44 protein-coding genes are annotated in these 55,864 nt (G+C 71.5%); 25 read left to right on the top strand and 19 right to left on the bottom strand.

Annotated elements, in window-relative coordinates:
- Positions 1-1,218, top strand: a 1,218-nt coding sequence (locus ABWV53_RS03725) for a D-amino acid dehydrogenase (protein WP_353363083.1), incomplete at its 5' end; no start/stop codon positions are given.
- Positions 1,219-1,313: 95 nt separating this feature from the next.
- Here ABWV53_RS03725 and ABWV53_RS03720 read toward each other — a convergent pair.
- Both ABWV53_RS03720 and ABWV53_RS03715 read right to left on the bottom strand, forming a co-directional pair.
- Complete coding sequence (locus tag ABWV53_RS03720; protein WP_353363081.1) at positions 1,314-2,630, bottom strand: FIST signal transduction protein; 1,317 nt, start codon at positions 2,628-2,630, stop codon at positions 1,314-1,316.
- Between the two features lie 38 nt (positions 2,631-2,668).
- The gene (locus tag ABWV53_RS03715; RefSeq protein WP_353363079.1) at positions 2,669-3,679 is read right to left on the bottom strand and encodes a PhaM family polyhydroxyalkanoate granule multifunctional regulatory protein; all 1,011 of its coding nucleotides are present in this window, start codon (positions 3,677-3,679) and stop codon (positions 2,669-2,671) included.
- A gap of 255 nt (positions 3,680-3,934) precedes the next feature.
- On the opposite strand from ABWV53_RS03715, the gene ABWV53_RS03710 reads away from it, so the two are divergent.
- Positions 3,935-4,492, top strand: coding sequence for an HU family DNA-binding protein (locus ABWV53_RS03710; protein WP_353363077.1), 558 nt, complete (start codon positions 3,935-3,937; stop codon positions 4,490-4,492).
- 106 nt (positions 4,493-4,598) lie between these two features.
- Here ABWV53_RS03710 and ABWV53_RS03705 read toward each other — a convergent pair whose 3' ends face one another.
- A complete protein-coding gene (locus tag ABWV53_RS03705; protein ID WP_353363075.1) occupies positions 4,599-5,363 on the bottom strand; it encodes a tyrosine-protein phosphatase in 765 nt (254 codons plus the stop codon).
- Positions 5,364-5,504: 141 nt separating this feature from the next.
- Between ABWV53_RS03705 and ABWV53_RS03700 the strand changes: the two genes are divergently transcribed.
- Positions 5,505-7,772 (top strand): hypothetical protein, encoded by a 2,268-nt coding sequence (locus ABWV53_RS03700; protein ID WP_353363073.1) that lies wholly within the window; start codon positions 5,505-5,507, stop codon positions 7,770-7,772.
- 69 nt (positions 7,773-7,841) lie between these two features.
- Here ABWV53_RS03700 and ABWV53_RS03695 read toward each other — a convergent pair whose 3' ends face one another.
- The 9 genes from ABWV53_RS03695 to ABWV53_RS03655 form a co-directional block, all read right to left on the bottom strand.
- On the bottom strand, positions 7,842-9,098 hold the full coding sequence (locus ABWV53_RS03695; RefSeq protein WP_353363071.1) for a DUF2254 domain-containing protein: 1,257 nt from the start codon (positions 9,096-9,098) through the stop codon (positions 7,842-7,844).
- A gap of 129 nt (positions 9,099-9,227) precedes the next feature.
- A complete protein-coding gene (locus ABWV53_RS03690; RefSeq protein WP_353363069.1) occupies positions 9,228-10,001 on the bottom strand; it encodes an SDR family oxidoreductase in 774 nt (257 codons plus the stop codon).
- A gap of 20 nt (positions 10,002-10,021) precedes the next feature.
- Positions 10,022-11,035: an ABC transporter substrate-binding protein gene (locus ABWV53_RS03685; RefSeq protein WP_353363067.1), complete on the bottom strand. Its 1,014-nt coding sequence runs from the start codon at positions 11,033-11,035 to the stop codon at positions 10,022-10,024.
- A 39-nt stretch (positions 11,036-11,074) separates the two neighbouring features.
- The gene (locus ABWV53_RS03680; protein ID WP_353363065.1) at positions 11,075-11,872 is read right to left on the bottom strand and encodes an ABC transporter permease; all 798 of its coding nucleotides are present in this window, start codon (positions 11,870-11,872) and stop codon (positions 11,075-11,077) included.
- A complete protein-coding gene (locus ABWV53_RS03675) occupies positions 11,869-12,726 on the bottom strand; it encodes an ABC transporter ATP-binding protein (protein WP_353363063.1) in 858 nt (285 codons plus the stop codon). The genes ABWV53_RS03680 and ABWV53_RS03675 overlap by 4 nt, the downstream gene beginning before the upstream one ends.
- On the bottom strand, positions 12,716-14,200 hold the full coding sequence (locus tag ABWV53_RS03670) for an acyl-CoA reductase (RefSeq protein WP_353363061.1): 1,485 nt from the start codon (positions 14,198-14,200) through the stop codon (positions 12,716-12,718). Before ABWV53_RS03670 ends, ABWV53_RS03675 begins: the two co-directional genes overlap by 11 nt.
- The gene (locus ABWV53_RS03665) at positions 14,197-15,288 is read right to left on the bottom strand and encodes a LuxE/PaaK family acyltransferase (RefSeq protein WP_353363059.1); all 1,092 of its coding nucleotides are present in this window, start codon (positions 15,286-15,288) and stop codon (positions 14,197-14,199) included. The genes ABWV53_RS03670 and ABWV53_RS03665 overlap by 4 nt, the downstream gene beginning before the upstream one ends.
- A 463-nt stretch (positions 15,289-15,751) precedes the next feature.
- Positions 15,752-16,729 (bottom strand): Bug family tripartite tricarboxylate transporter substrate binding protein, encoded by a 978-nt coding sequence (locus ABWV53_RS03660; protein WP_353363057.1) that lies wholly within the window; start codon positions 16,727-16,729, stop codon positions 15,752-15,754.
- A gap of 182 nt (positions 16,730-16,911) precedes the next feature.
- A complete protein-coding gene (locus ABWV53_RS03655) occupies positions 16,912-17,922 on the bottom strand; it encodes a fumarylacetoacetate hydrolase family protein (RefSeq protein WP_353363055.1) in 1,011 nt (336 codons plus the stop codon).
- Between the two features lie 106 nt (positions 17,923-18,028).
- Between ABWV53_RS03655 and ABWV53_RS03650 the strand changes: the two genes are divergently transcribed.
- From ABWV53_RS03650 to ABWV53_RS03640, 3 genes are all read left to right on the top strand, one after another.
- Entirely contained in the window at positions 18,029-18,814 is a 786-nt protein-coding gene (locus ABWV53_RS03650) for an IclR family transcriptional regulator (RefSeq protein ID WP_353363097.1), read from the top strand.
- Between the two features lie 25 nt (positions 18,815-18,839).
- A complete protein-coding gene (locus ABWV53_RS03645; protein ID WP_353363053.1) occupies positions 18,840-20,195 on the top strand; it encodes a DUF3108 domain-containing protein in 1,356 nt (451 codons plus the stop codon).
- A 246-nt stretch (positions 20,196-20,441) separates the two neighbouring features.
- Positions 20,442-20,741 carry a BTH_I0359 family protein gene (locus ABWV53_RS03640; RefSeq protein ID WP_353363051.1) on the top strand — a complete coding sequence of 100 codons (300 nt, stop codon included), beginning with the start codon at positions 20,442-20,444 and terminating at the stop codon, positions 20,739-20,741.
- 61 nt (positions 20,742-20,802) lie between these two features.
- Here the strand turns inward: ABWV53_RS03640 and ABWV53_RS03635 are convergent, their stop codons facing one another.
- The 3 genes from ABWV53_RS03635 to ABWV53_RS03625 form a co-directional block, all read right to left on the bottom strand.
- On the bottom strand, positions 20,803-21,195 hold the full coding sequence (locus tag ABWV53_RS03635) for a Fic family protein (RefSeq protein ID WP_353363049.1): 393 nt from the start codon (positions 21,193-21,195) through the stop codon (positions 20,803-20,805).
- Positions 21,192-21,851 (bottom strand): hemerythrin domain-containing protein, encoded by a 660-nt coding sequence (locus tag ABWV53_RS03630; protein ID WP_353363047.1) that lies wholly within the window; start codon positions 21,849-21,851, stop codon positions 21,192-21,194. Before ABWV53_RS03630 ends, ABWV53_RS03635 begins: the two co-directional genes overlap by 4 nt.
- An 85-nt stretch (positions 21,852-21,936) precedes the next feature.
- Entirely contained in the window at positions 21,937-25,572 is a 3,636-nt protein-coding gene (locus ABWV53_RS03625; RefSeq protein ID WP_353363045.1) for a ribonucleotide reductase barrel domain-containing protein, read from the bottom strand.
- A gap of 335 nt (positions 25,573-25,907) precedes the next feature.
- Here ABWV53_RS03625 and ABWV53_RS03620 point away from each other — a divergent pair, with 335 nt between their 5' ends.
- Positions 25,908-26,582, top strand: coding sequence for an NAD(P)H-dependent oxidoreductase (locus tag ABWV53_RS03620; protein ID WP_353363043.1), 675 nt, complete (start codon positions 25,908-25,910; stop codon positions 26,580-26,582).
- 133 nt (positions 26,583-26,715) lie between these two features.
- Here ABWV53_RS03620 and ABWV53_RS03615 read toward each other — a convergent pair whose 3' ends face one another.
- Positions 26,716-29,055, bottom strand: coding sequence for a putative bifunctional diguanylate cyclase/phosphodiesterase (locus ABWV53_RS03615; RefSeq protein ID WP_353363041.1), 2,340 nt, complete (start codon positions 29,053-29,055; stop codon positions 26,716-26,718).
- Between the two features lie 99 nt (positions 29,056-29,154).
- On the opposite strand from ABWV53_RS03615, the gene purU reads away from it, so the two are divergent.
- From purU to ABWV53_RS03565, 10 genes are all read left to right on the top strand, one after another.
- Entirely contained in the window at positions 29,155-30,003 is an 849-nt protein-coding gene (purU, locus tag ABWV53_RS03610; protein ID WP_353363039.1) for a formyltetrahydrofolate deformylase, read from the top strand.
- Between the two features lie 153 nt (positions 30,004-30,156).
- Positions 30,157-30,528: a hypothetical protein gene (locus ABWV53_RS03605; protein ID WP_353363037.1), complete on the top strand. Its 372-nt coding sequence runs from the start codon at positions 30,157-30,159 to the stop codon at positions 30,526-30,528.
- A gap of 100 nt (positions 30,529-30,628) precedes the next feature.
- Positions 30,629-31,978, top strand: a complete 1,350-nt coding sequence (locus ABWV53_RS03600; protein ID WP_353363035.1) for a TolC family protein — start codon at positions 30,629-30,631, stop codon at positions 31,976-31,978.
- Positions 31,979-32,027: 49 nt separating this feature from the next.
- Complete coding sequence (locus ABWV53_RS03595; RefSeq protein ID WP_353363033.1) at positions 32,028-32,582, top strand: hypothetical protein; 555 nt, start codon at positions 32,028-32,030, stop codon at positions 32,580-32,582.
- The gene (locus ABWV53_RS03590) at positions 32,579-33,751 is read left to right on the top strand and encodes an efflux RND transporter periplasmic adaptor subunit (protein WP_353363031.1); all 1,173 of its coding nucleotides are present in this window, start codon (positions 32,579-32,581) and stop codon (positions 33,749-33,751) included. Before ABWV53_RS03595 ends, ABWV53_RS03590 begins: the two co-directional genes overlap by 4 nt.
- 11 nt (positions 33,752-33,762) lie before the next feature.
- Entirely contained in the window at positions 33,763-36,882 is a 3,120-nt protein-coding gene (locus ABWV53_RS03585; RefSeq protein ID WP_353363029.1) for an efflux RND transporter permease subunit, read from the top strand.
- Between the two features lie 57 nt (positions 36,883-36,939).
- Positions 36,940-37,332 carry a hypothetical protein gene (locus ABWV53_RS03580; RefSeq protein ID WP_353363027.1) on the top strand — a complete coding sequence of 131 codons (393 nt, stop codon included), beginning with the start codon at positions 36,940-36,942 and terminating at the stop codon, positions 37,330-37,332.
- Between the two features lie 98 nt (positions 37,333-37,430).
- A complete protein-coding gene (locus ABWV53_RS03575; protein WP_353363025.1) occupies positions 37,431-38,330 on the top strand; it encodes a LysR substrate-binding domain-containing protein in 900 nt (299 codons plus the stop codon).
- 129 nt (positions 38,331-38,459) lie between these two features.
- Positions 38,460-40,454, top strand: coding sequence for a UvrD-helicase domain-containing protein (locus ABWV53_RS03570; RefSeq protein ID WP_353363023.1), 1,995 nt, complete (start codon positions 38,460-38,462; stop codon positions 40,452-40,454).
- A 191-nt stretch (positions 40,455-40,645) separates the two neighbouring features.
- Entirely contained in the window at positions 40,646-42,211 is a 1,566-nt protein-coding gene (locus ABWV53_RS03565; RefSeq protein WP_353363021.1) for an FAD-linked oxidase C-terminal domain-containing protein, read from the top strand.
- Between the two features lie 38 nt (positions 42,212-42,249).
- On the opposite strand, the gene ABWV53_RS03560 is transcribed toward ABWV53_RS03565, so the two are convergent.
- Together ABWV53_RS03560 and ABWV53_RS03555 are read right to left on the bottom strand one after the other, a co-directional pair.
- A complete protein-coding gene (locus ABWV53_RS03560; protein ID WP_353363018.1) occupies positions 42,250-43,569 on the bottom strand; it encodes a DUF445 domain-containing protein in 1,320 nt (439 codons plus the stop codon).
- A 61-nt stretch (positions 43,570-43,630) separates the two neighbouring features.
- Positions 43,631-44,764, bottom strand: coding sequence for an aminotransferase class V-fold PLP-dependent enzyme (locus ABWV53_RS03555; protein ID WP_353363016.1), 1,134 nt, complete (start codon positions 44,762-44,764; stop codon positions 43,631-43,633).
- 211 nt (positions 44,765-44,975) lie between these two features.
- Between ABWV53_RS03555 and ABWV53_RS03550 the strand changes: the two genes are divergently transcribed.
- From ABWV53_RS03550 to ltaE, 4 genes are all read left to right on the top strand, one after another.
- Positions 44,976-46,187 (top strand): efflux RND transporter periplasmic adaptor subunit, encoded by a 1,212-nt coding sequence (locus tag ABWV53_RS03550; protein WP_353363014.1) that lies wholly within the window; start codon positions 44,976-44,978, stop codon positions 46,185-46,187.
- A gap of 44 nt (positions 46,188-46,231) precedes the next feature.
- The gene (locus ABWV53_RS03545; protein WP_502903827.1) at positions 46,232-48,238 is read left to right on the top strand and encodes a MacB family efflux pump subunit; all 2,007 of its coding nucleotides are present in this window, start codon (positions 46,232-46,234) and stop codon (positions 48,236-48,238) included.
- A 55-nt stretch (positions 48,239-48,293) separates the two neighbouring features.
- Entirely contained in the window at positions 48,294-49,688 is a 1,395-nt protein-coding gene (locus ABWV53_RS03540) for an efflux transporter outer membrane subunit (protein ID WP_353363012.1), read from the top strand.
- Positions 49,689-49,821: 133 nt separating this feature from the next.
- Positions 49,822-50,886 (top strand): low-specificity L-threonine aldolase, encoded by a 1,065-nt coding sequence (gene ltaE / locus ABWV53_RS03535; protein WP_353363010.1) that lies wholly within the window; start codon positions 49,822-49,824, stop codon positions 50,884-50,886.
- A 143-nt stretch (positions 50,887-51,029) separates the two neighbouring features.
- Here the strand turns inward: ltaE and ABWV53_RS03530 are convergent, their stop codons facing one another.
- Positions 51,030-51,764, bottom strand: coding sequence for a YggS family pyridoxal phosphate-dependent enzyme (locus tag ABWV53_RS03530; protein ID WP_353363008.1), 735 nt, complete (start codon positions 51,762-51,764; stop codon positions 51,030-51,032).
- A gap of 71 nt (positions 51,765-51,835) precedes the next feature.
- Here ABWV53_RS03530 and ABWV53_RS03525 point away from each other — a divergent pair, with 71 nt between their 5' ends.
- From ABWV53_RS03525 to ABWV53_RS03510, 4 genes are all read left to right on the top strand, one after another.
- Complete coding sequence (locus tag ABWV53_RS03525) at positions 51,836-52,879, top strand: type IV pilus twitching motility protein PilT (protein WP_056670902.1); 1,044 nt, start codon at positions 51,836-51,838, stop codon at positions 52,877-52,879.
- A gap of 79 nt (positions 52,880-52,958) precedes the next feature.
- Positions 52,959-53,591 (top strand): cyclic nucleotide-binding domain-containing protein, encoded by a 633-nt coding sequence (locus tag ABWV53_RS03520; RefSeq protein ID WP_353363005.1) that lies wholly within the window; start codon positions 52,959-52,961, stop codon positions 53,589-53,591.
- Positions 53,592-53,643: 52 nt separating this feature from the next.
- Entirely contained in the window at positions 53,644-54,780 is a 1,137-nt protein-coding gene (locus ABWV53_RS03515) for a PilT/PilU family type 4a pilus ATPase (protein WP_353363003.1), read from the top strand.
- 137 nt (positions 54,781-54,917) lie between these two features.
- Complete coding sequence (locus ABWV53_RS03510) at positions 54,918-55,856, top strand: NAD(P)-dependent oxidoreductase (RefSeq protein WP_353363001.1); 939 nt, start codon at positions 54,918-54,920, stop codon at positions 55,854-55,856.
- Positions 55,857-55,864: the final 8 nt, after the last annotated feature.

The raw sequence follows: 55,864 nt of genomic DNA, 5'->3' as shown, positions 1-55,864 counted from the left end.
ATCGACCGCCAGGCCACGCCCGGCGCGGAAACCAGCTTCGCCAACGGCGGGCAGATCTCCGTCAGCCATGCCGAACCCTGGGCCAACCCCAGCGCGCCACTGAAGGTGCTGCAGTGGCTGGGCCGCGAAGACGCCCCGCTGCTCTTTCGCCTGCGCGCCGACATGCGCCAGTGGCTCTGGGGCCTGCAGTTCCTGCGCGAATGCACGCCGGCGCGCACGCGCCACAACATCGAGCAGATCGTCTCGCTGGGCACCTACAGCCGCGACACCCTGCAGCAGCTGCGCCGGGACACCGGCATCCAGTACGACCAGCGCACGCAGGGCATCCTGCACTTCTATACCAGCCAGAAGGAGTTCGACGGCGCGCTGGCCCCGGCCGAGCAGATGCGCGCCCTGGGCTGCGAACGCCGCGTGGTGAGCGCCGACGAAGCCGTGCGGCTGGAGCCCGCGCTGGCCCACATCCGCCCGCAGCTGGCCGGCGCCACCTACACCGCCGAGGACGAGTCGGGCGACGCCAACACCTTCACGCGCGAGCTGGCGCGGCTGGCGCAAGCGGCGGGCGTGCAGTTCCGCCTGGGCTGCCACATCACCGCGCTGCGCACAGCGGGCGGCGCCATCGACCACGTGGAGCTCACCAATGCCGAGGGCCGCTTCGAGCGGCTGCGCGCCGACGCCTACGTGCTGGCCATGGGCTCGTTCAGCCCGCTGCTGGCCGAGCCGCTGGGCCTGCGCCTGCCGATCTATCCGGCCAAGGGCTACTCGGTGACCATGCCCGTGCGCGACGCCGATGCGGCCTACCAGGTGAGCCTGACGGACGACGAATACAAGCTGGTCTTCTCGCGCTACACCAGCGAGCGCGGCGACCGGCTGCGCATCGCGGGCACGGCCGAGCTGAACGGCTACGGCCGCGACCTGAACCCGGTGCGCTGCGACGCCATCGTGCGCCGGGTGGAGCAGCTCTTCCCCGGCGCGGGCGACACCCGCCAGGCGCAGTTCTGGACCGGCCTGCGCCCCGCCACGCCCAGCAACGTGCCGCTGATCGGCAAGACCAAGGTCGGCAACCTGTTCCTCAACACCGGCCACGGCACGCTGGGCTGGACGCATGCCTGCGGCTCGGGCAAATCGATCGCGCGCATCGTGAGCGGCCTGGCGCCGGAGCTGGACTTCGCCTTCACGGGGATGGAGTCAGGCCCCATGCCCGCGTGGAAGCCGGCCTGAACCCACCCGCCATTTTGCTATGGTTCTTATAGCTACAGGCGCTTGATGAATCAGCGCCGCAGCCAATTTTCATTCGATATGCTGCGGCGGCCGAGCTACCCGTGGGTGGCCTCTTCCACGAACACGGTCAGCACGCCGGTGTAGCCGTAGAGCCGGTGGTGCGCGATCTCGCCCGCCGCGAAGAAGCCCACCAGCGGCACGTCGCCCAGCGCGTGCCGCACGATCTGCAGCTCCGCGCTCGGGCCGCCGAAATGCGGCCCGCCGCGCCCGGAGCAGCTGACATAGACGGCGCCCCGGATCTGCCGCTCGGGCGGCACGCCGCCGGCCGGCGCGGCGCTGGCGGAGGCATCGCGGGCGGCCATGGAAAGGGCCATGGAGAGGGCCGCGTCGTCCTGCGGCTCGGGCGACAGCTCCTCGCGGATCTCCGCGCAGATGCGCATCAGGTCGGCCCGGGCGGCCTGCACGTGGCGCTGGCAGAAGGCCAGGCGCATGCCGGTCTCGACACGGTCGGCCAGCGCCACGCCGCGCCGCGTGGCGTCCAGGCCGACGATGTGGCGCACCCGCACCTCGGTGCCGAAATGGCCGGTGCGGCCCTGCGGCTGCGTGCCGGCATCGACCAGCCCGGCCAGCGTGGCGCGCACCGAGCGCAGGGCCGGCTGCGGGTCGCCGTCCAACGACACCTGCAGCGTGTCCAGCAGCACGTCGAGCGCGGGCTGGTGGTCCAGCTCCAGCGCCACGTTGTCGTGCGCGGCCGTTACCGTCCGCAGCGGGCCGATGGGCTGGCAGCCCTGGGTGACGCGCGAGAGCAGCGGCACGCCGGCACCGAAGGCCACGCCGGAGAGGCCGCCGTCGAACACGCCGGTCGCGCCGCCCTGGCCCGGCAGGTTGCCATTGCCGGCCACGGCGAACTGCACGCTGGCGCCCCGGCTCGCCGCCAGGCCGCCGAACAGGTAGCCGGTGGCCGTGCGCTCGGCCACCTCGTCGATCAGCTCGGCGAGCTCGGGCGTGCCGCCGTCCGCATGCACCAGCGCCGTGTGCGCCGAAAAGCCCGTGGCGCTGCTGCCGCCGCCTTGCGCCAGCGGGGCCACGCCGGAGAACACGCGGTACTGGTCGGCGGGCAGGTCCAGCAGCATCACCGACAGCGCGGGCTCGTCGAAATACTCGGCGTTGCTGGCCGCCACGCCCACGCCCACGGTGCCGCTCCAGTCGGTCACCTCCGGCAACTCGGCCGCCAGGAAGGCCAGCACCTCGGCGGCATCGGCCGCATAGTGGTCGGTGATGTAGAGCAGCCCCAGCGGGGGCGCCGCCGCGTACTGCGGCTGCGCCATCTGCGCGCGCAGCTGGGCCAGCACCAGCGCGGCGGCCATGTGCCATTGGGGATGGGTGGCGTGCCCGTGGGGAAAGAGAGCCATGGTGTTCGAGGAATCTGGAAGAGCCGCGCGCTGCGGGCTCAGCGCGCAGGCCGGGAGCGTGCCGTGCGGGGCGGCGCCTTCGGCTGCGCGGCCTTGGCGCTCCTGGCGCTCTTGGCGCTCTTGGCCACCGCCTTGACCGCTGCCTTGGCAGGCGCCTTTGCCGGCACCTTGGCGGCCGGTGCCTTCCCCGCGGCGCGGGGGGTGGACGAAGGCGCCGCGGCCCGCTTCGGCGCGGCCCGCTGGGCGGCGGCCTTGGCCGTGGTGCGCGACTTGCCCGGCTTGCCGGCAGGGGCCTGGCGGGCCGCGTCCTGCAAGCCCTGCATGCCCTGCGCCGCCAGATGCGTGGCCACACCGGTCGCCGTCTTCACGGCCTCGGCGGCCATGGTGCGGGTGGCGTCCAGCGTGCTCTGGTGCTGGGCCACGTCCTGCAGCGCATGGGCCGCGATCTGCTGGAACTGCGTGCCGAGAGCCGTCCACCACTGCATGGGGTCGATCACGCCGGGGGCGGCGGCCGGGGCATCCGCCGCGGCGGCGCCCTCGCCAGCCGCCGCCTCTTCGCCGCCCGCCTCGGGGCCGTTCGCGTCGTCGTCGGCCGGCGCATCGGGGCCGGCATGGCGCGGCGCCGGCGCGGGCGGGTCCGCCCGATCGGGCTCGGCCGCGGCGGCACGCGAGGCGCCGAAGAACGACGACATGGAAGGCGCCGCCGGCGGCTCGGCCCGCGCTGCCTCCGGCGCGGGCGCGGGCGCCTTGGGTGTGAACGCACTGGCCAGATCGCCCATAGCCACGTTCATGCCCTTGAGCGTGGCCAGCGTCATCTTCTGCACCTCCAGCGCCTGCACGGTGGCGGTGAGCGCGCGCGAGTTCTGGTCCAGCCAGAACTGCACGGCCTTCAACTCCTCGATGCGCTTTTCCAGCTCTTCCTCGCTGACCGTGGGTGCCACCCAGCCCGGCATGGCGGGCACGCTGGCGGCGGAATTCTTCGCCAGGTTCTGCAGGAAGTCGAAGCCCGGCACGAAGCGGCCGAAGCCGAAGGGAGAGGAGTCGCTCATGGTCGTTCCTTCGCGGAAGGTTGTCTCGTGGAGTGGCGCGGAGCGGGCGTCGCCGCGCTCCGCGTGGCCGCAGCTTAACGCCAACGGCCCGGCTCTCAAACCGTGCCGCGCGGCGCCTGCAGACCACGATGCCATGCGGGCTGCCGGCCCATTCGGGCCGCGCGCGCCACGCCCTGCCGGGCAAACGCCCTAGAATCCGGCGACCAGCCTCGCTGGAATGTCGTGTTCACTTCCATCAAGAGATAAATCAACACCATGGCAACTGCAAAGAAAACCACCCAAGCCGCCACCAAGGCCGCGCCCGCCGCAGCCAAGAAGGCCGCTGCACCCGTAGCGAAGAAGGCCGCGGCTCCGGCCGCCAAGAAGGCTGCCGCGCCCGCTGCGAAGAAGGCTGCGGCGCCTGCCGCCAAGAAGGCCGCCGTGCCCGCGAAGAAGGCTGCTGCGCCCGCCAAGAAGGCAGCTGCCGCCCCTGCCGCCAAGGCCGCGCCCGCTGCGCTCAAGCCCGTCAAGGAAGCTTTCAGCAAGACGTCTCTGGTGGCCCACCTGGCCGCACAGGCCGGTGTCGAGCCCAAGGTCGCCAAGGCCGTGCTGACGGCCCTCGAAGGCGCCATCCTGGGCTCCGTGCACAAGAAGGGCTCCGGCGAATTCACGCTGCCCGGCCTGATGAAGATCGGCCTGCAGCAGATCCCCGCCAAGAAGAAGCGCTTCGGCAAGGACCCGTTCACGGGCCAGGAACGCTGGTTCCCCGCCAAGCCCGCATCGGTCAAGATCAAGACCCGCGCGCTGAAGAAGCTCAAGGACGCGACGATCTGATCGATCGCTCGATCGACTGCCCGCTGCCGCGCCCCATTGCGGCAGTGGCCAGCACCCAGCAAAAAGCCGGCTCGCGCCGGCTTTTTTCGTTCTGCGAACGCAGCCTTCAGCCGCGCGGCGGGGTTGCTCGCGGCTCCAGGTAGAGCGCGGCCAGCCGCTCGCGCTCGGCCGGGCCCACACCCAGCTCCCGTTCCAGGTAGCGGTCCAGCCCGCCGTGGTCGCTCTCGACGGCCTCCAGCGCCGCGTGCAGGAACTCTTCCTGCACCCGCCAGAGCACGCCCAGCACCGCCTCCGGCGCGGTGCCGGCGAATTGCGCGGGCCGCTGGTAGAGGCCGTTGGTGAGCAGGTAGTCGTCCATCACCACATGGCGCGGCACGCCCAGCGCCAGCAGGATCAGCGCGGCCGCGAAGCCGGTGCGGTCCTTGCCCGCGGTGCAGTGAAAGACCAGCGGCGCGTCGCTCGCCAGCAGGTGCCCGAACAGCGCGGCGAACTGCGGCGCGTTGACCGAGACGAAGTCGCGGTAGGTGTCCTGCATCAGCTCCACGGCGATGGCGGGCGTCAGCTCTTCGCCGGCCATGGCCATGTCCTTGGCGCGCTGCACCACGGTGGGCTCGATGGAGAGCGCGTGGTAGGCCACGTCGGGCAGCGCGTAGGCCAGCGAGGCGCGTTCGGCCGCGCCCCGGAAGTCGATCACCCGCGAGAGCCGCAGGCCGGCCAGCACCTCGGCATCCTGCGGCGTGAGCGACGCCAGGTGGTCGGAGCGGAACAGCCGGCGCCAGCGCACGGTGCGGCCATCGGCCGTGGCGTAGCCGCCCAGGTCGCGGAAATTGGTGGCGCCCGACAGGGGCAGGGATCGGGTGAACGATTGCATGCTCCGCACTGTAGCGAATGCGTATGACCGATTCGGCGCGCCGAGCCCGGGATGCCGGCACACGCGCCATCGCCCTACAGCCGGGCGGGCAGGCCGCCGCGACACTGGCCGGCTCTGAACATCTTCCACGACATCCGGCCGATGCCCACTGCTCAGACCGCCCAGACTCCATCCAACGCCCTCCCCGCCGGCACGGCTTCGCACCCCTCGTCCGTGCCACCGGCGGCCGATGCCGCGGCGGCCTCCGCCTACCGCTGGCAGTTCTTCCGTGCGGGCGGCGTGGACCAGGTCATCATCCGGTCGGGGCAGGACATCGCGCACCTGCCCGAGCTGGACCAGAAGCTCTGGGTGGCCCTCGCCTGCCCCACGCGGGGCATCGAGTTCGACACCCGCACGCTGGACCTGATCGACACCGACAAGGATGCGCGCATCCGCCCGCCCGAGCTGCTGGCGGCCTGTGCGTGGGCCTGCGGCGTGCTGGCCGACCCCGACGAACTGGCGCGGCCGGGCGATGCGATGCAGCTCACGGCGCTGGCCACCCATACCGAGGAAGGCGCCGCGCTGCACGCGCAGGCCGTGCGCATCCTCACCCTGGCCGGCCGGCCCGAGGCCGACACGCTGACGCTGGCCGACGTGCTGGAGCGCAGCGCGCACCTGAGCGCGCAGCGCTTCAACGGCGACGGCGTGGTGAGCCCCGATGCGGCCGGCGACGACGCGCTGGCGCGCCAGACGCTGCGCTGGATCATGCAGACGCACGGCAGCGTGCCGGCCGTGGACGACGAGCCCGATGGCGTGAACCGCAAGCTGGCCGAGGCCTTCTTCGCCGACGTCGCCAGGCTGCGCGCTTGGGCACAGGCAGCGCGCGAGGCCACCGCCGGCCTGCCGCTGGGCGAGCGCACCATGGCCGCCACGCAGGCCGTGAACAAGGTGCGCCAGAAGGTCGAGGACTTCTTCGCCCGCAGCCGGCTGGCCGCCTACGACATGCGCGCCGCCGCCGCGCTGAACCCCACCCAGCAGGAGTACGCGGCGCTGGCCGCCGGGCACGACCTGGCGCTCACTTCCGAGGCGATCGCCGCGCTGCCCATCGCCCCCGTGTCCGCCGTGGGCCTGAACGGCGTGCTGCCGCTCACGCGGGGCGTGAACCCGGCTTGGGGCGCGGCGCTGGCCACGCTGCGTGCGCAGGCCGTGGTGCCGCTGCTGGGCGAGGGCTTCGACAGCCTGACGGAGGCGCAGTGGCAGCAGCTCAAGGACGCCGTGGCGCCCTGCCAGGAACGCCTGGCCGCCAAGCCCGCGACGCCGCTCGCGCCCATCGAGGGCGAGGCCCTGTTCGCGCAGGTGCTGGACGGCGACGCCGAGCAGCGCGTGATGGCGCTCATCGACCAGGACGAGGCCGAGCAGGCCCACAACGACGCCACGCTGGCGCTGGAAAAGCTGCTGCGCTTCAAGCGCGACCTGCTGGTGCTGCTGAACAACTTCGTGTCGTTCTCGTCCTTCTACCAGCGGCGCGGCGCGATCTTCCAGGCCGGCACGCTCTACCTGGATGCGCGCAGCTGCGAACTGACCGTGCAGGTGCCCGATGCCGCCGCCCACGCCAAGCTCGCGGGGCTGGCCAAGACCTACCTTGCCTACTGCGCCTGCACCCGGCAGGGCCCGAAGAAGGCCGTGGAGAAGATGACCATCGTGGCCGCCTTCACGGCGGGGGACGTGGACTTCCTCTTCGTCGGCCGCAACGGCGTGTTCTACGACCGCCAGGGGCGCGACTGGGACGCGACCATCACCAAGGTGATCGAGAACCCGACCAGCATCGCGCAGGCGTTCTTCTCGCCGTACAAGAAGTTCCTGCGGGTGATCGAGGAGCAGGTCGCCAAGCGGGCCGCCGCCAGCGACACGCTGGTGCAGAAATCCCTCGGCACCAAGGCCAGCAGCCTGGCGAACGTGCCGCTCACCGCCAACGCCGCGGCGCCCGCTGCCACGCCCGCGCCCGAGACCGGCATGCGCCGCACCGACGTGGGCACGGTGGCCGCCATCGGCGTGGCGCTGGGCAGCATCAGCGCGGTGCTGGTGGGCGTGTTCGCCAAGTTCGTCGACCTGGGGCCGTGGATTCCGCTCGCGCTGGCGGGCATCGTGCTGGCCATCTCCGGCCCGAGCATGCTGATCGCGTGGCTGAAGCTGCGCCAGCGCAGCCTGGGCCCCATCCTGGACGCGAGCGGCTGGGCCATCAACGGGCGCATGCGCATCAACACGCGGCTGGGCGGCTCGCTGTCGCAGACGGCCCACGTGCCGCCCAACGCGCGCCGCCTGCTGGACGACCCCTTCGCCGAGCCGCGCCGCGGGTGGCTGGTGGCCGGCGCCGTGGCCGTGGCCCTGGGCGCGGCGGCGTTCTGGGCGTGGCGCTCGATCGGCTTCTAGCGCCCTACGCTGCGAATACTATGATTTCGATAGCATCCCGCGCTTGATGGATAAGCGCCAGCGGCCATTTCAGCTTGAAACCGACGCGCCTGCGGCCGCCCGCAGCGCGTCCATGTCAGTGGTGCAGAGCGACGCGCCGGCGGCCCGCTCCAGCGCATAGGCCGACAGCCGGGCGCTGGCGGGCGCGAGCGCCGGATGCAGCGCCGCCACCGACCGCAGCGCCCGCTGCAGCGCCACCCCGACCTCGACCGAGCCCGCCGCGTAACGCGCCAGCGGCTCGAACACGTCTTCGACCATGCCGGCGGGGCGCAGCGGCGGCGCGGTGACGCGGTCGAACGCGACGGGCCGGCCCTCTTCGGGCTGCGCCCGGGTCTGCTGCGCCCAGTGGCCCAGCGTGCGCAGGGCGGTGGCCATCACGCCCAGCGCGGTGCCCGGGTCGTTGATCGATGCGGACATGGCCCGCGCCGCGACCTCGCCCATCACCACGAAGCCGAAGCGCGGGTCGTGGTCGAAGGTACGGCCGTCGCCGATCAGCACGGCCTCCATCACCGCCTGGCGCGCGCCATCGTCCAGCGGGCCGTCGGCGCTGACAATGACCGTGTCCGGCGCGACAAAGGCGCCGGGCAGCACGTGCACGTGCAGCGTGGTCTCAAGCGCCTCGGCACGCGCCTGCAGCAGGTCCATCGACACGTGCTGCACGAAGCCCGTGGTGTCGCTGCGCACGGCGTGCGCGCCGCGCTCGCCCGGCTGCTGGCGCCGCCCGCCCAGGAAGGGCTTGTCCAGCCGCTGGTCGATGGCCTTGCGGGTCACGCGCTCGAGCCGGCTCAGGGTCTCGCCCAGGCGACCCAGCACCGAGAGGTAGTCGATCCAGCGCAGCAGCACGATCACCACCACCAGCAGGATCACCAGCGTGAAGCCGAACAGCACCAGCCGCCCGCCATCGCCGTACACATGGGCGTGCAGGCCGACCAGCCCGATCACGCCGTAGAGGAACGCGCCGATGAACACCGCCAGCGTGTTCTGCACGGTGGAGTCCTCGATGAGCAGCTGCGAGGCGCGTGGCGTGGCGCTGTTGGCCACCGCCGCGAACGAGGCGACCATGGTGCTGGCTGAGAAGATCGACACCGTGAGCATGCTGGAGGCGAGGATGTTCAGCAGGCTCTCCAACGCGTCGGAGCCCAGGTCGAGCGCCACGCCGTCTGGGATGAACGGCCCCGCCCAGGTCGACAGCATGACCGCCGCGCAGGCCAGCAGGGCGAAGAGCGAGCAGCGCACCCAGGTCTTGCGGGCCAGGCGCTGCAGGGTGAAAACCAGCTTTTCGGACATGCGCCGACTATCGGCGATGCCGCCCCGATGGCGGCCCACCGGCGCCGCGACGCTCTGTAGGCGAACGCCTGGACACTGCGTTCGGCCCACCCGGGGCGAACGGACCCCGGGCCGGCGCGGCCCTGCCCGCTACCGCATCACCAGCCCCCCGTCCACGAACAGCACCTGCCCCGTCATGAAGCCGCTCCAGTCCGAGGCGAGGAACAGCACCGGCCCGGCGATGTCCTCGGGCCGGGCGATGCGCCGCAGCGGCGTGGCGGCGGTGAGCCCTTCGCGGAACGACTCGGGCGTGGACTGGCTGGCCTGCGTGGGATAGACCAGCCCCGGCGCCACGCAGTTCACGCGGATGCCGAGCGGGCCCAGCTCCACCGCCAGGTTGCGGCTGAAGGCCACCAGCGCGGCCTTGGCTGTGGTGTAGTCGTGGTAGGGCACCACGGGGTGGTCGACGAGGTTGGTGGCGATGTTGACGATGCAGCCCCGCGCCTGCTGGCGCAGCTGCGGCAGCACGGCCTGGCAGACATGGAAGGCGCCGCCCACCGCGCCGCCGAACTGGGCCTGGTAGTCGCCCCACTGCAGTTCGCCGAACAGGGTGCGGCGGCGCGGGTCGAACGTGTACGGGCGGAAGGCGTTGTTGACCACCACATCGATGCGGCCGGCCTCCAGCAGGATGGCGTCGACCATGGCGCGCACGGCCTCGGGGTCGCCCACGTCGGCCTTGACGGCCCAGGCATCGCCGCCGGCGGCGCGGCAGGCCGCCACCGTCTCGGCGGCGGCCGCATCGTTGGAAAGGTGGTTGACGACCACCGTGGCGCCCTCGTGCGCGAAGGCGCGGGCGATGGCGGCCCCGATGCCCCGGCTGGCGCCGGTGACGAGGACGATCTGGCCGTGGAACTTGCCGGTCATGCGCGGGCCTCGGCCTGGCTTCAGGCGGCGGGCAGCAGGCTGGCGTCCACCACGTCCGCCACGCGGATGGGGCGCTGCACCAGGCCGAGCGCGTGGTAGGCGTCCGCGCCCTTTTGCAGCGACGGCAGGTGGATGCTGCCCAGCGGCTGCCCGGGCGTCGCCGGCTGCGCCGCGGCGTTGCGCAGGCGGATCACCTCCAGGTTGACGTCCTGCTGCGTGCCGTCGATGGCGTGCTTCACGGCCAGCGCGGCGGCTTCCTCGGGCTGGCCGATCATCCAGGCGGCGCTGTCGCGGTAACCCTTCAGGAACGCCCGCAGCAGCGCCTTCTTCTGCTGGAGCACTTCCTGGCGCACCACGAAGAGGTCGCTGGAGACGTTCAGGTAGTCGCGCACCTGCATCACGTCCACCTCGCCCAGGCCCTTGCGGCGGCCCACGGCCAGGCCCGTGTCGGTGGCGGCGGTGGCGTCCACCTGGCCCTGCAGCAGCGGCGCGAAGTTGAGCAGGCCGGTGACGACGATGGTCACGTCCGACTCCTTCAGGCCGGCCTGGTGCAGCATCACCAGCAGGTTCTGCCGCGTGCCGCTGGAGAGGCTGTAGACGCCGATGCGCTTGCCCTTCAGGTCGGCCGGCGTGCGGATGCGCGCCGATTTCAGCGACACCACGTTGAACACGTTCTGCGGATAGATGTCGTAGAGCGCGACCAGCTTCTCGCCCTTGTCGAGCGCCATGAAGAACGAGCCCGGGTCGGTGAACGCCACGTCGCCCTGGCCGCTCAGCGTGTTGCGGATGGCGTCGCCGCCGCCGGCGCCGGGCAGGTAGGCCAGCTCCACGCCCTGCGCCTTGAAAAAGCCCTTGTCGGGCTCGGCCAGCAGGTTGGTGATCTCGCTGATGGGCTTGCTCCAGCCGGCCACGGTGACCTTGCCGCGCACCTGCGGCTGGGCCCAGGCGGCCGGCGCGGCGGCAAAGGGGCCGCCGGCCAGGGCGGCGGAGGCGGCGAGCAGCGCGCGGCGGGAAAGGTGGGAGGGGCTTGCCATGGTCGTCTTGGTTTGTGAAGAAGAAGAAAAAGAAAAGAGTCAGGAGACAGCGGTGTAGGGCCGCAGCAGCAGCCGCTCGGCGAGCAGCGTGGCCTGGTAGAGCAGCAGGCCGATCACGGCGATCAGCACCAGCGCGGCGAACATGAGCGCCGTGTCCATCGAGCCCTGCGCGGCGATGATCACCGCGCCCAGCCCCCGGCTCGCGCCGATGAATTCGCCCACCACCGCGCCCACCAGGGCCAGCACCACGGCCATGCGCAGGCCCGCCAGCACGGTCGGCAGGGCCATGGGCAGCTTCAGCCGCAGCAGCGTCTGCCAGCGCGTGGCACCCAGCATGCGAAAGAGCCGCAGGCGCTGGGGGTCGGTCTGCTGCAGGCCAGTGAGCGTGTTTTCCATGAGCGGAAAAAAGCAGATCAGCCCGGTGATGAGCGCGGTGGGCGCGATGCCGAAGCCCAGCCACAGCACGAAGAGCGGCGCCAGCGCCAGCTTCGGCGTGACCTGGCTGAGCACCACGTAGGGCCGCAGCACGCGCTCGGCCCAGGGCGACTCCGCCAGCGCGGCGCCCATCAGCAGCCCGGCCGCGCCGCCGCCCGCCAGCCCCAGGCCCAGCGCGGACAGCGTGGCCGCCACATGCGGCGTGAAGTACCCGCTGCGCAGGCCCGCCCAGAGCGACGCGGCCACCGCGCTGGGCGCGGGGAGCACCAGCGCCGACAGGCCCGACTGCCGCGCCAGCGCCTCCCACGCGGCCAGCAGCGCCAGGCCGAGCGCGGCGGCCAGCGCGCGGGCCGGCCAGGCCGGCGCGGCGGTGGTGGTGGGGGGCCGCGGTTCGCCGCTCATGCGGGGGCCGGGCTGGCGCCGAGCATGCTGGCCTGCACGCGCGCGCAGAGCCGGTTGAAGGGAAGCTCGTGACGCATCGACTGCGTGCGCGGAGTGGGCAGGTCGACGGCGATGTCGCCTGCCACGCGGCCGGCCGCCATCACGGCGATCCGGTCGCCCAGGTACACGGCCTCGGTGATGTCGTGCGTGACGAACAGCACGGTGGCGCCGCGCTGGCGGCAGGTGCGCAGCAGGTCGTCCTGCAGCTCGGCACGGGTGATGGCGTCCAGCGCGGCGAAGGGCTCGTCGAGCAGCAGCAGCGCGGGCTCGAGGATCAGCGCCCGGGCCAGCGCCACGCGGCTCTGCTGGCCGCCGGAGAGCTGGCGCGGATGGCGCTGCCCATGGTCCGCCAGGCCCAGCTGGGCCAGCAGCGCCTGGGCGCGGCCTCGGTCGGCCTCGGTGGGGCGGCGCTGCAGCGACACGGGCAGCAGCACGTTGTCGATCACCCGCTGCCAGTCGAGCAGCGTGGGCGCCTGGAACATGAAGCCCAGCTGCGGCCCGGGCGCGCGCACCTCGCGGCCCTGCATCCGCACGCAGCCCGACTGCGGGCGCAAGAGGCCGGCGGCCAGCTGCAGCAGGGTGGTCTTGCCGCAGCCGCTGCGGCCGACCAGGCAATGCACCTCGCCCGCGCCGACGCGCCAGCGCACGCCCTCCACCACCGGCGCGCGGCCGGGGTAGGCGAACACGGCGCCGTCGATGTCGAGGAAGGCGGGCTGCGCCGGGCCGGCGGCGGGCGCACCGGCGGGCCGGGCTGCGGGCGCACCGGCGGGCCGGGCGGTGGCGGCGGCGATGGTGGTGTCGTCGTCAATCGGCATAACGGGCGAACGGTTCGGCGGCGGTCTCGGCCGAGGCTTCGATCTCCACCATGCGCACCAGGTCGAACAGGTTGAAGCGGCCGTCGTGGTGCCAGCCGGCCTCGGGCGTGCTCATGGCGCCGATGGCGCTGATGCGGGTGACGCCGGCCGCGCCCAGCAGCGCGGCCAGGCGGTGCAGTTCCTCGGGCGCGGCGGCCACGCCGGCGGTCTGCAAAAAGGGCCTGTGCCGGGCGACCACCGGCAGCACATCGTCCAGCGCATCCACGGCCACCACCTGCACGGTGCGCTGCAGCGCCGTGGGCGCCAGCGGCCCGAGCGTGTCGGCGTAGGCGACGCTCCAGGCATCGGCGGGCGCGCCGATCAGCTGCGCCCCGGGCGGCGCGCCGGGTGCGGCCGACAGCGCCTTCCATTCGATGCCCTGGCGCCAGTGCGCCACGGCGGCGGCCTCGTCGACCGGCAACGGCCGGCGGGGAAAGCGCCGGTGCAGGTTGGCCAGCTCGGCCGCCAGGTAGTCGGCAAAGGCGCGCGGCGACACCGCGCCGCCGCGCTGCACGTAGAACACGTGCGGCGAATAGCAGCCCTGCTGGTCGTAGCGCATCACGTCCCACGCGGCCAGGCGGGCGAGCGGCGGCGCCTCGAGCGTGTCGAGCGCGCCGGCACCGACCAGGCCGAAGCCCAGCTTGTGCCCATGCGGCAGAAAGCGGGTGGTGACGGGCAGGCGGCGGCGGATGGCGTCCAGCGCGTCGTTGCCGCCGTAGGCCAGCACCGTGTCGGCCTGGGCGTAGAGGGCGTCGGCGTCCTCGCCGCCCGCGCCCTTCCACCAGACGACGGCGAAGCAGTCGGCCAGCGGCGGGTGCTCCTCGGCCAGCAGCTGCGCGAACCAGCCGGCGAAGAGCGGCTCGGCGCTGGGCAGCTTGCCGATGTTGCCGGCTTTCACGAGCAGGCCGCAGACGAAGCTCCAGAGCGCCAGCGCGGGCACGTTGCCGGCCCAGCTGTGCACCAGCAGGTCGGGGCCGAAGGCGCGCACCGCGCCGCCCTTCGCGGCGGGCTGGAAGCCGTCGAGCAGCAGCGGGTTGGCGAAGTCCTCGGCCACGAAGCGGCGCAGCTGCGGCGCGCGGAAGGTCTTGAAGAAGCCGGTCAGCCCGAGGCGCACCATCTCGGCGTCGTAGCCACTCACGGCGGGCAGCAGCGCCTCGGCGCGCTGGCGCCAGGGGCCGGCGCGGTCGAGCAGCCGGGCGATGGCGCTGTCGATCACGTCGATGATCTGCGCCACCGGCATGGGCCGCAGGTGCAGGGCGGCGGCCTGCCGCACGCGGCCGGCCAGCGCGTGCATCTGCGCGGCGGTCAGCACCGGCACGGCGACCTGCAGCGGGGCGGCGGCGTGGTCGAAGCGCAGCAGCTGCCAGTCGACCTCGGCCGGATCGATGCCCGGCAGGTAGCCGGCCCGCACGGGCTGCATGCCAGGCAGGCTCATGCCGAGGCGGCCCGCACGAATTCCTCCACCGCCAGCGAGCAGCCCTTGGCCTGCGCCCCGTGGGCGCGGCCCAGCAGGCGGAAGCCGCCGCCCTCGGCCCATTCGCCCACGTCCTCGGTGAGGATGGTGGTGACGGCGTTGTAGTTGGCCAGGTCGCAATGCACCAGGATGCCGCGCTCGCCGGCCGGCACGTCCCGGCCGGTGGCGGGGTCCACCAGGCGCGAGCGGATCCAGTGCGGGCCCGACTTGACCGACGGCACCACGGCGTTGCCGTCGTCGTAGAACTGCGTGCTCAGCTCGGTCATGCCGTACATGTTGATGCACTCGCTGCGCGGCACGCCCAGCGCCTCGGACAGCGCTTCGTAGAACGCATCCAGCGGCAGCTCGCGCGACTGGCCCTTGTAGCCGCCGGTGTCGAGCACGCGGCTGCCGACCGGCAGGCGAAAGCGGCGGCCCTCTGCGCGCAGCGCATCCAGCACATGCACGAAGCTGTAGCTCGCGCCCAGCAGCGCATACGGCTGGCCGGTGCGCTCCGCCGCCTCCAGCGCCTGCCAGAGGCCGGCCAGGTCGATGCCCCCCGCATCGACGAAATGGCGGCTGCCCGGGCTGCCGAAGCGGCTTTTGGCGAGCGCCAGGTAGTGCGCCAGCGACGAATTCGGCATGAGGCCTTCGTCCGGGAACAGGATGCCCATCGGCAGGCGTTCGGCGCCGCGCATGAAGCGGTCGGCGAAATGGCGCTGCATGGACAGGTCGTACACCTCGAGCCGGGGATGGAAGTGCCGCCCGCGCATGTCGCCGCCGCGCGTGGTGCCGCTGGTCATGAACACGCGCTCGGTGGGCGACGGGGGCTCCGAGCGCAGCTCCATCGCCTTGAAGGCGTCGATGGGCACGGCGGGGATGTCGCTCCATCGCTGCACGCTGCGCAGCGTGGCGCCCCGGCGCTGGCAGAAGGTGCGGTAGGCGGCGTTGGCGGAGTACTGTTGGGCGAAGAGGCGCAGCGCGAGCGCGTCGAACTGGCTGTCCGTGCAACCGCCGGGCATGGCGATGAAGGCGAGGATGTCCGCGACCAGCGGGGCGACCTTGTCCATGGGCTTCCTTGGGTGACCTGTGTGGATGCTCCGAAGGTCGCCCACCCCGCCAGCCCGGGCGCGCACGGCGGCGCAGGGATGGATGGGATCGAAAGCTCTTCTTCCGCCGGCATGACCCGGTTCAAGTTCTCGGGTGTGGATCTCAGCACGTCAGTGCACCCCGGAGCGTGCGGGATCTTAACCGGGTGGTTGCGGGTCCGCTTCACGCAGGGCGACAAGACCCGGACGCGCTTGGTCCGTGCGCAGTCCCTCCTTCGATCTCAGCCATTCACAGCAATGCACCGCACCCGCGATCTATGAAACTGGCGCAGCCCCCACGGTCCGATGGCCGCGGAGCAGGCCACGCCAGCAGACGCCGTGGAACGGGCTTCGCCCGGCCACTGGCGTCGTCCCCCTGCCCGCTACGCGCAGCGTGGCGAGAGCGGGGGGAAGCCGCGCAGCGGCTCAGGGGGGTGCTCCGATGTCAATCCAGCTTCACCCCGGCCGCGCGGATGATCTCGCCCCAGCGCTTCGATTCGGCCCGGGCCATGGCGCGGAACTGCTCGGGCGTGCCGGGCAGCGCTTCCATGCCGAAGTCCTTCATGCGGCGCACCACGTCGGGCGTGGCCAGGGCACGGTTGATCTCGGCGTTGAGCCGTTGCGTGATGGGCGCGGGCAGGCCGGCCGGCGCCACCACGCCCTGGAAGGCGTAGACCTCGGTGTCGGGCACGCCGGCCTCGGCCAGGGTGGGCACGTCGGGCAGCGCGGCCACGCGCCGGCCCGCGCCGATGGCGAGCGCACGCACCTTGCCGGCCTGGATCACCGGCAGGCCGGCCGCCAGGTCGAGGAACATGCAGGGCACCTGCCCGCCCATCACGTCCTGCAGCGCCGGCGCGGCGCCGCGGTAGGGGATGTGGGTGAGGAAGGTCTTGGTGCGGTGCTTGAACATCTCCATCGCCAGGTGGTGGGGCGAGCCGTTGCCGGGCGATGCGTAGTTCAGCTGGCCCGGGTGGGCGCGCGCATGGGCCAGGAAGTCCTTCAGCGTCTTCGCGTCGAACGCCGGGTTCACCACCAGCGCCAGCGGAAAGCGGCTCAGGCCCCCGATGTAGGTGAAGTCTTTTTCCGGGCTGAAGGGGAGCTTGCTGAACAGGTGTTCGTTGAAGGCCAGCAGGGCGTTGTCAGCCGACATCAGCGTGTAGCCGTCGGGCTTGGCGGTGGCCACCAGCTGCGCGCCGATGTTGGTGGAGGCGCCGGGCCGGTTGTCCACCACGATTTGCTGACCCAGCGGGCCGCGCAGCGCTTCGGCCACGGTGCGGGCCAGCACGTCGGTGCCGCCGCCGGCCGGGTACGGCACCACCCAGCGGATGGGCTGGTGGGGGTAGTCGGCCTGGGCGAAGGCCCAGGGCGCGGCGGTGGCGCCGGAAAGCGCCAGGGCGGCGCGAAGAAGCTGTCTGCGTTGCATGGGGTTTGTCTCCTGAGCGAAAAGGCCGGGGTGGCCGGGGGCGCGAATGGGCCGGATTGCTATTCTTTTGATAGCTTCATGCGCCGATAAAAAGAGCGCCGGAGGCCTTTTTGGCATGCAAACTCCGCCGCTGCGGACGTCGATGCATGCCAGGGCCGCCTGGCGCTGCGCCATCGCGGCGATCAGGCGCCGGGCGCGGCGATGGTCTGGTCGATGGCGCCGAAGAGGCTCTGGCCGGCTGCGTTCTTCATCTCGATGCGGATGGTGTCGCCGAACTTCATGAACTCGGTGGCGGGCTTGCCGTTCTGGATGGTCTCGATGCAGCGCTGCTCGGCGATGCAGCTGTAGCCCTTGGGCCAGATCATGCGGCCGCCCTGCTCCACGCCCTGGTTGCTGACCGTGCCGCTGCCGACGATGGAGCCGGCGCGCACGTTGCGCGTCTTGCAGATGTGGGCGATGAGCTGGCCGAAGTGGAAGGTCATCTCCGGGCCCGCCTCGCACTGGCCGACCTTGCGGCCGTTCCAGGTCGACTCGATCGTCAGGTGCAGCCGGCCGCCCTGCCAGGCGCTGCCCAGTTCGTCGAGCGTGACGGCGACCGGGCTGAACGCGGTGGCGGGCTTGGACTGGAAGAAGCCGAAGCCCTTGGCCAGCTCGGCCGGGATCAGATTGCGCAGCGACACGTCGTTGGCGATCATCACCAGGCGGATGCCGTCCAGCGCCTGCTCGGGCGTGGCGCCCATCTTCACGTCGCCGGTGACGACGGCGATCTCGGCCTCGAAGTCGATGCCCATGGCCTCGCTGGGCACGACCACGTCGTCGCACGGGCCCAGGAAGTCGTCGCTGCCGCCCTGGTACATCAGGGGGTCGGTGTAGAAGCTCTCGGGCACCTCGGAGTTGCGGGCCTTTCGCACCAGTTCGACGTGGTTGATGTAGGCGGAGCCGTCGGCCCACTGGTAGGCGCGGGGCAGCGGGGCCATGCACTGGGCCGGATCGAACGGAAACGCATGGCGGGCGCGGCCGGCGTTGAGCTGGTCGTACAGGTCCTGCAGCTGCGGCGAGAGGAAGTTCCAGTCGTCCAGCACCTGCTGCAGGCGGCTGGCGATGCCGGTCGCATAATGGGCCGAACCCAGATCGCGGGAGACGACCACCAGTTGGCCGTCACGGGAACCATCCTTGTAGGTGGCGAGTTTCATCGCTGTGCGCTCCTTGTCTCCGATCACCGTGGCCGGCCGCTGCCGAACACGAATTACGAATGGGTGAATTGATTTAACTAAACAGAACTCGCAAATTCTAGTGCAGATGGACAAGGAACGGGCCGGCATCCAGTCGGTGGAAGTGGGGTTCGCGCTGCTGGACGGGCTGACCCGCGCACGCGGCCCCCTGATGCTCAAGGACCTGGCCGCCGCCGCCGGCATGAGTGCCGCCAAGGCGCACCGGTATCTGGTGAGCTTCCAGCGGCTGGGCCTGGTGGCGCAGGACGCGCGCACCGCCCGCTACGACCTGGGGCCGGCCGCGCTCAAGCTGGGCCTGGCCTCGCTGGCCCGGCTGGACGCCGTGAAGCTGGCCCGCGAACGCATGCCCGCGCTGATGGAGGCGGTGGGCCACACGCTGGCGCTGGCCGTGTGGGGCAACCGGGGGCCGACCATCGTGCACTGGGAGGAATCGCCCCAGGCCGTCACGGCCAACCTGCGGCTGGGCGACGTGATGCCGCTGCTGTCGTCCGCCACCGGCCGCTGCTTTGCCGCCTACCTGCCCCGCGAAGCCACCGCCGCGCTGGTGGGCGAAGAACTGCGGCACGCCGCCCGGCTGGGGCGCACCGACCTGCCTACCGACCCGGCCGCCGTCGACGCGCTGCTGCGCGAGGTGCGCGAACGCCAGTGCGCGCGGGTGGTCGATACGCTGCTGCCCGGCATCGTGGCCTTCTGCGCGCCGGTGTTCGACGCCGACGGGCACCTGGCGCTGGGCATCACCACGCTGGGCTCCATCGCCACCTTCGACCCCGCCTGGGACGGCGCCGTGCACGCGCCCCTGCAAGAGGCCGCGCTGCGCCTGTCCGGCGACCTGGGCGGCACCGTGCCGCGCTAGCCGGCTCAAGACCTGCGACCCCGCCATGCCGCGCCGCGTGCTCCTGGCCCTGGTGTGCGCCGTGCTGGCGCTGCACCTGCTGGCGTTGCGCTACCTGCCGCTGGGCGGCTCCGCGCCCGGCCCTGCATCCGGCCAACGGGCCTTCCAGACGCGGATGGTGGAGCCGCCACCCCTGCCGCCGTCGCCACCGACCCCGCCGCCGCCTGCGGCACCGCCCACCACCGCGCCTGCCCGCGCTGCCAAGGCGCCACCACCCGCCCGGCCGGCCGCGCCCAAGCCCCGGCCCGCGCCGCGCCCGCCCGCACCCGCACCCGCACCCGCACCCGCGCCCGCGCCCGCGCCCGAAGCACCTGACGCCCCTGGCGCGCTGGCTGCTGCCGATCCCGCTCCCGCGCCGCAATTCGGCCAGGCAGATCCGTCGGCGGCCATCGTCCCCCAGTCCGGCGAAGACGATGCGGCAGCCGCCACGCCCGCCACACCCACCGCACCCGCGGACACGCCTGCCATGGCCGACGCGGCCACGGTGGCCCAGGCGCCGGCTTCGGCGGCTGCCGATTCGCCCCCCGCTGCCAGCCCGGCCACGCCCGCATCGGCCACGGCCTCTGCCCCGGTGGCAGCAGCTGCTGCCGCTGCTGCGGCCAGCGCCGACAAGCCCCCCGGGGACGACATGCGCGCCGGCGTCACCATCCAGCCACCGGGCACCAGCCGCCCCCGGCCCGACACCGACGCGCCGCCCGTGCGCCTGCCTGCGTCGGCGCGGCTGCGCTTCGAGGTGACGGGCGAGGCCAAACGCTTCCACTACAACGCCAACGCCGAACTGCTGTGGCGCAACCTGGGCGCCACCTACGAGGCGCGCCAGGAGGTCAAGGCCTTCCTGCTCGGCTCGCGCTCGCAGACCAGCACCGGCCGCCTCACGGCCCAGGGCCTGCAGCCGATCCGCTTCGGCGACCGCTCCCGCAGCGAGCAGGCCGCGCATTTCGACCAGGACGGCCATGTCGTCACCTTCAGCGCCAACACGCCCAGCGCGCCCATCGGTCCCGGCGCGCAGGACCGGCTGAGCGTGTTCATCCAGCTGGGCGCGCTGCTGGCGGCGGCCCCCGACCGGTACCCGCCCGGCACGCAGATCACGCTGACCACGGTGGGCGCGCGCAACGCCGACCGCTGGACCTTCACCGTGGAGGGCCCCGAGACCCTGGAGCTGCCCGTGGGCACCACCCCCGCGCTCAAGCTGCAGCGCCTGCCCCGCAGCGACCGCGAGCGCGACCAGAAGGCCGAGCTGTGGCTGGGCACCGGCATGGACTACCTGCCGGTGCGCATCCGCATCACCCAGGCCAACGGCGACTTCGCCGACCTGGCCCTGCGGGCCCGCGACGCGCCCTGACCGCGCCTGCACCCGCCGCGTCGGACCACGCGCCGAAACGGCGACAACAAAACCCCCGCCAGCCCGAAGCGCCCCGTTTTCCGTGAAATACTGTGTTCCGGCAGCACCGCAACGCGACGCACCGGACGCCGGGGCTTGAAGTCCGCCTCCGGGCTGCCATCTGAGTGGTACGGAATTTGCAATTTGCCCGCCAGGGCCAGCGGCTTTTTCGTGAATGCAATGCACAGCACACTAGGGAGGAACGCCATGCACATGCTCTACGACTCCGAATCGTTCGTGGTGGTCCACATGCAGCCGGACGCCGCCGACACCCCCGAGGGCGCCTCCGCCGCAGCGTCCACCCCTCCCGCCCCCCAGCTGGCCCGCCACGGCTTCGAGATCGTGGACAAGCGCTCCGGCAAGGAGGTGTACCTCGACGGCTCCTGGGCCGAGATGTTCCAGGAACAGATCCTCGCCTGGCAGCGCGACACCCCCACGCAGGAAGAAGTGGACGACACGCTGGACGGCTACGTCGGCCTCGCGCAAAACCCCGTCGTCGTGCACTGAGCCTTGCCGGGCGGCTCCGCCGCACCGGCAGCGCCCCCTGTCCACCGCCGCGCTTGAGCCGTCAGGCGCCTTCCCCCCTGCCGCGCCGCAAGGCCCGGCGCGCCCCCAAAGCCGTGAGCCTGTACCGCTGGCTCCTGCTGTTCGGCTTGTCGGGCATCGTCATCTCCACCCACCCCTGCGCCAGCGCCGGGAGCAGGTACGCCTGGCGGAAGTGCTCCGCATGCTTGAGTCCCAAGGCTGCCTGCAGGTCTGCACGCGACATGTCCCCATCCAACACCCGCAACAACCGATCTACTTCCGCGGTGATTTCCGCGGTGGCCAGAGCCTTTTGACGCGTCAAAGGGTGCACCGGTAGCCGCACCACGAATGATGAACGCTCATCATCGGTTTCGAAGGCCGGTTGCGGCGATGCACTGCAGCGCATCACCCCGCCCCCTCGCAGGATGCGCTTCATGGTCTGTCCGGGGTAAGAACATTACCGACCGGGCAATGCTTGCGCGCACGGCGCACCGGGCATTCAGCTATCTTTTCCATAGCGGCAGGGGTGACACCCCGGCGCCCCGCCATCTCGCGACCCATGGCCTGCACCGCCTCGGCCGACAGCATCGCCCGACTGGCCGGGTAGATCACCGCGTCTTCGCGGCGGAGGTGGTCGGCGTGGAGGGCGATGAAGCGGTCGAAGGCGGCCAGGTGCCCTGGCTCGAAGGCGGCGAGGTCGCCCGCCGCCCATGCCGCCAGGGGCTCCCGGGCCTGGGCCCAGGTGGCCGCCATGGCGATGTGGTCGCGCTGCAACCGCGCCACCAGGGCGGCCACTTCGGCCGCCGCGACGTCGCCGGGGTGGGCGGCGGCCCGGGCCAGCAGGGGTGGGAAGACGTGGCGCTCCTCGTCGCCGTGGTGCAGGGGCGCGGCGATGTCGAAGTAGCGCAGCACGTCGCGCGCGGCGTCGCGGCCCGCTTCGTCCGCTCCGTGCGCGCGCGCATGGGCGCAGAGCCGCGCCAGCAGGTCGAGCGATCGCCCGATGCTTTCGTGGCAGGCGTCGAGCATCTCGAAGGGCTGCTCGAAGCCCACGCCGGGCGAGCGCAGGCCGGGCAGTGCGGTGCGCGAGGTCATGGTTCGGCGGGCCGGGGCCGGGCGGCGGCCCCGCACGGCGTGGGCGCCTGGCGTGGGCTGCGGGGCCGCGTGGGGCGCGCAGCCATCAACCGCAGCTCCCCAGGTGGCCGCACTGCGTGCAGTAATCGCACCCGTCCTTGCGGATCACCGCATGCGCGCCGCATTCGCTGCATTTCTTGCCCGCCATGGCGGGCGGCATGCCCGAAGGCAGCGGCGGCTCGTCGAGCGGCAGCACCTGTTGCTGCATGGGCTGCTCGGCACGGCGCGCCAGGATGTTCTGGATGGCATAGGCCATGGCGGCCACTTCCGATTCGTGCCAGAGCGGCACCTGCGTGCCGTCGTCCTTGCGGTGCGTGCCCAGGCGCACGGCGCCCCGGTCCCAGGCCACCTTGCGCATGTCGGAGAGGGCCCGCTCCAGGAAGCCGCCGCGCGCGGCCAGCGACAGGAGCCGCATGCTGGAGGTGATCCACTGCTGCGATTCGCCGCTCTGCCCCACGGGCATGAAGAATTCGATGGCCCGGTCCACCGTGCCGCCGCGCCCGTCGGGCACGGGCAGGAACGAGACGACGAGGTAGAGCGTCTTGTGTCCTTCCTGCGTCCAGTACTCGAGCTTTTCCGCCACGGCGGAAAGGCCGCCCTTGGGCCGGCTCTCGATCACGGTGCGCAGCGGGTCCACCGCCTGAGCGGCGGCAGTGGCGGGTGCGGCCGCAGGGACGGCCGACGCAGGCGCCGGCGCGGAAGCGGCCACTTCGAGCACCGACCCGAGGATGGCGTTGGGCCGGTACGTGGCCAGCCCCTTCAGCCCGGCCTTCCAGGCCTGCAGATAGAGGCTCTTGAAGTCGGCGTACGGGTAGTCGGCCGGCACGTTCACCGTCTTGGAGATTGCGGTGTCCACGTAGGGCTGCACCGCCTGCATCATGGCGATGTGCTCGGTGGCCGACATGGCGAGCGCGGAGACGAAATACTCCGGCAGCCGGTCCACGTCGCCGCCCAGCGCGCGGTAGAGCCGCCAGGCATGGTCCTCCACCGCGTATTCGCTGGTGCTGCCATCGGCCTCGCGCTTGCGGCGGGTGTAGGTCCACGAGAACGGCGGCTCGATGCCGTTGGAGGCGTTGTCGGCGAAGGCCAGGCTCACGGTGCCGGTCGGCGCGATGGACAGCAGGTGGCTGTTGCGTATGCCGTGCTGGCGGATCAGCGCCTGGATGTCCGCCGGCAGGCGGCTGGCGAAGGTGCCCGGGGCCAGGTAGCCGTCGGCCTCGAACTTCGGGAAGGCCCCCTTCTCGCGCGCCAGCGCCACCGATGCGCGGTAGGCCGCGTCGCGCAGGTGGCGGGCGATGCGCACGGCCATCTCGCGGCCCTCGGCCCGGTCGTAGCGCAGGCGCAGCATGGCCAGCGTGTTGCCCATACCGGTGAAGCCCACCCCGATGCGGCGCTTGGCGGCCGACTCGTCGCGCTGCTGCGGCAGCGGCCAGAAGGTGAGATCGAGCACGTTGTCCAGCGCCCGCACCTGGGTAGCGACGGCGGCTTCGAACGCGGCGAAGTCGAACGCCGGCTCGCCGCCCGGCAGCCCGAACGGGTGGCGCACGAAGCGCGTCAGGATGATGGGCCCCAGGTCGCAGCAGCCGTAGGAGGGCAAGGGCTGCTCGCCGCAGTTGTGGACGTAGAGGCCATTGGCATCGAAGGCGTGGCAGCCCGCCACGGTCACGTCGAACACGTCTGCCGTGCCATCCGGCGCCAGGGATTCGACCGTGGCGACGAAGCGCTCGCGGTTCAGCTCGCGCCGATAGCCCTGCAGCAATCCGGCCAGCCGCTCATCCTTATCGCCATCCCCAAAGCCGATGCGCTCGGCAAACACGGTCAGGTTGTCGCCACTGATGACCAGCTCGTGCTGGGCTCGGGTGGCATAGGCGCGCCGCCCGCCGCGTCCGTTGGGCAGCAGGCGGTGGTTCTGCGCGGGCCGGCGCTCCGCGTGGAGGGTGATGCAGATGCCAAAACGCAGCAGCATCCGCTGCACGGTCTGCAACAGGGCCTGGTCGCTTTGCCACAGCCGCACGCTCACGCCCTTGGCCTGCGTGCCTTGCACGGAGCCATCGGCGTCGAACAGGCCGCGCAGCACACCTGCCGCAAAGGCCGAGGAGCCGCGCTCCATGCGGGGCGTGATGGTCTTGTGGCCTGGGCGCATGCCCATGGCATGGGCCAGCCGGCACAGCGGGGCGCTGGCCAGGCGTGCCTCGCCCCGCCCGGCGATCGGGCGCTGGAAGCCGCGGAAGTCGGCCCGGTGCGGCGCCAGCGTGGCGATGGCGGCCTCCACGGCGGCCATGGTGCCCTGCACCCCGCTGCGGCAATACGCGGGCCCGCTGTGCCCCACGGCCTTCAACTCCGGCGCCCATACCGAGATCACCGCCTTGTCGGCCCCCAAGGTGCCATCGCCGATCAGGAGGCCCAGCAGATAGCCCTGGGACTCCGTGCCCTCGCCGTCCCAGCCCTGCAGCGCGCGCTGGTCGTGCAGCACCACCTCGTCGCCTGGGCGCAGGTCACCCGCGGGCGTCCACTCGACCTCCCGCACGTAGCGCGTGCGGCGCGCGACGCGGCGCACGCGGTGGTCGGCAGTCAGACGCAGCGCGTGGCCTTCGCGGGTGGTCAGGCGCAGCACGGGCCGATGGCCGGTGGGGAAGAAGCCTTCGCTTTCCACCGCGAACGCCTGCCCGTCCACCACCGCGTGAAAACGCCGGCCCACCAGGTCGGCCACCTGCGCCGGGCCCTCCGTGGTCATCACCCAGGTATCGGCCGTGACGCACGGATTGGTCGCCGCGATGTCCTCGCAGTAATGCAGGTTGTTGTCTTCGTTGATGTGGTCGAGGAACAGGATGCCCGGCTCGGCGAAGTCGTAGGCCGACTGCATGATGGTGTCCCACAGCTCGCGCGCCGGCAGCGTGCGATAGACCCACTGCCCGTCGGCCCGCTGGTGCGCGCCCTCGGCCTTCAGAGCGGCGCCGGGCTCGGCGCGGTGCACCAGCTGCCACGGCCCGCCGGCTTCCACCGCCGCCATGAATTCGCCGGGCACGCCCACCGACACGTTGAAGTTGTTCCACCGGCCCGGCGTGCGCTTGGCGGTGATGAAGTCCAGCACGTCGGGGTGGTCGATGCGCAGCACGCCCATCTGCGCGCCGCGCCGTGCACCGGCGCTTTCGACGGTGGAACACGACTGGTCGAACACGTTGATGTAGCTGCAGGGCCCCGACGCCTGCGAGGCCGTGCCCCGCACGAGCGCGCCCCGCGGGCGGATGCGCGAGAAGTCGTACCCCACGCCGCCGCCGCGCCGCATGGTTTCGGCCGCCTCGCGCAAGGCCTCGTAGATGCCGGGGTAGCCGCCGTCGTCCACGCCCTGGATGCAGTCGCCCACCGGCTGCACGAAGCAGTTGATGAGCGTGGCCTGGATGTCGGTGCCCGCCGCGCTCATGATGCGCCCCGCCCCGATGGCGCCCGCCCGCAGGTTGGCGAGGAACAGCGCTTCGTGGCGGGCGCGCTCCGCCGCCAGCTCCACCGACGCGAGCGCCCGCGTGACCCGGACGAAGAGCGCCTCGGCATCGGGCTCGCCGCCCTTCAGGTATTTCTCGCGCAGCACGTCCAGGCTGATGGGCTGCACGTCCAGGGGTGCGCTGGGCGAGCGGGGTGCGTTGTCGGCGCCTTCCGGCGCCAAGGGGTGGTTGTCGCGTTGCATGTCACGGTGCCTTCCGCATAGCCGCCCGGCACGGCGGGTGGCAAGGGGACTTTGTACACCGTTGGGCCGGTCATGGAGCGGACCCAAATCAACGCGATCAACGAGGGTTTGGAGGTTGCCTTGGCAACGAAGCTGGTTCGAGACCGTAACCTGCTGATCATCCGGACCTTTCCGGAAGGATTGCGCTCGTTCCTCGAAGAACTAGCAGAGTCAGGCGCCTGCATTGGCATCGAATACGGAACACAGTGGTGCCCACTGGCACGCTGGTGTGCAGTCCCACTGCCCCTACATTCCAGCATCTCCCACGCTTTGCGCTCCACAGAAAGTTGTTTCTCATGTCCTCCAAGCCAGACATCACCCAGCCCACCACCGACGCCAGCACCCTGATCGAGCGCCTGAACTGGCGCTATGCCACCAAGAAGATGGACCCGGACCGGAAGGTGCCCGCCGACAAGGTCGAGCGCATCATCGAAGCCGCCCGCCTGGCGCCCACCTCCAGCGGGTTGCAGCCTTTCGAGCTGTTCGTGGTGACCGACCCGCAAGTGCGCGCGCGCATCCGGCCTATCGCCTGGAACCAGGGGCAGATCGTGGACAGCTCGCACCTGCTGGTGTTCGCCGCGTGGGACAACTACACGGCCGAGCGCATCAACGCGATGTTCGACTACACCAACGAGGTGCGCGGCTTCAAGAACGAGGGCTGGGAGAACTACCGCCAGCAGTTGCTGAATTCGTACCCGCAGCGCAGCCCCGAGGTGAACTTCGAGCATGCCGCCCGCCAGGCGTACATCGGCCTGGCCGCCGCCCTGGTGGCCGCGGCATACGAAGGCGTGGACAGCACGCCCATGGAAGGGTTCGACCCGAAGGCGCTGGACGAGATCCTGGGCCTGGGCGAGCGCCACCTGCGCAGCGTGGCGGTGCTGCCGCTGGGCTACCGCGTGGCCGAGCAGGACTGGCTGGTCGACCTGCCCAAGGTGCGCCGTCCGCGCGAGCGCTTCGTGACCGAGGTCTGAAGAAGGTGTGAAAGAACCCGCCATGCCCCCGCGCGGCGGCAAGGCGGGGCATCTTCATGCCAAAACCGGCCTTGGCGCTTGATACGCCTGGGCATCAAGCTACACATTCAATAGCAAACGGCTGCCGTTCGACTCAACGCGGCCCGCCCTGCCCGCGCAGCAGCTGGGCGAAATCGGCCGGCGACAGCGGCCTGGCGCACAGGTAGCCCTGGAAGCTGTCGCACCCCAGCGCCCGCAGGAAGGCCAGCTGCGCGTCGGTTTCCACGCCCTCGGCCAGCACCGACAGCCCCAGGCTGCGGCCCAGGGCGACGATGGCGGTGCAGATGGCCGGGTCGTCGGCGCCCTGCGGCAGGTCGCGGATGAAGCTGCGGTCGATCTTCAGCACGTCGATGGGAAAGCGCTTGAGGTGCGCGAGCGACGAATAGCCGGTGCCGAAGTCGTCCACCGCCATGCGCACGCCCAGCGCGCGCAGGCGCAGCAGCACCTGGCGGGCCTCTTCGGGCCGCTCGGCCAGCGCGCCCTCGGTGATCTCCAGCTCCAGCCCGCTGGCGGGAAAGCCGGTGTCCCGCAGCGCGTCCGCCACGCCGCCGACCAGGTCGGTCAGGTGGAACTGCCGGGGCGATACGTTGAGCGCCAGCGTGAGCGGCGGCAGCCCGGCGTCGAGCCAGGCCCGGCCCTGCCGGCAGACCTCGCGCACCACCCATTCGCCCATGGGGCCGATGACGCCGGAGCTCTCGGCCACCGGGATGAAGCGCACCGGCGCGATGGGGCCTTCGTCCGGGTCCGTCCAGCGCACCAGCGCCTCGGCGCCGACGATGCGGCCGCTGGCGATATCCACCTGCGGCTGGTAGTGCATCTGCAGGTGGCCCAGCGCCAGGGCGCGGCGCAGGCGGGCCTCGAGCGCGATGCGCTCGCGCGCGGCGGCCGTAAGGCCCTGGTCGAAGAAGCACCAGGCGCCGCGCCCACGGGCCTTGGCGCCATACACCGCCGCGTGCGCGCCCTGCAGCAGCGACTGCGCGGTGGCGGCATGCGCGGGAAAGAGGCAGATGCCCACGCTCGCGCCGGCCACCACCTCGAAGCCCTCGGGCGAGCGCCAGGGCTCGCCGGCGGCCGCGATCATGGCCTGGGCCACGGCGGCGGCCTCGCGTTCTGCGTCACCCCCCGCGCCCAGGCGGCGTGCCAGCACGCCCAGCTCGTCGCCCGCCATGCGGCCGACCAGCACGCCGTCGCCCATGGCGGCCTGCACGCGGCGGGCGATGTGCTGCAGCACCTGGTCGCCGATGGCGTGGCCGTAGCTGTCGTTCACGTCCTTGAAGCGGTCCAGGTTGAGCAGCAGCACCGCCATGCGCTCGCCGCCGGCCTGCGCGTACTGCACGGCGGCCTCCAGCTGCTGGGCGAAGTGGCTGCGGTTGGCCAGCGTGGTCAGCGCGTCGTGGTGCGCCATGAATTCGAGCCGACCGTACTGCGCCTTCTCTTCGGAGATGTCGGCGAACATGCAGACGTAGTGCGTGACGGCGCCCGAGGCGTCGCGCACGCAGGACATCGACATGCGCTCGGGGAACACCTCGCCGTTCTTGCGGCGGTTCCAGATCTCGCCGCGCCAGTGGCCGGTGCGCTGCAGCGCGTCCCACATGGACTGGTAGAAGCCGGCGTCATGCCGGCCGGACTTGAGCAGGCGCGGGTTGCGGCCCAGCAGCTCGGCCTCGGTGTAGCCCACCAGCCGCGTGAAGGCGGCGTTGACCGACAGGATGCGGCTGGCCGCGTCGGTCACCAGCACGCCCTCGGTGGTGTTGTCCACCACGGTGGCGGCCAGGCGGCTGCGCTCGGCCTCGCGGCGGGCGGGGGTCTCGTCGGCCAGCGTGCCGGCCAAGCGGGCGGCGCCTTCCTGCCCGTCACCCTGCTCCACCGTGCGCCGGCCGCGCAGCAGGAACCAGCGCTCGTCGCCATCGAAACAGTGGAGCCGCACGCTCTCGGAGAAGGCCTTGCCGGTCGCCAGCGCGGCGCGCGCGGCGGCCACCAGCCGGCGGCGGTCGGCGCGGTGTACCCGGGGCAGCGGCCGGAAGTCGCGGTCGAAGTCGTCGCCCGTATAGCGCAGCAGGCGCTGCAACCCTGCGGAAAAGTCGAGCCGCCGCTGGCCGGGCCGCCAGTCCCACACGCCCACGCCGCCCTCCAGCGCCAGGCGCAGCCGGGCCTGGCTGCGCTCCAGCGCGCGCTGCGTGGCGCGGGCCTCGGCGTCGCGCTGGCGGGCGTCGGCCCGGTGGCGGCGGTGCAGCCACCCGGCGGCCAGCACGCCGCTGGCCAGCACCCAGAGCAAGCCCAGGGCGACGGCGTGGCGCCGGCCCGCGCCGGGGTCGGTGGCGCACCGGGCGAGCAGCGCATCGCCCCCCAGCACCCAGGCCGCGCCCACGGCCAGGTAGATGAGCAGGCCCCACCCCACTGCCCGCCGCGCCCGGGCGGCCTTGCTGTCAATCACGGTTCTCACATTCCTCGCGTTCGCGGTCCGGGTAGGCTGGCCTGCACAGCGCGGCCGGCCGGGCGTGGCGCCCTGCCGTGCTGCGACAATCGCCCGGCTATGACCCAAGCCTATATTCTCACCCTGTCCTGCCCCGACCGACTGGGGCTGGTGCATGCCGTTTCCGGCTTTCTGCTGGAGCAAGGCGGCAACATCGAAGAGGCCGCGCAGTACAACGACCACGACACCGGCCTCTTTTTCATGCGGCTGCAGTTCGCCTGCGACCAGCACGACGCGGCCACCCTGCGCGAGCGCCTGGCCGCCTTCGCCGAGCCCTTCCAGATGCACTGGCACCTGCACGCGGCCTGCGAGCCGGTCAAGACGGTCATCATGGTCAGCCGCGAGGGCCACTGCCTGAACGATCTGCTGTTCCGCTGGAAGTCCGGCCTGCTGCCGGTGCAGGTCAGCGCCATCATCAGCAACCACCGCGACTTCTACCAGCTGGCGGCCAGCTACAACGTGCCCTTCCACCACATTCCCGTGACCAGGGAGAACAAGGCCCAGGCCGAGGCGCGGCAGTTCGAGATCATTCAGCAGGAAGGCGCCGAGCTGGTGGTGCTGGCGCGCTACATGCAGGTCTTGAGCGACGACCTGTGCCGCAAGCTGTCGGGCCGGGCGATCAACATCCACCACAGCTTTTTGCCCAGCTTCAAGGGTGCCAAGCCCTACTACCAGGCGCACGACCGCGGCGTGAAGCTGATCGGCGCCACGGCCCACTACGTGACCGCCGACCTCGACGAGGGCCCGATCATCGAGCAGGACGTGGCCCGCGCCGACCACACCGACACGGTGGAGGACCTGACGGCCCGGGGCCGCGACACCGAGAGCCAGGTGCTGGCGCGCGCCGTGAAGTGGCACACCGAGCGCCGGGTGCTGCTGAACGGGCACCGGACGGTCGTGTTCCGCTGAGCCGCTGCCGCCCCCGTGCACGTGGGCGCAAGCCCTTCGCGCCGGTGCGGTGGGCGGCTGCCGGCCGGGGCGTGCGGCTCCCGGCGCGCGCCGAAAGTCCCCGAATTTTTCGGTGCTTCTGGCCTGCCGCCCCATTCGCTACACTCCCGCCCCATGCATCGATTCGTGCTGGTCTTTCTGCTGCTCGTGCTGCCCGTCCAATGGACGTGGGCGGCCGCCGCCAGCATATGCCGGCATGAAGCAGCCGCCACCAGCCAGCACTTCGGTCACCACGACCACCGGCATGACGTGGGCGGGGCCGACGCCGCTGCACCCGAAGAGATGGCAGACAGCGGTGACCGGCTGCCCGAGGCGAACCATGCCGACTGCGCCAGCTGTCACGGCGCCGCCCCCGCACTCACCGCACTGCACGAGGCGCCCGCGCGGCACCAGCCTCTGCCCCAGGGCACGACGCCCTATCTGCGGACCGTCACGTCGGGCATTCCCGACCGGCTGATCCGCCCGCCCCACCCCGGTTTCCTCTGAGTTCTGGCTCGCCGCTGGCCGCGCTGCTTGCGCGGTGTGCCGGCGCGTGCCTTCCGTCGAACGCAACCGCCGCAGCTCGCGCTGACGGCATGAGGACACCATGTTTTCCACTCCCCAACCCCGCCGGGGGATCGGTGGGCCGCGCCTGCGCGCGTGCGCCGCGGCCGCGCTGAGCCTGGCCGCCCTGCCCGCGCTCGCGCAGCCAGCGCCCGCGCCCATCGCCGGTCACCCATCCCACGGCACCCCCCACGTCACCGCCGCACCAGTGGCGCCCACCCTTTCGACCCTGCGCGAATCCTTCGAGGCCGCGTGGGCGCGCCAGCCCGAGGCGGCCAGCGCCGCGCAGTACCGCAGCGCGGCCCAGGCTCGGCAGTCCGTCGCGAACGGCTGGACGCCCGAGCCCGCCGCGCTGGAACTGGCGACCAAGACCGACCGCTGGCACCGCAACGAGGGCAGCCGCGAGCTGGAGGTCGGCGTTGCCGTCCCCCTGTGGCTGCCTGGCGAACGCGGCCACTCGCAGGCGCTCGCGCAAGCGGAAATCGAGGCGCTCGATGCGCGGCAGGCCGCGGCCCGCCTGCGCCTGGCGGGCACCCTGCGCGAAGCGTGGTGGCAGCTGCACCGCGACCGCCTGCAGGTCGAGCTGGCCCAGGCCCGGCGTGACAGCGCCGCGCGGTTGGCCGCGGACGTGGCCCGCCGCGTGCGTGCCGGCGACCTGGCCCGGGCCGACCAGCACCAGGCCGACGGCAACGTGGCGGCTGCCGAAGCCGAGCTGGCGGAAAGCCGGGCCCAGCTGGCGGTGCACGAGCAGGCCTTGCGCACCCTCGCGGCCCAGCCCCTGGGCGCGCAGAGCGACATGCCGGAGCCCCTGCCGCAAGGCGCCGACCCGTCGGCAGGGCCGGTCGATGAGCAGGCCGTGGCGGAGCACCCGGCGCTGCGCGAGGCGCAAGGCCGGCTGCGGGTCGCCGAGCGCGCGCAGGCGCTGGCCGGCGCGCAGACCCGCGCCAACCCCGAGCTGACGGTGGCCACGACCCGCGAGCGCGGCGGCCAGGGCGAACGCTATGCGCAGACCGTCACCGTCGGCGTGCGCATCCCCTTCGGCTCCAGCGGCGCGCGCGAAACCAAGGCTGCCGCTGCCGCCGCCGCCACGCTCGAAGCGCTCGCCCAACTGGAGCTGGAGCGCCTGCGCATCGCCGGGGAAGTGGCCAGCGCACGCGCCCGGCTGGCTGGCGCAAGCGCCCTCGCGCAGGCGGCGGACCGGCGCGCCACCCTGGCGCGCGAAACGCAGGGCTTCGTCGGCAAGGCCTTCCGGGCGGGCGAGATCGACCTGCCCAACCGCCTGCGCGTGGAGCTGGAAGCGGCCGACGCGGAACGCCAGTCCGCCATCGCCCGGCTGAACGTCAGCCAGGCCATCTCTGCCCTGCGCCAGGCCCTGGGACTGTTGCCGCAGTGACGCCCCAGCCCAGGTCCCCTCTCACCCCACCCTCTTCTCGAAGCGATCCATGACACTCGTTCTTGCACCTACCGCCTTGCGCCTGCTCGCCGCGGGCCTGCTGCTGGCCATCGGCATGCTGCCGTCCCCGCCGGTCCGCGCCCATGAAGGCCACGATGACGCACCCGCGCCGGCCGCCCGCGCGGGTCAGCCGCGCTTTACCGCGGCCTCCGAACTGTTCGAGCTCGTCGGTGTGCTCGACGGCAGACAGCTGGCCCTGTACCTGGACCACGCTCCCACCAATGCGCCCGTGAAAGACGCCACGCTGGAGCTGGAGATCGGCGAACGCAAGCTGCAGGCCCTGCCGCAGGGCGACGGGCGGTTCGAGGCCACGCTGGAGCCGCCCCTGCCCGAAGGCACCTGGCCGGTGACCGCCACGGTGGCCGCTGGCAACGACAGCGACCTGCTGGCCGGTGAATGGGACATCCACGGCGATGCGCACGCAGAGCCGGCACACGCCCGGGGCTGGCGCGAACACGCCCTTTGGGGCGCCGGCGGCATCGCCGCCCTCGCGCTGGCCGTGGCCGCGCTGCGCATGGCCCGCGGAAAGGCAGATGCCGCATGAAGCGCTTCATCCACACCCTGGCCTGCGCCCGGCCCCACGCGGCGCCGCGCCCGGGCCTGTATCTGCGCTCGCTCGGCGGCCTGCTGGCGGCCTGGCTATGCGTTGCGGCCGCGCCAGCGTGGTCGGGCGAGGGCCACGACCACGGCGATGCGCCCGCCGCCGCCCATGCCGGCGGCCCCCAGCGCCTGCCCGATGGCAGCGTCTTTCTGCCCAAGCCCGCGCAGCGCCAGATGGCCATCCGCACGGTGCCGGGCGAGCGGCGGGCGCTGCCCCGCTCGGTGGAGCTGAACGGCCAGGTGCTCATGGACCCGAACGCCGGCGGCAAGGTGCAGGCCATGGTGCCCGGCCGCCTGGAAGCCGGCCCGCGCGGGCTGCCTTCCGTGGGCCAGACCGTGCGCAAGGGCGAAGTGCTGGCCTACGTGCGGCCCGCCGCGAGCAGCCTGGAGCGCGCCAGCCAGCAAGCCCAATGGGCCGAACTGCGCGCCGCAAGGCAGCTGGCCGAAAAGCGCCTGACGCGCCTGCGCGACCTGGCCGACACCGTGCCGCGGAAAGAGATCGAGGCCCTGGAGAGCGAGGTCGCCAGCCTGGGCGAGCGGGCCAACGCCGTGGCGGGTGGGCTGGACGGGCGCGATGCGCTACGGGCCCCGGCCTCCGGCGTGATCGCCGCAGCCCATGCCGTGGCCGGCCAGGTGGTCGACGCCCGTGAGCTGGTGTTCGAGATCGTGGACGCGCAGCGCCTGCGCGTGGAGGCCCTGGCCTACGACGCGGCGGTGGCCCAGGACGTGGCCGGTGCCCATGCCGTCACGGATGGCGGCCAGCGGGTGGCACTGGCCCTGGTCGGCGCGGCCCGCACCCTGCGCGAGCAGGCCCTGCCGATCCAGTTCCGGGCGCAGGGCGAGGGGCTGGGGCATCTGGCCATCGGCCAGCCGGTGCGGGTCGTCGTGCAGACGCGCAGCCAGGTCACGGGCGTGCCCGTGCCGGCCGCCGCGCTGGTCAAGAACCCGTCCAACCAGACCATCGTCTGGGTGAAGACGGCGCCCGAGCGCTTCGAACCCCGCGTGGTGACGGCCGCCCCGCTCGATGGCGCCTCGGTCAGCGTGACCGCCGGCCTCCAGGGAGGCGAGCGCATCGTCACCGAGAGCGCCAGCCTCATCAACCAGGTCCGCTGAAGGAGCCGCGCATGTTCAAGTGGCTTCTGGACAGCAGCCTGGCCCACCGGCTGCTCATCATCATCGCCAGCCTGGTGCTGGTCGCATACGGGGCGTTCACCCTGTCGCGCACGCCGGTGGACGTGTTCCCCGACCTCAACAAGCCCACCGTCACCATCATGACGGAGGCCGGCGGCATGGCCGCCGAGGAGGTGGAGCAGCTCATCACCTTCCCGCTGGAGACGACCATGAACGGCCTGCCGGGCGTGGAGTCCGTGCGCTCGACCTCCAGCGCCGGGCTGTCGTTCCTCTACGTCACCTTCGACTGGAGCACGGAGATCTTCCGCGCCCGGCAGATGGTGTCGGAGCGCCTGTCTTCGATGGAGGAAGGCCTGCCCCCGGGCGTGGTGCCGCGCATGGGGCCCATCAGCTCGATCATGGGCGAGATCATGCAGATCGCGATGCCCATCGACACGGCCAGGGTCTCGCCCATGGCGGTGCGCGAGTACGCCGACTGGGTGCTGCGCCCGCGCCTGATGGCGATCCCCGGCGTGGCGCAGGTGATTCCCATCGGCGGCGAGGTGCGCCAGTTCCAGGTGCAGCCCCACACCGCCCGCATGGCGGAGCTGGGCATCTCGCACGACCAGCTGGAAGGCGCGCTGAAGGGCTTCTCGTCCAATACGTCGGGCGGCTTTCTGGAGCTGAACGGACGCGAGTACCTGATCCGCCACCTGGGCCGCACCTCACGCCTGGAGGACCTGAAGAACCTGGCGATCACGGCCCGCAACGGCCAGCCCATCCTGCTGCGCCAGCTGGCCGACGTGACGTTCGCGCCCGCGCTCAAGCGCGGCGACGCGGGGTTCGAGGGCAAGCCCGCGGTGATCCTGGGCATCCAGAAGCAGCCCACGGCCGACACCATCGCCCTGACGCGCGCCGTCGAGGACGCCCTGGCGGGCCTGAAGGCCTCGCTGCCCGCGGGCATGAGCGCGCCCCAGGTCACCTTCCGCCAGGCGAGCTTCATCGAGGCCTCCATCACCACGCTGCAGGGCAAGCTGATCGCCGCGTCGGCCTTCGTGGCGGTGATCCTCCTGCTGTTCCTGGGCAACCTGCGCACCACGGTCATCGCGCTGGTCGCCATTCCCGTGTCGATCTTCATCACCGCGCTGGTGTTCCGCTACTTCGGGCTGTCGATCAACACCATGACGCTGGGCGGCCTGGCGATCGCCATCGGCGGGCTGGTGGACGACGCCGTGGTGGGCATCGAGAACGTGATGCGCCGGCTGAAGGAAGACTGCGCCAAGCCACCGGACCTGCGCCTGGCTCCGCTGCAGGTGGTGGCCCAGGCCACCATGGAGGTGCGCTCGGCCATCCTGTACGCCACCGTCATCATCGTGCTGGTGTTCGTGCCGCTCTTCGCGCTGCCGGGCATGGAAGGGCGGCTGTTCGTGCCGCTGGGCATCGCCTTCATCGTCTCCACCCTGGCCAGCCTGGTGGTGTCGGTCACCGTCACGCCCGTGCTCAGCCTCTATCTGCTGCCGCGCATGAAGTCGCTGGACCATGGCGACACCCGCATGCTGGCCTGGCTGAAGGCGCGCTACCGCCGTGGCCTGCAGGCCACGCTGGAGCGGCCGCGTGCCGCGATGGCGGCGGGCGTGGTGGCGGTGCTGGCGTCGCTCGCGGCGGTCCCGTTCTTTCCGACCACGTTCCTGCCGCCCTTCAACGAGGGCACGCTGCTCGTCGGCCTGCGGCTGAATCCGGGGGTGACGCTGGCCGAAAGCTCTGCCCTGGCGAGCCAGGCCGAGGTGCTGGTCGCCCAGGTGCCCGAGGTCACCCATGTGGGCCGCCGCAGCGGCCGCGCCGAACTGGACGAGCATGCGGAAGGCGTGCACGTGAGCGAGCTGGACGTCGGCCTGAAGCCGGTGGGCGAGATCACGCGCTCCATGGACGAGATCAGCGCCGACATCCGCTCGCGCCTGGCCAACCTGCCGGCGGCCATCGGCATCGGGCAGCCCATCTCGCACCGCATCGACCACATGCTCTCGGGCGTGCGCTCGCAGATCGCCATCAAGGTCTTCGGCGAGGACCTGGACACCCTGCGGGGCCAGGCCGAACGGCTGCGCTCGCGGCTGGCGGCCATCCCGGGCGTGGCCGATCTGGAGGTCGAAAAGCAGGTGCTGGCGCCGCAGATCAAGATCCGCATCGACTACGACGCCGCCGCCCGCCACGGCGTGCCCGCCACACAGATCCTCACCACCCTGCAGGCGCTGGTGGAAGGCGAGCGCGTGACGCAGATCGTGGAGGGCAGCCGCCGCTTCGCGCTGGTGGTGCGCCTGCCCGAGAGTGCCCGCTCCATGGACGGGCTGGGCAGGATCCTCATCGAGACGCCCGGCGGCCGGGTGCCCCTGTCCAGGCTGGCCACCATCGAGGACGGCGACGGGCCCAACCAGGTGAGCCGCGACGACGGCAAGCGGCGCATCGTGCTGTCTGCCAACGCGCAGGGCCGGCCGCTGTCCGAGGTGGTGGCGGACATCCGCGCCGTGGTAGCCCAGGCGCAGTTGCCCGAGGGCTACTTCATCACCCTGGGCGGCCAGTTCCAGGCACAGGAAGAAGCCTCCCGCCTGGTCGGCCTGCTGTCCATCGTGTCGGCCGTGCTGATGTTCGTGGTGCTGTTCAGCCGCTACAAGAGCACGCGCCTGGCGCTGCTCATCATGGCCAACATCCCGCTGGCCCTGGTCGGTGCGGTGCTGGGGCTGGCGCTGTCGGGCCAGCCCCTGTCGGTGGCGGCGCTGGTGGGCTTCATCACGCTGGCGGGCATCTCGGTGCGCAACGGCATCCTGAAGGTCAGCCACTACATCAACCTGATGCGCTTCGAGGGCGAGCAGTTCGACACCCGCATGATCGTGCGCGGCTCGCTGGAGCGGCTGAGCCCCGTGCTCATGACGGCGCTGGTGACCGCCTTCGCACTGGCGCCGCTCCTCTTCGAGGCGGAGCGCCCGGGCACCGAGATCCTGCACCCGGTCGCCGTGGTGATCTTCTCGGGGCTCATCAGCTCGACGCTGCTGGACACCTTCCTCACGCCCGCCATGTTCTGGCTGTTCGGCCGCCGCGACGCCGAGCGCCTGGTGGCCGACCGCAACGCCGAGGCGTTCTGACCCGGCATCCCATCCATCGATCCCTTCCCTTCCCTTTCCCTTTTCAGGAGCATTCCCATGAAACCCCGCATCACCCCATTTCTGGCCAGTGTCTTGGTCGCGTTCGGCGCCAGCGCGCACGCGGCAGGCGACCACGGCAGCGGCCATGACCACCGGCCCGTGCACGGCGGCGTCGTCGCCGAGGCCAGCGACATGGACTTCGAACTCGTGGCCTCCGCCGGCAGCCTGCGCCTGTACGTGCGCGACCATGGCCAGCCCGCCCGGATCGAGGGCGCGAGCGCCAAGGTCACGCTGCTGAACGGCAAGGACCGGGCCGAAGCGCAGTTGCAGCCCGCGGGCGACCGCCTCGAAGCCCCGGGCGACTTCAAGGCCGGCCCCGGCACCAAGGCCGTGGCGGCGGTGACGCTGCCGGGCAGGAAGCCCGTCAACGTGCGCTTCGCGTTCCGATAGGCGGCGACGCACCAGCGGCACGGGCACGCACCACCCGGGGCGGGCCGGCACTCGCATATGCTTGCATGCCACCGCCCGCCCTTGCCCCCAACCGCCGCATGCCACCGCCCATCGACCGCTTCACCACCGCCAGCCGCCGCATTCCGCCCATCCAGTGCCTGCTCACCTTCGAGGCGCTGGCGCGGCTGCGCAGCGTGACGCAGACGGCCGAGGAGCTGTGCGTGACGCCCAGCGCCGTGAGCCACCGGGTCAAGCAGCTCGAACAGATCCTGGGCGTGCGGCTCTTCGGGCGGGCCGACTTCTCGCTGACCACCGAGGGCAGCACCTACCTGGCGCAGGTGCGCGAGGGCCTGAGCGCGCTGCAGCGCTTTCCGGGCAGCGACCAGGCGCCGGGCAAGCGGCGGCTCAAGCTCGCCGTCACGCCGACCTTCGCGCGGGTCATCCTCATCCCGCGGCTGCGGCAGTTCACCGAGGTGTACCCGGAGATCGACCTGGCGCTGCAGGTGTCGATCCCGCTGCTGGACGTGGTGGCGGAAGACGCCGACCTGGTGGTGCGTTTCGGCCCCGGCCACTATGCCGACATGGAGCATGTGGAGATCGCGCGCGACGTGGTCACCCCGCTGGCCTCGCCCGCCTTCGTGCGCGAGCATGGGCCCTTTGAGCGGCCCGAGGACCTGGAGCGCGTCGCCCTGCTGCGCAGCCCGCTGGAGCCCTGGCGCCCCTGGTTCGCCGCTTGCGGGCTGGACTGGCCGGCACCCAGCGAAGGCTCGCAGTTCAACGACATCGGCCTGATGTGCGACGCCGCCGCCGCCGGCATGGGGGTGGCGCTGGTGCGGCTGAAGCTGGGCGCGCCCTGGCTGGAGCAAGGCACGCTGGTGCGGCTCTTCGACATCCAGGCGCCCAGCCCGCACGCGCACTACCTGTGCTGGCGCACCGGCACCATGGACCGCTGGGAATGCGCGGCGTTCGCCGACTGGCTGCGGCGGGCGATGGCCTGAGAGCGGGCCGCACCCTCTGCGGGCCATGAAGATTTGGTGCCAAAACAGCCGCCAGCGCTTGATGACTAAGCGCATGCAGCTACATATTCGATAGCAAAAGACCCTCGGGCGCACCGTGCGCCGCATTCCATGGCATCGCAGCAATCCGCCACTTTCAAGAAGCGCTACCCCACGCTGGAGCAGAACGAGGTGCTGAACGCCACCGCGCGTTCCATCCTCGTCAGCGCGCTGGCCGGCACCGGCAAGACCACCACGTTGGCCATCAAGGCGGCCGACCTGCTGCAGCGCCAGGGCGCGAGCCGCATCCTGATGCTGGCCTATTCCGACGCGGGCCTGGCCGCCATCGCCCAGCGGCTGGCGCAGTTCGTGCCCGGCATTCCGCGCCAGGTGCAGATCATGACGGTGGAGCAGCTCTGCGCCAGCGTGCTGCAGGCGCAGGGCGACGCCGCGGTGCCGCTGACCGAGCCGCTGCACAAGCACCTGCTGATCCGCCAGGCGTGGACCGCGCTGCAGGCGGCCGCGACCGCCGGCGGCGCCGCGCCCGAGCTGGCCGAATACCTGGCGCGCGAACTCGACGTGCAGGCATTCGCCGACTTCGAGGCCCTGGCCAAGCAGCGCCTGCTGCAGCAGCAGATCGAAGAGAGCGGCCTGGGCGCGCTGGCGTATTGCCGGGAGAACGACCTCGACTTCGGCCTCCATCAGCTGCTGGTGCACTACGAGCGCCTGCGCCGCGGGCCGGAGGGCGAGGCGCGGTTTTACGCGCCCGGCGACTGCACCTACGAAGTCGCCCGCCAGCTGTGCGGGCTGGACTTCGGCGAGCCGTTCGCGCCGCTGCAGGGCCGCTTTGACGCGGTGCTGTTCGACGAGCTGCAGGACCTGGACGAGGCGGCCGTGCGCGTGCTGCGCCAGCTGGTGGCGGGCGGCAACGGCGTCTTCGTGGGCGCGGGCGACTTCAACCAGCACATCCTGCCCGGCGCGTTCTCGGTCTTCGGCAACCACCAGGCCCGCATCCGGCAGGAACTGCCGGCGGACACGCAGGTGCTGACGCTCAACACCACCTACCGCTTCGGCAACGCCATCTGCCATGCGCTGAACCCGCTCTTCGGCGTCGAGTTCGCGTCGCACTACCCCACGCAGGCCGCCGTGTTCGAGCGTCGCAGCTACGGCAGCGACGAAGACTGCGCGCGGCAGCTGCTGGCCCTCCACGACGCGGTGCGCCGGCTGCCCGCCGCAGCCACCGGCCCGGCGCCTGCACTGCACATCGTGCTGCGCTCGCCCGAGGACTCGGTGCTGCTGGAATGGCTGTTCGCCCACGAGGGCGTGCACTACGGCTGCAAGGGCATGAAGCGCTTCTACCAGCGCCGCGAGATCGCGCTGGTACTGGCGCTGATGGGCGCCATGCAGGGCTGCAACGCCGCCACGCGGCTCACCCAGGGCATTCTGAGCAGCGCCATCGAGGGGCTGCTGCGCTACGTGCGCCGCACCAGCCGGCCCGACCCCGACGTGCTGGCCAACGGCGCGTTCGACCTGGAGGCGCTGGCGCAGGACTCGCCCGTCGAGGTGGACACGCGTGCGGTGGCCAGCGGCCTCATCGGCCAGCAGGAGCTGCTGCGGCGCTTCCTGGTGCGCGCCAGCTTCGACCCGGAGGCGCCGGTGGCGTCGGCCGCGTGCGAGGCGCTGCTGGCCCTGCCGGCGCACGCCTGCGCCGACGCCGGCCAGCTCTGCGCGCATCCGCTCATCGACCGCTTCTTCGCCCAGGCACCCATCGGCACGCAGGAGCTGGCCCAATGCCGCGCCAGCCTGCGCGCGCTGGCACGCATCGGCGCGGGCCTGTCGGTGGACGAATTCCTGGGCCGGCTGGCGGCCATGGTGCAGGCCGGCATCGACCAGCACCGCCAGCGCGAAGAGCCCAGCCTGCAGCTGCTGACGGTGGAGCGCTGCAAGGGCCACGAGTACGACTACGTCGCCGTGCCCTTCGTGGAGCGGGGCCGCTTTCCGCGCAGCGCCGAGCGGCGCGAGGCCTACCGCGAGCGCAACATGCTCTACGTCGCCATGACCCGGGCGCGCCGGCGGCTCTGGCTGCTGGAGGGTACGCGGCGGCCGGTGAGCCCGGGGCCGGTGTAGCCGGCTCGGATCCAAGCCGAAACAGCCCCGGGCGCTTGATGCATAAACGCCTTCAGCTATGAATATCATAGCAAAATGAAGGTCGCCGCGCTGGGGCATCGCTGTGGCAGCGGCCGCCCTGCCCCGCATTTCACGGGCCGCTGCAAGAAAACTCACACACCCGCGCGCGGCCTTCCTCTACAGTCGCCGGCATGAGCGCAGCCCCCTTCACCGCCACCTCGACCGCCCTCGCGACCGCCGCAGGCAACGCCCCGGCCACCCCCGAGCCGACTCCACCCGCACCGACCGCGTCCGAGCGCGCCGCCCGCCAGGCCCAGGTGGTGCAGGCCCTGTCCGCCCACGTGCCGGCGCACGCGCTGCTCTGGCATGCCGAAGACACCACGCCTTACGAATGCGACGGCCTGACCGCCTACCGCCAGCGCCCGCTGGTCGTCTGCCTGCCGGAGACCGAAGCCCAGGTGCAGGCCGTGCTGCGCACCTGCCACGCGCTGGGCGTGCCGGTGGTGGCGCGCGGCGCGGGCACGGGCCTGTCGGGCGGGGCCATGCCGCATGCCATGGGCGTGTCGCTGTCGCTCGCACGCTTCAACCGCATCCTGTCCATCGACCCGGTGGGCCGCACCGCCCGCGTGCAGTGCGGCGTGCGCAACCTGGCCATCAGCGAGGCGGCGGCGCCCTGGCAGCTCTACTACGCGCCCGACCCGTCCAGCCAGATCGCCTGCACCATCGGCGGCAACATCGCCGAAAACTCCGGCGGCGTGCACTGCCTGAAGTACGGCCTGACGGTGCACAACGTGCTGCGCGTGCGGGGCTTCACCGTGGAAGGCGAGCCCGTCGAATTCGGCAGCGAGGCGCTCGACACGCCGGGCTACGACCTGCTGGCCGCCGTCATCGGCAGCGAAGGCATGCTGGCCGTGACCACCGAGGCCACGGTGCGGCTGATACCGAAGCCCCAGCTGGCGCGCTGCATCATGGCCAGCTTCGACGACGTGCGCAAAGCCGGCGACGCGGTGGCCGCCGTCATCGCGGCCGGCATCATCCCGGCCGGGCTGGAGATGATGGACAAGCCCATGACCGCCGCCGTGGAAGACTTCGTGAAGGCCGGCTATGACCTGACGGCAGAAGCCATTTTGCTGTGCGAGAGCGACGGCACGCCCGAGGAGGTGGAGGAAGAGATCGGCCGCATGAGCGAGGTGCTGCGCGCGGCCGGCGCCACCGCCATCACCGTGAGCGAGAACGAGGCCGAGCGCCTGCGCTTCTGGAGCGGGCGCAAGAACGCCTTCCCGGCGAGCGGCCGCATCAGCCCCGACTACATGTGCCTGGACTCGACCATTCCGCGCAAGCGCCTGGCCGACATCCTGCTGGCCATCCAGGAGATGGAAAAGAAATACGGCCTGCGCTGCTGCAACGTGTTCCACGCGGGCGACGGCAACCTGCACCCGCTGGTGCTGTTCGACGCCAACGACGCCGACGAGCTGCACCGCTGCGAACTCTTCGGCGCCGACATCCTGGAGACCAGCGTGGCCATGGGCGGCACCGTGTCGGGCGAGCACGGCGTGGGCGTGGAAAAGCTGAACAGCATGTGCACCCAGTTCACCACCGAGGAGAACGCGCAGATGCTGGCGCTGAAGGCCGCCTTCGACCCGGCGGGCCTGCTGAACCCGGGCAAGGTCATCCCCACGTTGAACCGCTGCGCGGAGTACGGAAAGATGCTGGTGCGCGGCGGGCAGATCGCGCACCCGGAATTGCCGCGGTTCTGAGGGGCTTGGCCGGCAATTGGCCGGCACATGGCCAGTGCCTAGCCACCCCAACCCACCCGCGCCGCCGCAAGCAGCTCACGTGCATGCGACAGCGTGAACAGCACCAGCCCGATCATTCCGCCCACCACCGTGCCGTTGATGCGGATGTACTGCAGGTCGCGGCCGATGTGCAGTTCGGCCAGGTGGGCCATGTCGCGGCCGTCCCAGCGCTGCACGGTGCTGCGGATGTGTTCGGCCACCGACCGGGCCACGTCGGGCGCCCACTGGGCGGCCCAGAGTTCCAGGCGCACGTTCAGCCGCACGCGCAGCGCGGCGTCGCCGGCCAGTGACATGCCCAGCCACTGCCCCATGGCGGTGACCTGGCGCGACACCTGCGAGTGCTCGTCGTTCAGGTCGCGGTGCAGGGCCTGGCGCGCCTGGCCCCACAGCTCGGCCACGTACGCGCCCAGCTTGGGGTCGCCCTGCAGGTAGGAGCGCATCTCTTCGCCGCGCCGGGCCCAGTCGGGATCGCTCTGCAGGCGGTCGATGAGGCGCTGGACGGCACCGTCCAGCGTGTCGCGCAGCTGGTGGTGCGGGTCTTTCGCCACTTCTTCCAGCAGGCTTTCGATGGCATGGGCGATGGCGCCCGCGCCCTTGGTGCTGAGCCAGTCGGTGGGCAGCACCTTTTCTTTCAGCGGGTGTTCACGCTTGATCCACTGCATCAGCGTGTCGGCGATGAAGGTGCGGGTCTCGGCCGACTGCAGCATGGTGCCCAGGCGCTGCAGCAGGTCGTCGAGCAGGGCCTGGTGGCGGCCGCCGTGCGTCAGCGCGCCGAGGGCCGCACCCATGGACTTGCTGAGGTCGATGCGCCCGATGAGCGCCCGCACGGCCTGGCCCAGCAGCTCCTGGATCTTGCTGTCTTCCACGGTGTCGAGCGCGGCGGCCGCCAGGCGCGCCACCTGGCGGCCCAGCAGGCCGGCGTTGGAGGGGGCGGTGAGCCACTGCGCCAGCATGTCGGCCGGGTCGTGCCGGCGGATCATGCTGACGAGCGAGGGGCCGTCGAGGAATTCCTCGCGCACGAACTCGGCCAGGTTGCCGCCGATGCGGTCCTTGTTGCGCGCGATGATGTCGGTGTGCCCGCTGACCCAGGGCAGCGGAATGCGGCGGAACAGCGCGGAGACGGCGAACCAGTCGGCCAGCGCGCCCACCATGGCCGCCTCGGCCACGGCGCGCACGCAGTCCACGGCCAGCCCGCGCGGGAAGGCATAGGTGGCGGCGAACACGGCCACGACGAGCAGCAGCAGCCCGGTGGCCTGCAGCTTGGCGCGGCGCAGCAGCGCCTCGTGGTCCTGTCGGGTGGCGGGGGCGGTCAGTGGCATGCCCGCAGGATAGCCGCGGGGCCCGCGCCGCGTCCACCCGGCGCGGCCTTTCCCCGGCGCGTCAGCGGGAGATGACCTGGGCCAGCGCGGTGCGCAGGTGGCCCACGGTGCGCTCCACGTGGTGCCACTTCTCCAGCCCGAAGAGGCCGATGCGGAAGGTGCGGAAATCCGGCCCCTCGCCACATTGCAGCGGCACGCCGGCGGCGGTCTGCAGGCCCACGGCGGCGAACTTCGAGCCGTTCTGGAGCCCCAAGTCGGTGGTGTAGCTGACCACCACGCCCGGCGCCTTGAAGCCCTCGGCCGCCACGCTGGGCAGGCCGTTCGACTCGAGCAGCTGGCGCACCTGCGCGCCCAGGGCGATCTGCTCCTCGCGCACTTTCTCGAAGCCGTAGTCGCGCGTCTCCAGCATCACGTCGCGCAACTGCACCAGCGCGTCGGTGGGCATGGTGGTGTGGTACGCGTGCTGGCCCTTTTCGTAGCCTTCGGCGATCTGCATCCATTTCTTGAGGTCGCACGAGAAGCTGGAGCTTTGCGTGCCTTCGATGGCCTCGCGGGCCCGCTCGCTCAGCATCACCATGGCGCAGCAGGGCGAGCCGCTCCAGCCCTTTTGCGGCGCGCTGATGAGCACGTCCACCCCGGTGGCGCGCATGTCCACCCACATGGCGCCGGAGGCCACGCAGTCCAGCACGAAGAGCGCGCCCACCTCGTGCGCCGCGTCGGCCACGGTGCGCAGGTAGCCGTCCGGCAGGATGATGCCGCTGGCGGTTTCGACATGCGGCGCGAAGACGACCTTGGGCCGCTCGGCGCGGATGGCGGCGGCCACCTCATCGGCCGGGCACGGCGCCCACTGCGCCTGGGCGCCCTCGCCCTGCTGGCGGGCCTTGCACACCACCGCGCCGCCGCCCAGGGCCCCCGCGTCGAAGATCTGGCTCCAGCGGTAGCTGAACCAGCCGTTGCGCACGATCAGCACCTTTTCGCGGTTGGCGAACTGGCGTGCCACCGCTTCCATGCCGAAGGTGCCGCTGCCCGGCACCAGCACCGCCGTGTGGGCGCCGTAGACCTGCTTGAGCGTGGCGAGGATGTCCTGCATCACCCCCGTGAAGCGCTTGGACATGTGGTTGAGCGCACGGTCGGTGTAAACCACCGAGAATTCGAGCAGACCGTCGGGGTCGACGTGGGGCAGCAGGCCAGGCATGGGGTGAGTTCTCCGAGTCGCAGACAAAAATCGCGGGCCAGCTTAGCACGCGCCCCTGCGGCGCACGGCCCGGCGGCGGCCGCCCGTTTTACCTAACTTTACGGCCGAGCAGCAGAGGGGCCGCGTGAGCTTGGCACACTCGGGGCTGATTCTCATTGAGATCGGCAGAGCCCTCCAGGGCTTGCTGCGCTCCTCCATTTCCCAGACCTTCATGCCCATCGCCCGCAAGATCTCCAAGCCCTGGCGCGTCGCGCTGCTCCTGCTCGTGCTGGCCGCGCTCGCCTTCGGGGCCTGGCGCCTGTTCTTCCAGCCCCAGCCCGCTCCCCGCTTCGTGACCACCACCGCCGCACGGGGCGACATCGAGGACGCGGTGCTGGCCACCGGCACCATCCAGGCCTTCAAGCAGGTGAGCGTGGGCGCCCAGGTCTCGGGCCAGGTGAAGACACTGAAGGTGGAGCTGGGCCAGACGGTCCGGAAGGGCGACCTGGTGGCCGAGATCGATTCCACCACCCAGCAGAACACGGTGCGCAATGCCGAGGCGGCGCTGGAGAACGTGCGCGCCCAGCTCGCGGCGCAGCAGGCTTCGCTGGTCGAGGCCGAGCTGAACTACCAGCGCCAGAAGCAGCTCTTCGATGCCGAGGCGGGCTCCCGCGCCGACTTCGAGGCCGCCGAGGCCACCCGCAACACCACGCGCGCCAACATCGCCGCGCTGCAGGCGCAGATCAAGCAGGCAGCCATCACCGCCGACACGGCCAAGGTGAACCTGGGCTACACGAAGATCGTCTCGCCCATCGACGGCGTGGTGGTGGCGCTGGTGGTGCAGCAGGGCCAGACGGTGAACGCGAATCAGACCACGCCCACCATCATCAAGGTGGCGCAGCTCGACCAGGTGACGGTGAAGACGCAGATCTCCGAGGCCGACGTGGTCAAGGTCAAGCCCGGGCTGCCGGTGTACTTCACCATCCTGGGCGAGCCGGACCGGCGCTACAACGCCGCGCTGCGCACCATCGAGCCCGCGACCGACGCCATCCTGACCGAGACGACCTCGTCCAACAGCAGCAGCTCCAGTTCCAGCTCGACCACGGCCATCTACTACAACGGCCTGTTCGACGTGCCCAACCCCGAGAACAAGCTGCGCATCTCGATGACGGCGCAGGTGTCCATCGTGCGGGCCGAGGCCAAGGGCGTGATCGTGATTCCCTCGTCGGCGCTGAGCCGGCGCGGGCCGGGCGGCGCCAGCGTGCGCGTGCTGGACGCCGAAGGCAACCCGCAACCCCGCCCGGTGAAGGTGGGCATCAATAACAACGTGAGCGCCGAGATCACCGAGGGCCTGGCCGAAGGCGACAAGGTGGTGCTGGGCGAAGCCGCCGCGCCGGGCGCGGGGCCGCAGCAGGGCAACCGCCGGCCGCCGATGCGCATGTGATGGGCGCCGCCGTGAAGCCATCGCCCGACGACCGCACCGACGCCGTGAGCCCCACGACCACTTCGCCGTCCCCTTCCGCGCACGCGACCGGCACGCCGCTGCTGGAGCTGCGCGACCTACGCCGCGAGTTCCCCGCCGGCGAAGGCACCATCGCCGTGCTGAAAGACGTGAACCTCGCCATCCACGCGGGCGAGATGGTCGCCATCGTCGGCCAGTCGGGCTCGGGCAAATCCACGCTGATGAACATCCTGGGCTGCCTGGACAAGCCCACCGCCGGCAGCTACCGCGTGGCCGGCCGGGCGACCGGCCAGCTGGGGCCGGATGAGCTGGCTGCGCTGCGGCGCGAGTATTTCGGCTTCATCTTCCAGCGCTACCACCTGCTGGGCGACCTGACGGCGCGCGGCAACGTGGAGGTGCCGGCCATCTATGCCGGCACGCCCGCAGGGGCGCGCCACGACCGCGCCGCCGCCCTCCTGGGCCGGCTGGGCCTGGCCGAGCGCACCGGCCACCGGCCGGGGCAGCTGTCGGGCGGGCAGCAGCAGCGCGTGTCCATCGCCCGAGCGCTGATGAACGGCGGCAGCGTCATCCTGGCCGACGAGCCCACCGGAGCGCTCGACACCGCCAGCGGCGAGGAGGTGATGAAGATCCTGCAGGAGCTGCATGCCGAAGGCCACACCATCATCATCGTGACGCACGACATGGCGGTGGCCGAGCATGCCGAACGCATCATCGAGATCCGCGACGGCGAAATCATCGGCGACCGGCCCACGGCCCGCATGGCCGGGGTGCCGGCACGCGGCGCGGCGCCCGCGCTGGCGCCCCGCCCGGCCGCGCGCAACGGCATCGGCGCGCTGCGCGACCGCTTCGCGTCCGCCTTCCAGATGGCGCTGCTGGCGATGAACGCGCACCGGCTGCGCACCTTCCTCACCATGCTCGGCATCATCATCGGCATCGCCTCCGTGGTGGCGGTGGTGGCGCTGGGCGAAGGCTCGCGCCAGCAGGTGCTCAAGAACATCAGCTCCATCGGCACCAACACCATCGAGGTGTTCTCCGGCAGCGGCTTCGGCGACACGCGTTCGGCCCGGGTGCGCACGCTGGTGCCGGCCGACGCGGCCGCGCTGGCGCAGCAGGGCTACGTGGACAGCGTCACGCCCACGCTGCAGAACGCGGTCACCGGCCGGTACCGCAACATCGAGGCGTCGATGACGGTGGTGGGCGCGGGCGAACAGTACTTCCGCGTCAAGGGCGTGAAGGTGGCGCAGGGCAGCGAATTCGACGCCGGCAACGTGGCGCGGCGCGAGCAGGTGGCGGTGATCGACGACAACACGCGCAAGACGCTGTTCCCCAACACGCCCGACCCGGTGGGCGAAGTGATTTTGCTGGGCAGCATTCCGGTGCGCGTGATCGGCGTGGCGGCCAGGAGCGAATCGGCCTTCGGCAACACCGAGGCGCTGAACGTCTTCGTGCCCTACACCACCGCCATGAGCCGCATCGTCAACCAGAACTACCTGCGCAGCATCACGGTGCGGGTGCGCGACGACGCCTCCACCAGCGCGGCCGAGCAGGGCATCAACCAGTTGCTGGAGCAACGCCACGGCCGCAAGGACTTCTACGTGCTGAACACCGACAGCATCCGCCAGACCATCGAGGCCACCACGCAGACGATGACGCTGCTCATCAGCTCCATCGCCGTGATCTCGCTGATCGTGGGCGGCATCGGGGTGATGAACATCATGCTGGTCAGCGTGACCGAGCGCACCCGCGAGATCGGCGTGCGCATGGCCGTGGGCGCGCGGCAGGGCGACATCCAGCAGCAGTTCCTGATCGAGGCGGTGCTGGTGTGCCTGATCGGCGGGGTGCTGGGCATCTTGCTGGCCCTCGGCTTCGGCCAGATCTTCGCGCACGCCAGCAGCGACTTCCGGATGGTGTATTCGCACGGCTCGATGGTGGCGGCCTTCCTCTGCGCCACGCTGATCGGGGTGGTGTTCGGCTTCCTGCCGGCCCGCAGCGCGGCGCGGCTGGACCCGGTGGAGGCCCTGGCCCGTGAATGAACGACGTCTCCGGGCCATGCGGCCCGCCTCCAACGAACGGAATGATGACTTCCCGATGACGACCCAGCCCTTGTGGAAACCTGCCGCCCTGGCGCTGGCCTTGGCACTCCTGGCCGGCTGCTCGACCCTGCGCACCCCTTATGACGCCCCGGCCGCCGTGGTTCCGGCGCAGTGGGGGCATGCCGGCGACGGCGTATCGACCGCGCCGGCACGCGATGCCGCCGCCGTGACCGGCCACTGGTGGCAGGCGTTCGGCGACCCGGTGCTGAACGAGCTGGTGGACGCGGCCCTGGCACGCAACAACGACCTGGCCGCGGCGGCGATCCGCGTGCGGCGTGCGCAGCTGCAGGCGCGGCTGACGGAGAACCGGCCCAGCTTCAGCGGCAGCGTGAACAGCGGCGCCAGCCGCCCGCTCGACGGAGGCGGCACCAGCCGCTCGAATTCCGCCTCGCTCGGCGTGAGCTACGAGGCCGACCTGTGGAACCGCCTGGGCGCATCGACCGACGCCGCCCGGTGGGAGGCCCTGGCCACCGCGCAGGACCGCGAGGCCGCCGCGCAGTCGCTGGTCGCCACCACCGCCACGCTGTACTGGCAGCTCGGCCACCTGAACCAGCGGCTGGCCTCGGCCGCGGAAAGCATCCGCTATGCCGAACGCACGGTGGCGCTCGTCCAGGCGCAATACGACGCGGGCGCCGTCTCCACGCTGGAAGTGACCGAATCGCGCCAGAGCCTGTCCAGCCAGCGCGCCGCCCTGGCGCAGCTGCAGCAGCAGTACGTGGAAACGTCGAACGCGCTGGTGCTGCTGTTCGACGGCTCGGCCACGGGACCCGCCGCACCGGGCTGGAGCGCGCCGCAGTCGCTGCCCGATGCGCCCCTGCCCGAGGTGGCCGCCGGTCTGCCGGCCGAGCTGCTGGCGCGCCGGCCCGATCTGCACTCGGCCGAGCTGCGCCTGCGCGAGGCGCTGGCCACGGCAGACGCCACGCGGCTGTCGTACTACCCGCGCCTGTCGCTCACCGGGGCGCTGGGCGGCTCCAGCAGCGCGCTGGGCAACCTGCTGGCCAACCCCATCGCCACGCTCGGTGCCGGGCTGGTGCTGCCGTTCCTGAACCGCACCGAGATGCAGCTCTCCACCGACATCGCCCGCGCCGACTACGAGCAGGCGGTGGTGGGCTTTCGCCAGACGCTCTACCAGGCCTTCGTCGACGTGGACAACGCCTTGTCGGCCCGCCGCCAGCTGGCCGAGCAGGGCGTGCAGCTGGCCCGGTCGCTGGCCGATGCGCGGCGCGCCGAGCAGCTCTACGAGGTGCGCTACCGCGCCGGCGCGGTGGCGCTGCGGCCCTGGCTGGATGCGCAGGAAAAGCGCCGCTCGGCCGAGATCGCGCTGTCGGACAACCGACTCTCTCGCCTGACCAACCACGCTACGCTCTACCAGGCGCTCGGGGGCGGTTGACCGTGGCAGTGGGCCGTGGCGCACGGCCCGCGCCGCGTGCCGCCACGCGGCACGCAGGGCGCCCGTGCCGGCAGGCCGGGCCACGTACGATGTGGGGCTTGTCCGCTTCATTGGCCCCGCCGCCCCGCACCCCATGCCCGACTTCCGCAGCGATACCGTCACCCAGCCCACCGCCGCCATGCGCGCGGCCATGCTCGCCGCCCCGCTGGGCGACGACGTCTTCGGCGACGACCCTTCCGTCAACGGTCTGCAGGACCACGCCGCCGCTTTGCTGGGCTTCGAGGCCGCGCTCTTCGCGCCCACCGGCACGCAGACCAACCTCATCGCGCTGATGGGCCACTGCCAGCGCGGCGACGAGGCCATCGTGGGCCAGAGCTGGCACACCTACCGCTGGGAAGGCGGCGGCATGGCGGTGCTCGGTTCGATCCAGCCGCAGCCGGTGGAGACGCAGGCCGACGGCACGCTGGCGCTGGCCGACATTGCCGCCGCCATCAAGCCGGACGACCCGCATTTCGCGCGCACCCGGCTGGTGGTGCTGGAGAACACCACCGGCGGCCGCGTGCTGCCCACGTCCTACGTCGCGCAGGTGGCCGAGCTGGCCCGCTCGCGCCAGCTGGCCATGCACCTGGACGGCGCGCGCCTCTTCAATGCGGCCACGGCCAACGCCGAGGCGAACGGCACCGACGTGTACGACGAGGCCCGCGCGCTGGCCGCGCATTTCGATTCGGTGTCGCTCTGCCTCAGCAAGGGGCTGGGGGCGCCGGTGGGCTCGCTGCTGCTGGGCAGCCGGGACTTCATCGCCCGGGCACGGCGCACCCGCAAGATGCTGGGCGGCGGCATGCGCCAGGCCGGCGTGCTGGCCGCCGCCGGCCAGCATGCGCTGGAGCACCACGTGCGGCGCCTGGCCGACGACCACGCCCTGCTGCGCCAGCTGGCGCAAGGCCTGGCCGAGGCCGGCCGCAGCCACCCGGTGCTGGCCGGCCGGCTGAGCGTGGCCTCGGCGAATACCAACATCCTCTTCACCGACCTGCACGCCGACGTGGCCCCGGCCTTCACCGACTGGCTGGCGCGCCACGGCGTGCGCGTGACCAGCGGGCTCTACGCCGGCCAGACTCGCCTGCGCTGGGTGACGCACCTGGACGTGACGCCCGAGCACGTGGCCGACGCGCTGGACTGCGTGCAGAAGTTCAAGGGCTGAGGGGCCGCCGTGCCTGGAGGCATGGCGGTGCGCCGGGGCGCAGGCCAAGCCAGGCGCGCCCCAGGCGATTGCTATTATTTTTATAGCACCATGCGCTGATACAGCAAGCGCCAGAGGCCATTTTCGCCTTGGAACCGGCCGCCTCAGCCGGCGGGCGGATAGTGCCGGCCCCCGAAAATGCCGCTGCCGACGCGCACCATCGTGCTGCCGGCGTGCACCGCGGCCTCCAAGTCGCCGGTCATGCCGAGCGAGAGGGTGTCCACCCGTTCCCAGCCCGGCACCCCGTCGCTGGCCAGGGCGGCGCGCACTTCCGTCCAGACGCCGCGGGCGCGTTCATGCACGGCGCTTTGCGCCTCGAAGCCCTCCATCGCATCGGGGATGGCCATCACGCCCCGCAGCGTCAGTCGGGGCAACTGGGCCACCGCGCGTGCCAGGGCCACGGCCTCGCCCGGGGCCACGCCGGCCTTGGTGGGCCCGCCATCCACGTTGACCTGGATGCAGACCTGGAGCGGCGCGCGGTCGCCCGGCCGCTGCTCCGACAGGCGCTCGGCGATCTTGAGCCGGTCCACTGTGTGGACCCAGTCGAAGTGCGCGGCGACCAGCCGGGTCTTGTTGCTTTGCAGCGGGCCGATGCAGTGCCACTGCAGCCGCTGCGGCAGCCCCATGGCGCCCACCAGCGCGATCTTCTCGACTGCTTCCTGCACGTAGTTTTCGCCAAAGGCGAGCTGGCCGGCCAGCGCCGCGTCGCGCACCGCCTCGGGCCCGAAGGTCTTGGAGACGGCCAGCAGCGACACCTCGCCCGCGCCGCGCCCCGCGTGCGCGCAGGCCGCGTCGATGCGGGCGCGCACTTGTTGGAGGTTGTTACCAATCGTCGTCATAATGTTCGGGCAAGGGTACCAAAAGGCATCCGGCGCACAGACGATCGCACCCATACGACCGAGGGAATCCCGTGGACATCACCCAGCTGCTCGCCTTCAGCGTGAAGAACAAGGCATCCGACCTGCATCTCTCGGCCGGCCTGCCTCCCATGATCCGCGTGCATGGCGACGTGCGCCGCATCAACGTCGATGCGCTGGACCACAAGACGGTGCACGCCATGGTCTACGACATCATGAGCGACGCCCAGCGCAAGGCGTACGAAGAATTCCTCGAGGTCGATTTCTCGTTCGAGATCGAAGGCCTAGCACGCTTTCGCGTCAACGCCTTCAACCAGAACCGGGGCGCGGCCGCCGTGTTCCGCACCATCCCGAGCAAGATCCTCACGCTGGAGCAGCTGAACGCGCCCAAGATCTTCGCTGACCTGGCCTTGAAGCCGCGCGGCCTGGTGCTGGTGACGGGGCCGACCGGCTCGGGCAAGTCCACCACGCTGGCCGCCATGGTCAACTACCTCAACGAGAGCGAGTACGGCCACATCCTGACGGTGGAAGACCCGATCGAATTCGTGCACGAATCGAAGAAGTGCCTGATCAACCAGCGCGAAGTGGGGCCGATGACGCTCTCGTTCGCGGCCGCGCTCAAGTCCGCCCTGCGTGAAGACCCGGACGCCATCCTGGTGGGCGAAATGCGCGACCTCGAAACCATCCGCCTGGCGATGACGGCGGCGGAAACGGGCCACCTCGTGTTCGGCACGCTGCACACGTCCAGTGCCGCCAAGACCATCGACCGGATCATCGACGTGTTCCCCGCCGAGGAAAAGGAAATGGTGCGCGCCATGCTGTCCGAATCGCTGCAGGCCGTGATCTCCCAGACCCTGTGCAAGACCAAGGACGGCTCCGGCCGCGTGGCGGCGCACGAGATCATGCTGGGCACCAGCGCCATCCGCAACCTGATCCGCGAGGCCAAGGTGGCGCAGATGTATTCCACCATCCAGACCAGCAACAGCGTGGGCATGCAGACGCTGGACCAGAACCTGACCGATCTGGTGCGCCGCAACGTCATCAGCCCGGCCGAAGCGCGCAGCAAGGCCAAGATCCCGGACAACTTCCCCGGCTGACGCCTTTTCCCCTTCATTCCAGGGCGGCCTCCACCCCCCCGCCCGATTTGAGCGGCCTTCGCCGCAACGGAGCATTCTCATGAAAGGCATCCTCGGACTCCTGAAGTCCAAGTCGCGCGCCAAGGGCTCGGACGACCACGCCGATTCGGTGTTCTTCACCACGGCCTTCGCCGGCCAGGGCGTGGACAGCGCCATGCTGGTGCCGTGGGAGGCGCGCGCGGTCGAGGTCGGCGCCAAGCGGCTGCCCGCCACCCGGGGCGGCAAGCTGCTGCAGGCGCTCTGGGCCAAGGACAAGTACATGGCGCACCTGGACAAGGACGCGGTGGAGCGCATGGAGCGCTTCTTCCAGTTCGCGGCCATCTCCGCCTCGCGCGACGTGATCCGCCAGGAGGAGTACGGCAACTTCATGGTCGTGCTGCTGAATGGCACCATCGCGGTGGACCGCGTGCAGCCCTGGGGCGAACATCTGCGCCTGGCTGAAACCCGCCCGGGCGACATCCTGGGCGAGATGTCGCTGCTGGACAGCGGCATCCGCTTTTCGTCGTGCACAACGCTCACCGACTGCGAGATCGCCGTGCTGAGCGCCGAGGCCCTGGACGAGATGATGACCAAGGACCCGCAACTGGCCGCGAGCCTGGTCGCCCTGCTGGCGCGCAGGCTGTCGCAGCGCCTGCGCGTGGTGAGCGCCCGTCTGAGCGAAGGCCAGAAATGACCGCGCGCCCTCTTGCCCACGCCGACGCACACGCCCACACAGGAGCCATCTGATGGAGCGCGATCAGGCCAGTAAATTCATCAGCGACCTGCTCCGGCTGATGGTGAGCCGCGGTGGCAGCGATCTGTTCATCACGGCGGACTTCCCGCCCGCCATCAAGGTGGACGGCAAGGTGACCAAGGTGTCGCCCCAGCCGCTGACGCCCGCCCACACCCTGACGCTGGCGCGTTCGGTGATGAGCGACAAGCAGGTGGCGGATTTCGAACGCACCAAGGAATGCAACTTCGCCATCTCGCCGGCGGACATCGGCCGCTTCCGGGTGAACGCCTTCATCCAGCAGGGCCGGGTCGGTATGGTGATGCGGACCATCCCGCTGCAGTTGCCCAGCATCGACGGCCTGGGCGTGCCGCAGGTGCTCAAGGAGGTGGCGATGGCCAAGCGGGGACTGTGCATCCTGGTCGGGGCGACCGGCTCGGGCAAGTCGACCACGCTCGCCGCCATGGTGGACTGGCGCAACGAAAACTCCTTTGGCCACATCATCACCGTCGAGGACCCGATCGAATTCGTGCACCCGCACAAGAACTGCGTGGTGACGCAACGCGAAGTCGGGCTGGACACCGACAGCTGGGAAGCGGCCCTGAAGAACACGTTGCGCCAGGCGCCGGACGTGATCCTGATGGGCGAGATCCGCGACCGCGAGACGATGGAACACGCGGTGGCGTTCTCCGAGACCGGCCACCTGTGCCTGGCCACGCTGCATGCCAACAGCGCCAACCAGGCGCTGGACCGCATCATCAACTTCTTCCCGGAAGAGCGCCGCGCGCAATTGCTGATGGACCTGTCGCTCAACCTGCGCGGCATGGTCTCGCAGCGCCTGATCCCCAAGCAGGACGGCAAGGGCCGCGCTGCCGCCGTCGAGGTGATGCTGAACACGCCGTTGATCTCCGACCTGATCTTCAAGGGCGAGGTGGCCGAGATCAAGGAAATCATGAAGAAGAGCCGCAACCTGGGCATGCAGACCTTCGACCAGTCGCTGTTCGACCTGTTCGAGGCCAACGTCATCACCTACGAAGACGCCCTGCGCAACGCCGATTCGGTGAACGACCTGCGCCTGCAGATCAAGCTGGGCAGCCAGCGCGCCCGCTCGGGCGACCTGGCCTCGGGCACCGAGCACTTCGCGATCGTGTGACACCGCTTCGGGCGGCGGCGATGCCCGTCGCCCGGCAGCGCCACGGCCCCCGGTCTGCGCGGCCCGCGGCCGCAACCGCACCATCGCCAGACGCAAGCCCCCGCCTGGGCCTTTCCCTTTCTGCTAGAACCGTTCCTATGCCAAGCACCAACCCTCGCAACTACGACGCAACTCCCTCCCGCAAGGTCGCCTTCCTGGGCCTGGGGGTCATGGGCTACCCCATGGCCGGCCATCTGGCGCTGGCGGGCCACGACGTCACCGTCTACAACCGCACCGCTAGCAAATCCATAGCGTGGTGCGCTGAATTCGCGGGCGCTGGAGCTTTAAAACATGCTGAAACGCCGCGTGCCGCGGCCCAGGGGGCCGACATCGTCTTCTGCTGCGTGGGCAACGACGACGACCTGCGCTCGGTGGTGCTGGGCGCCGACGGCGCTTTCGCCGGCATGCAGCCGGGCGCCATCTTCGTGGACCACACCACGGCTTCGGCCGAGGTCGCGCGCGAGCTGTACCGCGCGGCCCGCACGCTGGGCCTGCAGTTCATCGACGCGCCGGTCTCCGGCGGCCAGGCCGGCGCGCAGAACGGCCAGCTGACGGTGATGTGTGGCGGCGACGCGGCCGCGTTCGACGCGGTGCTCCCCACGGCGATGGCGTTCTCCCGCGCCTTCACCCGCATCGGCGACAGCGGCGCCGGGCAGCTGGCCAAGATGGTCAACCAGATCTGCATCGCCGGGCTGGTGCAGGGGCTGTCGGAGGCGGTGGCCTTCGGCCAGCACGCCGGGCTGGACATGCCGCTGGTGCTGGATGTGATCGGCAAGGGCGCCGCGCAGAGCTGGCAGATGGACAACCGCGGCAAGACCATGGTGGAAGGCCGCTTCGACTTCGGCTTTGCCGTGGACTGGATGCGCAAGGACCTGGGCCTGGTGCTGCAGGAGGCCCAGCGCAACGGCGCCCGCCTGCCGGTCACCGCGCTGGTGGACCAGTTCTACGCCGACGTGCAGCAGTCCGGTGGCGCGCGCTGGGACACCTCCAGCCTCATCACCCGGCTGGGGGTGAACCAGGCGAACAAGAAGGCCTGACCGGATGC

It is taken from the genome of Acidovorax sp. FG27 (genome assembly GCF_040365715.1).
Lineage (GTDB): Bacteria > Pseudomonadota > Gammaproteobacteria > Burkholderiales > Burkholderiaceae_C > Paracidovorax.
Note: the sequence above shows the minus strand (reverse complement) of the source record. Positions and strands in the feature narration are given on the sequence as shown.

Coding starts and splice junctions, on each gene's coding strand:
- ABWV53_RS03555 (WP_353363016.1), bottom strand. CDS start 44,764: ATGCCTGGCCTGCTGCCCCACGTCGACCCCGACGGTCTGCTCGAATTC.
- ABWV53_RS03685 (WP_353363067.1), bottom strand. CDS start 11,035: ATGGCAAGCCCCTCCCACCTTTCCCGCCGCGCGCTGCTCGCCGCCTCC.
- ABWV53_RS03720 (WP_353363081.1), bottom strand. CDS start 2,630: ATGGCTCTCTTTCCCCACGGGCACGCCACCCATCCCCAATGGCACATG.
- ABWV53_RS03590 (WP_353363031.1), top strand. CDS start 32,579: ATGAAGCGCTTCATCCACACCCTGGCCTGCGCCCGGCCCCACGCGGCG.
- ABWV53_RS03640 (WP_353363051.1), top strand. CDS start 20,442: ATGCACATGCTCTACGACTCCGAATCGTTCGTGGTGGTCCACATGCAG.
- ABWV53_RS03660 (WP_353363057.1), bottom strand. CDS start 16,729: ATGCAACGCAGACAGCTTCTTCGCGCCGCCCTGGCGCTTTCCGGCGCC.
- ABWV53_RS03645 (WP_353363053.1), top strand. CDS start 18,840: ATGCCGCGCCGCGTGCTCCTGGCCCTGGTGTGCGCCGTGCTGGCGCTG.
- ABWV53_RS03665 (WP_353363059.1), bottom strand. CDS start 15,288: ATGGACAAGGTCGCCCCGCTGGTCGCGGACATCCTCGCCTTCATCGCC.
- ABWV53_RS03565 (WP_353363021.1), top strand. CDS start 40,646: ATGAGCGCAGCCCCCTTCACCGCCACCTCGACCGCCCTCGCGACCGCC.
- ABWV53_RS03625 (WP_353363045.1), bottom strand. CDS start 25,572: ATGCAACGCGACAACCACCCCTTGGCGCCGGAAGGCGCCGACAACGCA.
- ABWV53_RS03550 (WP_353363014.1), top strand. CDS start 44,976: ATGCCCATCGCCCGCAAGATCTCCAAGCCCTGGCGCGTCGCGCTGCTC.
- ABWV53_RS03520 (WP_353363005.1), top strand. CDS start 52,959: ATGAAAGGCATCCTCGGACTCCTGAAGTCCAAGTCGCGCGCCAAGGGC.
- ABWV53_RS03690 (WP_353363069.1), bottom strand. CDS start 10,001: ATGACCGGCAAGTTCCACGGCCAGATCGTCCTCGTCACCGGCGCCAGC.
- ABWV53_RS03695 (WP_353363071.1), bottom strand. CDS start 9,098: ATGTCCGAAAAGCTGGTTTTCACCCTGCAGCGCCTGGCCCGCAAGACC.
- ABWV53_RS03635 (WP_353363049.1), bottom strand. CDS start 21,195: ATGAAGCGCATCCTGCGAGGGGGCGGGGTGATGCGCTGCAGTGCATCG.
- ABWV53_RS03540 (WP_353363012.1), top strand. CDS start 48,294: ATGACGACCCAGCCCTTGTGGAAACCTGCCGCCCTGGCGCTGGCCTTG.
- ABWV53_RS03700 (WP_353363073.1), top strand. CDS start 5,505: ATGCCCACTGCTCAGACCGCCCAGACTCCATCCAACGCCCTCCCCGCC.
- ABWV53_RS03710 (WP_353363077.1), top strand. CDS start 3,935: ATGGCAACTGCAAAGAAAACCACCCAAGCCGCCACCAAGGCCGCGCCC.
- ABWV53_RS03715 (WP_353363079.1), bottom strand. CDS start 3,679: ATGAGCGACTCCTCTCCCTTCGGCTTCGGCCGCTTCGTGCCGGGCTTC.
- ABWV53_RS03575 (WP_353363025.1), top strand. CDS start 37,431: ATGCCACCGCCCATCGACCGCTTCACCACCGCCAGCCGCCGCATTCCG.
- ABWV53_RS03560 (WP_353363018.1), bottom strand. CDS start 43,569: ATGCCACTGACCGCCCCCGCCACCCGACAGGACCACGAGGCGCTGCTG.
- ABWV53_RS03510 (WP_353363001.1), top strand. CDS start 54,918: ATGCCAAGCACCAACCCTCGCAACTACGACGCAACTCCCTCCCGCAAG.
- ABWV53_RS03585 (WP_353363029.1), top strand. CDS start 33,763: ATGTTCAAGTGGCTTCTGGACAGCAGCCTGGCCCACCGGCTGCTCATC.
- ABWV53_RS03570 (WP_353363023.1), top strand. CDS start 38,460: ATGGCATCGCAGCAATCCGCCACTTTCAAGAAGCGCTACCCCACGCTG.
- ABWV53_RS03655 (WP_353363055.1), bottom strand. CDS start 17,922: ATGAAACTCGCCACCTACAAGGATGGTTCCCGTGACGGCCAACTGGTG.
- ABWV53_RS03600 (WP_353363035.1), top strand. CDS start 30,629: ATGTTTTCCACTCCCCAACCCCGCCGGGGGATCGGTGGGCCGCGCCTG.
- purU (WP_353363039.1), top strand. CDS start 29,155: ATGACCCAAGCCTATATTCTCACCCTGTCCTGCCCCGACCGACTGGGG.
- ABWV53_RS03580 (WP_353363027.1), top strand. CDS start 36,940: ATGAAACCCCGCATCACCCCATTTCTGGCCAGTGTCTTGGTCGCGTTC.
- ABWV53_RS03680 (WP_353363065.1), bottom strand. CDS start 11,872: ATGAGCGGCGAACCGCGGCCCCCCACCACCACCGCCGCGCCGGCCTGG.
- ABWV53_RS03620 (WP_353363043.1), top strand. CDS start 25,908: ATGTCCTCCAAGCCAGACATCACCCAGCCCACCACCGACGCCAGCACC.
- ABWV53_RS03605 (WP_353363037.1), top strand. CDS start 30,157: ATGCATCGATTCGTGCTGGTCTTTCTGCTGCTCGTGCTGCCCGTCCAA.
- ABWV53_RS03530 (WP_353363008.1), bottom strand. CDS start 51,764: ATGACGACGATTGGTAACAACCTCCAACAAGTGCGCGCCCGCATCGAC.
- ltaE (WP_353363010.1), top strand. CDS start 49,822: ATGCCCGACTTCCGCAGCGATACCGTCACCCAGCCCACCGCCGCCATG.
- ABWV53_RS03670 (WP_353363061.1), bottom strand. CDS start 14,200: ATGAGCCTGCCTGGCATGCAGCCCGTGCGGGCCGGCTACCTGCCGGGC.
- ABWV53_RS03650 (WP_353363097.1), top strand. CDS start 18,029: ATGGACAAGGAACGGGCCGGCATCCAGTCGGTGGAAGTGGGGTTCGCG.
- ABWV53_RS03630 (WP_353363047.1), bottom strand. CDS start 21,851: ATGACCTCGCGCACCGCACTGCCCGGCCTGCGCTCGCCCGGCGTGGGC.
- ABWV53_RS03675 (WP_353363063.1), bottom strand. CDS start 12,726: ATGCCGATTGACGACGACACCACCATCGCCGCCGCCACCGCCCGGCCC.
- ABWV53_RS03595 (WP_353363033.1), top strand. CDS start 32,028: ATGACACTCGTTCTTGCACCTACCGCCTTGCGCCTGCTCGCCGCGGGC.
- ABWV53_RS03515 (WP_353363003.1), top strand. CDS start 53,644: ATGGAGCGCGATCAGGCCAGTAAATTCATCAGCGACCTGCTCCGGCTG.
- ABWV53_RS03705 (WP_353363075.1), bottom strand. CDS start 5,363: ATGCAATCGTTCACCCGATCCCTGCCCCTGTCGGGCGCCACCAATTTC.